The sequence below is a fragment of the Sphingopyxis sp. Root1497 genome (assembly GCF_001427085.1).
Taxonomy (GTDB): Bacteria; Pseudomonadota; Alphaproteobacteria; order Sphingomonadales; family Sphingomonadaceae; genus Sphingopyxis.
On record NZ_LMGF01000005.1, the window covers coordinates 1,445,946 to 1,502,952 of the forward strand.

Consider the following 57,007-nt stretch of genomic DNA (forward strand, 5'->3'; position numbering starts at 1 on the left):
CCCGATGGCGCGCTCGTTCCTCGCCGCGCGCAGCGACCTGCCGCAAGGCGTCAACCGCGCGCTCGCCAGCCTCGGCGCCGCCTCGGTCGCGCTGCCGCAGCCCGACCGGATCGCGGAACCGGAGGCCGCAACAGCCGAGTCCGTATCCGAACCGGCGCCGACGCCGGCGCCCGACACCGAACCGAGCCAGATCAGCGAACTCGTCCGCCGCATCGACAAATATCAGGCGGGCCGTGGCCAGCCGTCCACCGCGTCGCGCGCCGCACCCGTCGCGCGCGAATCCTTCCTCTTCGAAACCGGTTCCGACGGCGTCATTCACTGGGTCGAGGGTGTCCCGCGCGGCGCCGCGATCGGGCTGTCGATCGCCGAGGCGGCGTTCGGCGGCGAACCCGGCACCGACGGCGTCGCGGCGGGGGCGTTCCGCCAGCGCGCCGAAATGATCAACGCGCGCATGATCCTCGAAGGCGCCGAGGCCGACGCCGGCGAATGGCGTTTCTCGGCTTTGCCCTGGTTCGACCACGTCAGCGGCCAGTTCCGCGGCTATCGCGGCAGCGCGCGGCGCCCGCATCGCAACGAAATTCCCTACGGCCTGCCCGCCGAGGACAATGCCGGCGATTCGATCCGCCAGCTGATCCACGAACTGCGCAGCCCGTTAAACGCGATCTCGGGCTTCGCGCAGATCATCTCGGGTCAGATGTTCGGCCCCGTCAGCGGCGCCTATCGCGCCATGGCCGACACGATCGTCGCCGACGCCGCGGCGGTGCAGGCGATCATCGACGATCTTCAGACGGCGACCCAGCCCGCCCCGACGACGGTGGCCCCCGCCAGCGGGCACAGCGACATCGAGGCGATCACCGCGCAGGTCGAACGCGAACTCGCGCCATTGTTCGCCGAACATGGCGTCGGGGTCAGCATCTCGCGCGTCGGCGGGCCGTTCCACGCCGCGGTCGAGGATATCAGCGCGCGGCGGATGATCGGGCGGCTGATCACCGCGCTGGTCGATGTGTTCGAATCGAACGCGACACTCGTCGGGCAATTGGTCACCGATCCGGCGAAAGCAGACGAACTTCAGCTCCGGCTCGTGCGCCCGGTCGCGATCCGTTTCACGCCCGCCCGCGACCTGCTCGATCCCAGCTACAGCCCCGAGGGCGACGCGCCGGGCGCGGCGATTCTCAGCCTCGGCTTTTCGCTGCGGCTCGTCGACAGCCTCGCCCGCGCGGCGGGCGGTCGTCTCGATATCGGGCATAACGCCTTGACCTTGCACCTTCCCTCCGCCACCCCGGCGTCTGCCCTGGATCCGATGGTCCAGCAGCATGAAGACTGATCGGGGCAGGGCACCTCGTGCAGGGGAAGAGCTCGGTGGAACGAGCGGATAATCTGTTGAAGCCACCCGCGGCGTCGGATCTGGTCCGCTTGCGACCGGACGAAAGCCCGCGCTTCTGGGTGACCATCGATACCGAAGAGGATTTCGACTGGTCGGCGCCTTTCGCGCGCACCGGCTACCGGCTCGATTCGGTCCCCGCGCTCACCGATTGTCAGGCCTTTTTCGAAAGCGCCGGGGTCGCGCCCATCTATCTCGTCGACTGGCCGATCGTCGCCGACGACCGCGCCGTCGCGATCCTCGGCGCGGCGCGCGCGGCGGGGCGGTGCGAGGTCGGTGCCCAGCTCCACCCATGGGTCACGCCGCCGCACGACGAAGTGGTCAGCGCCTACAACAGCTACACCGGCAACCTCCCGCCCGACCTGCAACGCGCCAAGATGACCGCGCTGCGCGACGCGATCGCGGCGCGTTTCGGCGCGGCGCCGACGGTGTACCGCGCCGGTCGCTATGGCATCGGCCCGGACAGCGCGGCGATGCTCGCCGACCTCGGCTTCCGCTGCGACACGTCGGTGCGCTCGGGCTTCGATTATCGCCCCGGCCACGGCCCCGATTATCGCGCGATGCCGCTCTATCCCTGGTGGGTCGAGACCGGCGGGCCGCGCCTGCTCGAAATGCCGGTGACGACGCTGTTCGGCGGCCTGCTCGGGCCGGTCGGGCGCTGGCTCTATCACCGGACCTCGTCGAACACCCGCGCCGCGTTGGCGCGGCTCGGCCTTGCCGAACGGATCGCGCTGACGCCCGAGGGCATTCCCGCCGCCAAGGCGTGCGCGGCGATCGACCTCGCGGTCGCGGCGCGGCTGCCGGTGCTCAACTTCTCCTTCCATTCGCCGTCGCTGCAACCGGGCAACACGCCCTATGTCCGCACCGACGCCGACCTTGCGGCCTTCTATCGCTGGTGGGACGTGGTGCTTGGCCATCTTGCAAAACGCGGGGTCGAACCGACCACCGCGGCGGCGATTCTCGATATGGCGCAACGTTAGCTACCAGCGCCCTGATCGCGCTTGCCAAGCCTCGCCGCGCTCCGCTATCGCCACGCCATCCCCTCGGGGGCCTGTAGCTCAATGGTAGAGCCGGCCGCTCATAACGGCTAGGTTGCGGGTTCGAGTCCTGCCGGGCCCACCATTTTCCTTGCAAATTGAAACCTATCCCGCTCCAATGCCCCAAAATACGGGGGAGCGGTGACGGTGAAAAAACGAGTGATCCTGCTGGGCGGACTGGCCATCGTGGCAGTCATCGCCGGAACTGTCGCGGTCCGCACCGCGACCTTCGAGCCGGCGAACATCGCCGATGGCAGCGACGTGCGGCTTGCCGCGGTTCCCGCTTATGATCGGGACGCTGCGGTCGCGCATCTGAGCGCGGCGGCCCAGTTCCTGACCATCTCGCACCAGGACCCGGCCGACAACCAGATCGCCGAATGGGATAAACTCCATGCGTGGCTCGCGGCGACCTATCCCGCGACCCACGGCGCGATGACACGGACGATCCTGCCCAACCGGACGCTCGTCTATCACTGGCCGGGCAGCGACCCCGCGCTCGCGCCGATCATCGTCATGGCGCATCAGGACGTCGTGCCGGTGACCGCGGGGACCGAAAAGGACTGGAAATACCCGCCCTTCGCCGGGACGATCGCCGAGCAGGCGGTGTGGGGCCGGGGCACCGTCGACGACAAGGGCTCGCTGATCGGACTGTTCGAGGCGACCGAGGCGCTGGCGAGGGCGGGCTTCAGGCCGAAACGCGGCATCTATCTCGTTTCGGGCCACGACGAAGAAGCCGGCGGCACCGGCGCGATCGCGGCGGCGGCGAAGCTCAAGGCAGAGAGGGTGAAGGCGATCTTCACCCTCGACGAAGGCAGCCTCATACTCACCGACACCCCGGTCATCGATGGTCCCGCGATCATGATCGGCATCGCCGAAAAAGGCTATGCGACGCTGCGCGTCACCGCCAACGCTCCCGGCGGCCACAGTTCGATGCCGCCCGCCGAAACCGGCGTCGAAACGCTCGCGAAGGCGGTGCTCGGGATTACCGGCGATCCCTTTCCGATCGAACTGCGCGGTCCCGGCGCGGCGATGATCGGGGCACTGGCGGCAAAGAAGGGCGGCACGACCAGGATGGCGGTCGCCAACCCCTGGCTGTTCGCGCCGCTGCTGAAGCGCCAGCTCGGCGCGACGCCCTCGACCGCCGCGGCCTTTCACACCACCATCGCCCCGACGATGCTGGAAGGGAGCCCCAAGGAAAATGTCCTGCCGCAATCAGCCAATGCGCTGATCAACTATCGCATCGCGCCGTGGAACAGCTCGGCCGACGTCATGGCGCGCGCGCGAGCCGCGGTCGGCGATGCCAAGGTCGATCTTGCCTGGGTCAAGCCGCCGCGCGAACCCTCGCGCGTGTCGTCGACCAGTTCGCCGGGCTGGAAATGGATCGCCGCCGCCGCGCGCGCCGACGCACCGCAAGCGGTGCTCACCCCGACGCTCGTCGTCGCCGGCACCGACAGCCGCAGCATGGAAGGGGTGTCGCAGGATGTGTACCGGTTCATGCCGATGCATTTTTCGCTGAAGGAAACGGCGATGATCCACGGCACCAACGAACATATGGCGATCGACAGCTTCCAGCGCATGATCGATTTCTACGCCCGGCTGATCGCGACGTCGGCGGGTTAGGGGCGGACGGGCCGGCCGGGATAGACATCCCGCGCCAGCCTGTTAAAGGCGCGACGGCGTCGGGGAGTGGCGCAGCCCGGTAGCGCGCTTGCTTTGGGAGCAAGATGTCGCAGGTTCGAATCCTGTCTCCCCGACCATTTCCACTTTTGACGTGTTTACCGGCGCTTGGCGTCGGCCCGCCATGGTCCGGAGACGCGGCGGCATGGCTTCGCGCACGACCCGCGCGCGACACAACTTCCCGTAGCGAGCCAACCCACCAGCATATCCGGACGTTCCCTATCCATAAGGCATAGCGCACAAATTCCCCGGTGAAGCGATTCCTGCTGTCCCGTCGCGCTTGCGACTCGGGGCGACTCGGAGGGGCGTCGGTCGAATGACCGGGGTCAAAATCGGCATCGCGGCGCTCGAAAGAACCTGAACTTTGTTGGGTCCGTTTTGGCAAAGCACGGTAACGCGTTGATCCACTGGTTAATGTCCTGAACTGAGACAGAAGCGGCCTTCCAGTATTCACGATAGTCGGACGTTTTTTTCACGATGTCGGGACGACCGCCCCGCAGTTAGTTGACACAAGATTAAGGATTGGTTCTGCGAGGGGGAGCCAGGCGGACACTGTCGCACCGCTTTGGACGACTAATGGGGCATTGATCGCCACGGCGATCGGGGGGCTACCGGCCGAGTAACGGCCACGCAAACTAACCATAGAGCTTTTGTCGGCGGGCTTCGGCCTGTTCGGCGGAGTTGCGGCTGCGTCCTTGCGGGCAAAGCCCAATCTCGGGGCCGTCGGCCCCGCCGCAGGTTCGTGTCCAATCCCGGCGCGAGCAGGTGGATGCGTGGCGAGCGATCGCGGCGCAACAAGGGGCCGGTTTCCATCCTGTGGGGAGGGGGACGGTCTTCCGGGAAAGCTACGCCGGCCCGCCGGGTCGGTTCAACATGTGGAGATGATCATGAAGACCCTTTTTGCTGCTGTTTCGGCCATTGGCCTGCTTGCTTCGACCCCGGCCTTTGCGCAGACGAGCGCGACCGGTGAAGTCCTGCTGAGCGCGACCGTCGACAAGGCGTGCGGCGTTGGCAACCACAAGTCGGGCGCCGCTTCGGACGCGGCTTGGGACCAGGCCGACATCAGCGTCAATCTCGCAAACGCCAACGGCCAGTTCGCGGGTCAGACCTTCACCAACCGCAGCTTCGGCAACGTGTGGTGCAACGGCGCCGCCAACGTGACGCTGTCGGTCGGTGCACTGACCAGCACGTCGTCGAGCGCCGATACCAGCTCGTTCACCAATCGTTTCGACGTCGTCGTCGTCACCGACGCTGGTGTCTATGTCGGTGCGGGCCAGGATGCGACCCTGAGCACGGTTGGCGAAGCTAGCGGCGTCAAGAGCCTGACCGGCGCGACCGGTGGTGCATTCGAAACCGGCCTGCGTGCCTTCGGCGGCGCCGACTCGATCCAGGTCGTTGCCGACCCGTCGAACCGTCGTGCGGTTGCTGGCGACTATAACGGCTACGTCCGTTTCACCGCCACCGCCATCTAATCGGCATTCCCCGCCCGTCTGTTATCGCGCCTCTTGGTGTCGATGACAGGCCGGGCGGGGAACGCTTTCGGATCGCATCCAGCGGACATCGGATTTTATGCGCGGATTGACCATCACCTTGCACCGGGCCTCTGCCCTGCTGCTCCTGCTCGGCGGGATTGGCGGGGCGGCGACCGCTTCGGCGGGCGAACTCGGTGTGGCGGCGTTGGGCACCGGCTATACGTCATCCGATGCGCCGCTGGGTGCGCCGACCGAATTGCGGATCGATCTGCGGGGCGAAGTCAGCGCCCGGTGCCGCATGGCATCGCCGCCGATGCTCGCTGCGGACCGACTGGACTTCAATCGCCAGGGCGATGCCAAGGCGCATTTCGGTCTCGATTGCAACGCGCCGTTTCAACTGCGCGTACGGTCCGGGGAAGGCGGGTTCGTCGCCGAGCATGGTCTCGAAGGCGTAGCCCGGCGCATCCCTTATGAAATTTCGGTCAACGTGGACACCGACTCCGGGGCAAATGCTCTGGGCTGGTGTCGCGCCGACCAATTGTCCGATCAGCAAGGTTCGGGCTGTGTCTTTGGCGGAGGAGAGGGGTGGTCGTCGGGTGACGCCACCGCCATCAACCGGTCGGGCACGATGAGCCTGCGCTGGAACGGTCCCGGTGCGACCGACGACCCGGCCCTTGGCCGGTATCGCGACACCATCATCGTCGAATTGGCGGTGCGGGCATGACCATGAATTTTTCACCGGTCGGTGAGATCATGGCGGCATCGCTAGCCGCCGAACAGCACGTCCGCCTCGCGGATGAGTATAGGAGAAGATCGTGAAAACCACCCTGCTTCGCGCATTGGTGCTGGGCGCCACGGTGTATGCGGTTCCTGCCATGGCGCAGGACAGCGACACCTTTACCGTCAAATCGCAAGTCGCGCCCTTTTGCTCCGAACTGTCGATCAGTTCGACTCCGATCAACCTCGGCAGCTTGACCGGCGCGACGGGGCAGATCGTCAGCGATTTCAGTGGCACCGACGAGCGCGAACTTGCGGCGAGCTTCTATTGCAACGCACCGTCGAAAGTCACGATCACGGCCGACCCGCTGCGGCACGACACCGTGACGTTCGTTTCTGACTCGGCGTCGTTCACCAATCGCGTCGACTACACCGCGACGCTGGTCTGGGACGATGTCACGGGCAACGTCACCAGCACGGCCGCGTCGGGCCAGGAAATCTCCGCACCCGAGGCGAATATTGGTCAGATGAAGCTGACGCTTTCCAATCCGACCGTGGCCAACAATCTTCGTCCCGTCGCGGGCAGCTATAACGGTCAGGTTCGCCTCACCGTTTCGCTCGCCCAGTGATGCTGATCTTGTTTGGGAGTGACGATATGTTCCATCGCCTCAAATTGGTGACCGTCGGGATCGCAGCGCTTGCTGTATCCGGCGTTGCCCATGCGAATGAAGTTTCCGCCGAGATCGAGCTCGGGTCGACCGTGATCGGCGCCTGCAGCCTGGGATCGCCCAACGTCACCGAGATCAACCTCGGCGATCTGTCGGGTCCTGACGGCCTCCTCGCTGCGTCGCTTAAGGTGCCAACGACGGTCGGTACCGCAGTGATCGCCGACGCCTGGTGCAACACCTCGCACCGGCTGACGATCGAGGGGCAGCCGATGACGCTTGAGACCGCGAAGCCTTATGCCCAGCCCGCCTACATGACCCGTCACATCACTTTTGATGCGAAGCTCGTCGGATGGGCAGCACCAGTCGGCTTTCGCCCGCGCAGTGGAAGCGACCAGGCATTCCTGGAATGGCCCGAAGCGCGCGCAGCGCCTGCGGCGGGGCTGCGGCTCGATATCTCGAAACTTGAGACGCTGACCGCAGCGCGGGCCGAACAGCCCAATCTGATGCTCGAAGCCGGCAGCTATCGCGGCCGCGTCACCGTCACTTTGGCGACGAACTGAGATGTCGGCTCGTCCTCACCTTTCCGCATGCCATGGGGGAACCTCCGTCATGAAATCCATTTTGATCCTCGGCGTCGCTGCACTGGCGACGCTTGCAACACCGGCGGCGGCGCAGGACAGCGCTTCGGTCGATGTCATCGGCACCGCCGAAGCCTTCTGCAGCCTGCCCAGCACCTGGCAGTTCGCGTCTTCGACGAACAATGTCAGCGCGTCGCAGTTCAGCGGCAACACCTGGACCATCCCCTCCGCGCTGGTGGCTGACAGCGCCGGCAATGCGGTTCAGTCGACCGCCGAGGTCGCGATCCGCGTCCGCGGTCAGGCGGCGTGCAACACCACGCACACGATCACGGTGACCAGCTCGAACGGCGGACTGGCCCATGATGCCTCGTCGGGCAGCCCGCCCGCTGGCTTCGTGCGGATGCGCCGGATGACCTACAACGCCAATTGGCGCGACCAGAGCTGGGGCGTTCTGAACTTCGTGCCGTCGGCGCCCGGCGATAGCCGGACCTACGATCATGGTTCGCGAGTTCCGCCCGGCGTGCGCGACTTCGACGTCCGCATGGGCTTGCTGCGCGACCCCACCAACGCCCCGATGCTTGCTGGCACCTACACCGATCAGCTGACCATCACCATTTCCGTGGCGGGGTGACGGCATTCAGCCATGTCAGTGGCACGATTGATACCGAAGTGAATTGGGGGGCAGGCGTCGTGGTTTCGACGCCTGCCAAATTTCGTGTTGCCGGCAAGGCGGCACTTTTGGGGGCAAGATGCTTAAGTTGAAGTCGTTGTTCGTTGCCGCCGCGTTTGCGGCCATTCTCGGTTTGTTTTCCGCCGCCGCACAGGCGGCGATGACGGTTCAGCCGGTCATCCTCGACTTGCAGATGTCCGGGCGTCAGATGGGCGGGCAAATCCGCGTGGAAAACACGGGTACCAACCCGCTTCCGGTCGAAATCCGGTTGGTCGAGGCCGACTTGCTGCCCGACACCGTCAAGGCATCCGATCGCCTGACCGACGACCTCGTCGCCTTTCCCGCGCAGGCCATCATCCCCCCCGGCGCGACCCAGTCGTTCCGCATCCAATATGTCGGCGACCCCGAGGTCGATCGCAGTCGCCATTATTATGCGGAGGTTTCGCAATTGCCGGTCGAAGTCCCCGGCGGCCAGTCGACGATCCAGGTGCTTTATAATTTCCAGGCGATGATCAATGTCTCTTCGATCGTCGCGGGGGACCCCAAGCTGACGATCGAAAGCGCGGAAATCGTGCGCCCGGTCGCAGATGCTCCGGCACGGATCGCCTTTACCGTGCATAATACGGGCAAGAATTACGGCTATATCAGCAGCGGGTCGCTCACCCTGATCCAGCGCGATGCCGGCGGCAAAGAGCTTTTCCGCCGGTCGCTCAACAGCAGCGACGTGCAGCAGATGATCGGTTTCGGCCTCGTCGGCCCCGAAACCAGCCGCAAGTTCGTGGCGCCGATCGATCTTGAAAACCCGGAAGGCACTGCGGAAGTGCTGACGTCCGGCCGGTCGCGTTGATTCCATCGTGCGAGGGGGCGTTCGGCGATCTTATCGATGGGGGGCATGCCCCTGGGCTGTTGCCGCGGCACTGGCGTTCACGCTTCCGGTCGACGCGGCGGAGGTGCGGGACGCTTCGCGCGCGCCGCTGAATCCGGATCCGCGCTCGGCCCCGATTGTTCCTTGGGACCATGGCAAGGCCATTTTTCCGCCGGCGACACGATCGTGCGAGCCGCTGTCGCTGAGGACCTGTGTCCCGCGGATGCCTGTCGTGCGCGCGGGCGAGGAGGCGTCGTTGCCGCCGCCACCCGCGACCCAGGGCGTATCATTGCCCTTCGGCTCGGTCTCGGCCGCCGCGATGCAGGCGACCGACGAAGTCCGCCTGAACAGCACCGGGCGGACCATGACGATCGTCGTTCCGGTCAAGGACGGCCCCAATTATGTCGGTGACATCGAAGTCCAGATCACCTCCGATGACACGATCCTGATTTCGGTCGACCGGCTTGTCGAATTGCTTGCCCCGCGGCTCGACACGGCCCGGCTCAGCGAATTGCGGGCAACGCCGTCGGACCAGGGCTTTGCGCCGCTTTCGCTGTTCGAGCAACGCGGCGTCCCGCTCCTGTTCGACAAACGAACCCTCGAACTGACGCTCAGCATCGCGACCGCCGACCGGGCGTTGCGCACGATCGGCCTCAGCGACCTCGATCCCGCCAAGATCGGCGAGTTTGCGACGCCGGAGAAATTCTCCGCCTATGTCAATATTCGCGGATCGCTGGATTATGTCCACAAGGGCGGCCAGACCGGTCTCGGCGATCCCTTCCTGTTGTTCGACAGCGCCACGCGCATCGGCAAGTTCGTCGTCGAGTCCGAAGGCGAATATAACGGCCAGCGAAGCAGTTTCCGCCGGACCGGATCGCGGGTCGTCTACGACGATTCCGACCGTCTTGCGCGGTGGACCGCGGGCGACCTGCTTTCGGAAAGCCGGGGCTTTCAGGGCGCCGTCGACATCGCCGGTATCGGCATCGCGCGCAGCTATGCCTTGCTCGACCCGCAACGCAACGTCGCGCCGCGCGGCGGCCGTACCTTTTCGCTCGAACGCGATGCGACGGTCGAGGCGATCGTCAACGGCCGCACGGTGCGGACGCTCCGCTTGCAGCCGGGCACCTATAATGTCAGCGACTTCCCCTTCGCGCAGGGTGGCAACGACGTCGAACTGGTGATCGTCGACGACACCGGGCGCCGCGACGTGATCGCCTTCACGACTTTCATCGAACGCAGCCAGCTCGCGCTGGGATTGTCCGAATATAATCTCAACATCGGCGTGCTCACCGCCCGGACCGACGGACTCGATTACAGCAACGATCTCGCGGTCTCCGGCTTCTACCGCCGCGGTCTCAGCGACAATCTGACCCTCGGCGGCAATTTCCAATATGCCAATAAGGCGTATCTCGTCGGCGGCGAAGCGGTGCTGGGCACCGACTGGGGCACGATCGGCGGCGACGTCGCCTACAGCTATATTCCGTCGACCGGCGCGGGATGGGCGGCCAATTTCTCGATCGAGCGCGTGACCCAGGCCGCCAACGGCGGCTCCTCGCTCATTGCCACCTTTGAAACGCGCAGTCGGCGGTTCGGCGCCGTGGGACAATTGACCGCCGACAACCCCTACAGCTTCAACGCCACGGTCAGCTTCAACCGTTCGCTCGGCCGCGCGTCGTTCCTGGGGGCGCAGGCCCGCTATTCCAAAGGGCGCGGCGCCTTTGCCGACGAACGCTCCATTCGCCTGAGCGCGGGGCACCGGATCGACCTGTCGACCAACGTTGTCATCGATGGCGAATGGAGCCGCGGCGCGCGCGGCGACGACAAGAGCGTCCGGGTTTCGCTGGTCCGGCGTTTCGGCGCCCGCACCTCGGCGCGCGCCGAATATGACAGCCGCGACGACCGCGTCCGGCTGGGGATGCAGAGTTCCGGCGGCTATGGCGTCGGGGCGTGGAGCGGCGTCGCCAACGTCGACGTCGCGTCCGACACCTACAGCGTCAACGCGAGCGGCAACTATGTCGCGAACCGCGCCGATGTCGGCCTCGCCCACACCGCGGCCTATTCGCAGCAGAGCAACAGCATCGTCGATCAGCGCACGTCGCTGCGCGTCGCGTCGTCGATTGCGTTCGCCGGCGGATCCTTCGCGGTCGGGCGTCCGATCAGCGACAGCTTCGCCATCATGCGCCCGTATAAGGGCGGCAAGGGCCTGTCGATCGAGGTCGAGCCGTCGCAGGGCAGCTATCAGGCGCGCTCGGGGACGTTCGGCCCCGCGCTCTATGGGCAGGTCGGTTCCTATTCGCCGCGCACGCTGACCTATGATGTCCCCAATGCGACGGCCGGCCTCGACCTCGGGACCGGATCGATCCGCATGTATGCGCCCTACAGGTCGGGATATGTCGTCGCCGTGGGATCGGATTACAATGTGATGGCGATCGGCCGTCTGACCCTCGGCGGCGAACCGCTGGCGCTCAAGGTCGGACAGGCGATCGAAATCGGCGGAGAGCAGCGCCGGGTCGAACTGTTCACCAACCGGCAGGGCCGGTTTGGAATCAGCGGGCTGCGGCCCGGTCGCTGGCGGATCGAAATGAACGATAGCCCGCCGATCATATATGAACTGGATATACCGGAAACCGATTCCGGCATCGTGCGCATCGGCGATGTCAATCCAGCGGATGAAAGGTGAACGGCGTGAAAAACTTCGCGATGGCCCTTGCGGTCGCTCTTCCTCTGGCCGCATTCGGCACCACCGCCGCCGCGCAATGCGTGACGGTCGATCCGGTGATCATACCCGACGTCCGCGTCGATCCGCTCGACGCGACGGGCGCGGCGCAGGTCATGCAGCCGGTCACGATGATGTTTCGCCGGGTCGGGGTCGGCAACGCGCCGATCACTGTGACGTACCAGATCGTCGACGAGGATTCGTCGGTCCGGTCGCGCGTCGGCGTGACGGGCGGGCCGCAGCTGGAATGGCGGAGCGACGATTCGGGCCGCAATATCGGAGCGACCCGCAACGAAGCCTATGCGCTGTTGCGGTCGGGATCGGTCACGCTCGGCGCCGACGACAACAGCCAGCAAGCGACGCTGCGGCTGTTCCTGACCAACCTGCGCGAAGATCTGCCGGCGGGTGTCTATCGCGAGCAGTACACGATCCGCTATTGGTGTGCCGACCGCGATAGCTCGATACCCGAGGAAATCCCTGGCATCGTGACCGTCACGGTCCAGGTACCCAATGTATTGAGCGCGAATGTCGCGGGCGCATCGACCCAGGGCGAAATCGATTTTCTCGATTTTTCGACGCTGACGCGGTCGCTGTCGGTCTCGGTCCGCAGCACCGGACGCTTTGCCGTCACCGCGCGCAGCGTCAACGGCAGCGTGATGCTGCGCGAAGGCGCCGCCGGCACCGACAAGGCCGACCGGATTCCCTATGTGGTTCGTTTTGGCGGTCGCGCGCTGGCGCTCGATACCGGCGCGGGCTTCACCAATCCGCGCGCCGGGCTCGCCGGCCAGCAGATTCCGCTCGAGGTCGTCGTCGACGATGTGTCGTCGAAACGCGCCGGAGCCTATAGTGATACGCTGATCCTGACGCTCGCCCCGGTGACCTGATGAGGGTCACCCGCTCAACGCGTCAATATTTGACTTCCATCCGCAGGCCGAGGCGGTTGATCGTTGCCGGATCATCGCCGAGGTCGAGCGCCAGCTGGCGGAAATGAAAGCCCGCATGGTCGGAATCGGACAGTACCGTTTCACCGGTCGCCGAAAGCGGGATCCGATCGGAATCGCTGATGACCGCCGCCTCGGGCATGTCGACCGGATGCTGGAGGATGACGCGATAGCCGCGCGGCGAGTTGCACAGTTCCTGCGACATGCCCAGGTTGACGACGCCATCGTTCGACGGACCGCCCAGCGTCGGCAGCAACTCGACGTTGCAATACACCGGAACATGCGCGCGCAGATAAATAGTCTTGCTGACGCTCCCCACAGTCGGGGTCGACGAAAGCGCGACGACGGCAAGCATCGTGGCCCCGGCAATTCGATTCTTTCGCAACATTGGCGTTCTCAACTCCTGTTCGACACCGGGGGTCTAATGCGAAATAGTTAAGAAGGGATTGGAAGCAGGCCGATCAGGCCGGGGCGACAGGGTGTTGCGCGACGGCGGATGGCCTTCGGGTCGGCAGAGATCGTCGGGACCGCCGCGATTTTGCGTCGTTGGGGCCATCGCCGACGGAATCCGCTGCCGGCGGTGGGGCAGGGCGTGACGTGGCGAATTCGCGCGGCACCACCCCAAATTAATTTAGGGTCATTCGAAAATAAAACTTACGTTTTGCAAAAACATACAAAGATAATATAGAATTAATCATGGGGCTTGGGTGTGGTGGGAAGTAAATTTTTCCGGTTGGACCTGATCGGATCGTTTCGATTGGCGCGACCAGATGGGTCGCGCGTGCCGATTGCCGCGAAACGATCGCGCATCCTGCTCGCGATGCTGGCGACGTCCCGTTCGGGCGAGCGCTCGCGCCGCTGGTTGCAGGAGCGCATCTGGGGCAGCCGCGAGCGCGCCAACTCGCAAGCCAGCCTTCGCCGCGAACTGTCGAACCTGCGATCGCTGGTCAATTCCGGCGGTCATCCCTTGTTGATCATCGGTTACGAAACCGTCGCGCTCGATCTGACGCAGATCCTCGTCGACGTCCGCGACCCCGCCCGGGTCGCTGAATCGCGCGACGAATTTCTCGAAGGGATCGACATCGCCTGGGAAGAAGGATTCGAGGACTGGCTCCGCGAAGAACGACAGGCCATCGACTCGGCGCGCGAAGCCGCCGGCGACCTCTTTGTCGGCGATCGGCCCTCGGCGCTATCCGATGACGATGGTCAGCAGGCCGATGGGCGTCCCGCGATCAGCATCCTGGTCCATGATCATGACCTCCCCGAAGGCCAGGCCGCGGTCGTCGAGGAGTTGGTCGGACATCTGGCCGAGAGCATCGCGGGCCTGCGCTGGTTGCCCCTTGTCGGAGCGCCGGCGGCGAACCAGCGCCTGTCCGGGCGGGGCAGCCTGGTTCGCGCGCGCAAGACGCAGGGGGTGGTGTATCTTTTGAGCTGCCAACCCGTGCCGGGCGAGGCGATTTTGATCTCCTTGTGCGAGGCGGCTTCGGGCCGCGTGATCTGGTCGAGCCGTCACGATCTCAACCAGAACGGGCCGGGCGGCGACATCAAGCGCGTCGCGATCGATGCCATCGCCGCGGTTTCGTCGCGCATCGAGGCCGATCAGGCGGAACGGTTGCAGGATCGCCCGATCGAGGATCTCAATCCCGATGAACTTTTGTGGCGCGCCCGCTGGCACAAGCGCCGCCTCACGCGTGCCGATGCGGAACTGACCGCCGACCTGCTGGACCTCGCGGCGACGGCGCGACCGGGAACGGTGGACCTCATAATCGAGCAGGCCGAAGCGGAGGCCTCTCGTATCTGGGCGACCGCATCGGTGCCGGGATCGTTCGACGATCTCCGCGCTCGGGTCGCGCTCGCGCGCGACATCGATCCCTATGACGCGCGGGCGTGGCTGCTGCTGGGGGTCATCGACATGTGGCAGGGCCAGCATGACAGTGCCGCGGCCCTGATGCACGAGGCGATTGCGCTGAACCCCAGCTTTTCGCCTGCTTACGCCCAGTTGGGAACATGTTATATATTATCGGGCGAGCCCGACGACGGGATCCGCACGATCCATACGGCCTTGCGCCTGACCCCCCAGGACAACAAGAATTTTCATCGCTTCGGGCAACTGGCGCTCGCCAATATCATGCTCGAAAACTACGACGAGGCGGTCAACAGCGCGAACTCCGCACTGGCCCGGCGTCCGGGATATTCGTTCGGCCATGTTTATGGGGCCGCGGCGCTTTGGATGAACGGCGATCATGAAGAGGCCGAGCGTGCCGCGGCGAAGCTGTTGAGCAGCAGGCCGGACTATGACCTCGAATTGTTGAAGGCTATTCCGTTCAAGGACCGGATCTGGAACGACAGACTTTACGGCGCGATGTCGCAGTTGTTCGATCGATGCCGTTCGCCGGAACGCGCGACGGGGAACTGACGTCCCGGCCTGACGACGGTCTGTTCGGGCTTGGAGACCCGCTACAGGAGAATGCTGTCGGCCCACGGGGACAAGCGCCGCGATTGACTCCGTCACCAAATTCGGCATCCTCTTGTCGTCCGGGCGCGCATTGTCGCGCCGAGTCCAACAAACATTCCGGGTCGCCCCTAGAGGTTGAAGATGGGACGGCAGGCAATGGCCTGTCTGGACGCCGGTCGGCCATGCCAGACGCTGTTGCCTCGAGAATGGGGATTCAGCAGCATGAGCATTTCGCAGGATATGGCCTGGTTCAAGGGCAATTTCGGTACGCGCGTTCTGGAGGCGGTCCGCGGCACGCCCTTCACGCTCGATCTGATCGCGGCGATCGCCTATCAGGAAACGGGCAAGGAAATCTGGGGTCCGCTGTCGCGGCGTGGCCTGCCGGTCGAGCAGATATTGAAACTCTGCACCGGCGACACGCTCGATTTCCCCAAGCGCGAAAGCGCCTGGCCGAAAAATCGCGCCGAACTGGAGGCGCATCCCAAGGGCGCGCAGATGTTCGCGATCGCCAGATCCGCGCTGGCCGCGATGGCGGCCAAAATCTCTGCGTACCAGCCGGTTCTCACCAACCAGAATAAATTCTGCCATGGTTACGGTATCTTCCAGTACGACATTCAATTTTTCCGCAACGTCGATCCCGACTATTTCCTCAACCGCGATTATGAGGTGTTCGAAAAGTCGCTCGGCAAATGCCTCTCCGAATTGAAGGCGAAAAAGACGAAGATCGGACTCGACGGTCGGCCGGTGCTGACCGACGCCGAGCTATGTGCGGTCGCGATCGCCTATAACACCGGCGGCTATAATTCGACGAAAGGGCTGAAGCAGGGGCACTCGGTGACGCTCGCCGACGGCAGCAAGAAATATTACGGCCAGTTCATCGCCGAATATATCAAGGCGGCGCGTGCGGTCGTCTTTTCGCCGCCGGTCATCACGCCGCCGACGCCGGTGCCGCCGCCGTCCCCCGTCACCGCGACGGGCAAGACCTACCGCGTCGAAACCTTGTCCGACCCGCTGGCGCTGCGTCGGACCGCCGCGAAGCCGGGCGCCGGGCAGCCCGACAATCGTTTCGCCGCTCTGCCGCGTCATTCGCTGGTCCGCGCGATCAGCGACGTGCCGGTGAACGGCTTCCTCGAAGTCGAGGCGAGCATCCAGGGCGCATTGAAGCGTGGTTTCGCCTCGGCGTCGTTGTTGAAGGCCGTCGTGACTCCCGTGGTCGCGCCGCCGCCGCCTGCGACACCGCCCGTCGCGGCGCCGGTGGCGCTTCCCTCGCGTCCGGCGACCGCATCGGGTTCGGTGCTTCCCGAGGTTCACCTCAAGCGGAAGGTGGGGGCGGTCACGAAACGCACCGACCCGCCCAATCAGGGCGGCGCCTATCCGCTAAGCGAGGCGAACATGCCGACGCGGGGCACCGGGTCGACGGCGGCGCGCTGCGCCAATATCGCCGCGATCATCGCCTATCTCGACAGCGAGAATCCGGCGCATCTGCGCTACAAGCCGGCCGGGCCGACCTATTGCAACCTTTATGCCCATGATTTCTGCACCCTCGCCGGCGCCTATTTGCCGCGGGTGTGGTGGACGTCGAAGGCGATCGAACGGCTGCGCACCGGCGAAAAGGTCGAGCCCGCCTATCTCGCGACGGTCGACGAGATGCGCGCCAACGCGCTCTACCGCTGGCTCACCGACTATGGCTCCGACTATGGCTGGCGCCAGACGGGCACCCTCACCAAGCTGCAGGATGTCGCCAATGCGGGCGGGCTCGGTATCATCTGCGGCCGCAACACGGTCGAGGGCAAGTCGGGGCATATCGTGATGGTCGTGCCAGAAACCGCCACGCAAAAGGCAAAGCGCAACGCCGCCGGCGAGGTTACCTCGCCGCTGCAGAGTCAGGCGGGACGCGTCAACTTCCGCTACGGGACGTCGCGCCCCGACTGGTGGCTCGGCGCCGATTTCGCGGCGAGCGGCTTTTGGGTGCACGATTAGCGCGCGGCGTCTCGCGCATCCTTCGCGCCCAACGAAAAAAGGCGGCCTTCCCTAAGGAAGACCGCCTCTTTCGGTTCAGTCATGCCCCGAGGGGCTGTGACTTACTTCTTGGCTTCTTCAGCCGGAGCAGCAGCCTTGGCGTCCGCAGCCGGGGCAGCGGCGGCGTCAGCAGCCGGAGCAGCGGCAGCGTCAGCAGCCGGAGCAGCGGCAGCAGCTTCGGCGCCAGCAGCAGCAGCGTCGGCACCGGCAGCAGCGGCGTCGGCACCAGCTTCAGCGGTCGCGTCTGCGGCCGGAGCTTCGGTGGTGGCGGGCTCTTCAGCAGCCTTTTCACCGCAAGCGGCGAGGGCGAACATGCTGGCAGCAACGGCGATAGCAGCAAACTTCTTCATGATGTGTGGCTCCCTAAAATGCCTTTACGCGGTGGGGAAATTCCCGTCACGCGAGCCGCGGGATTTAGCCGTTCCGTACCAATCGTCAACAAAAATAATTGAGTTGAAACGGGCGCGGCGGAAATCCTACTTTTTTAGTTGAGTATTATGGCAGTTCGGCGTCGCTGCTGCCCGCGAGAATCGCCAGAGTCGTCGTCCACGCCACGACATTCTGCCGCAGTTGCGCCGGGTCGATCTTGTCGAGCGTGTCGTCGGGGGTGTGGTGCAGGTCGAAATATCGGGTGCCGTCCTGCTGCAGGTCGATCGTCGGCACGCCCGCCTTGACCAGTGCACCGATATCGGCGCCGCCACCCGCCGGATCCTTGCCGCGCACGATGCCCAAACCCGCCAGCTCGGCGGCGATCCGGTCCTCGACTCCCTTGGCGCTGGCCGGCAGCTTGAAATCGACGCGCCAGACACGGTCGGCGCCGAAATCGGATTCGAGCGCGACGGCGTGTTTCTCGGTGCCGTGCTTGTCGAAATAGGCCTTGCCGCCGAACACCCCGACCTCCTCGGCGCCCGCCCACAATATGCGGATCGTGCGGCGCGGCTGGCCTGAACTCATCACATGCTTCGCGGCGGCGGTGATGATGCCACAGCCCGCCGCATCGTCGATCGCCCCGGTGCCGAGGTCCCAGCTGTCGAGATGGCAGGCGATGATGACGGGCGAGGCGGCGGGGTCGCTGCCCGGAACCTCGGCGATGACATTGCCCGAATGCTGCTGCCCCACCTGTTTCGGGGTCAGCAGCAGTTTCATCCGCACCGCCTCGGGCGTGTAGCCCATCTCATTCTCATTGGTGCGCATCGCTTGCGCGCGCTTCCACTGGCGCACCAACTGGTCGGCGTCGGGGTTCGACAGCGCCCCGGCGGGGATCGGCGTCACACCGGCCTCGAAATTGGTACCGCCGGTGTGCGGGGTGCGGTGATTGTCGGTGCCGATCGAACGGATGACCACCGCGATTGCGCCCTTCTTCGACGCGGCATTGGCGCCGATGAAGCGGCCGCGGCCGTATTGGCCGTAACCGCTGCCATCCTGCGCGCGCTCCATCTGATGGTCGATGAAGACGATCTTGCCCCGCACCTGCGTGTCGGGCGCGGCTGCGAGGGCGTCGTAGCTCGGGAAATAGGCGATATCGCCCTCGATCCCCTTCGGCCCCGTGGAGGCGCTGTTGCCGAGTGCGGTGATCGCCAGCTTCTGCGGTTGGAACGGTCCGATCAGCGACGCCTCCTCGTCGCCGCGCACCCAGGTCGGCATCAGAAACTGTTCCTCACGGACATTTGCAAAGCCCATCGCCTGCAACCGCGCGACCGCCCAGCGCCGCGCCGCCGATTCGGCCTCGGTGCCCGCCAGCCGCGGCCCGATCTCCGTCGTCAGGTCCTCGGTGATCGACCAGGCAAGGTCGTCGCCGCGCTCGGCGAGTTGCGCCGCAGTGGGGGGCGGGGGTGGCGGGATGGCGGCGGCACCCCCGGCGACGAGCGCGGCGGACGCAAGGGCGAGGATGCGAAGGCTGTTTGTCATGGCGTCGTCCTAGCTCTGCGCCGCCATCGGCGGCAAGCGTCGATTGCCAAGCGGGCGCCCATTCGCTAACCGGCGCGCAACATCTCTCCCGGCCGCCCGCGCGGCCGCGCCACATACCGGAGCATATCCCATGGCCGCTCAATATAGTTTCGTGATGAAGGGTCTGAACAAGACCTATCCCGGCGCGCAAAAGCCGACGCTCAAGGACCTGAGCCTGCAATTCTATCCCGACGCCAAGATCGGCATCGTCGGCCCGAACGGCACCGGCAAGTCGACGCTGATGAAGATCATGGCCGGGATCGACACCGAATTCACCGGCGAAGCCTGGGCCGGCGACGGCATCACCGTCGGCTATCTGGCGCAGGAGCCGCAGCTCGACCCGACCAAGACGGTCAAGGAAAATGTCATGGACGGCGTCCGCGGCGTCGCCGACATGATGGACCGCTTCAACGAGATCAGCACGCTGCTCGGTGACCCGCCCGCCGACGCCGATTTCGACGCGTTGATGGAGGAAATGGGGACGCTGCAGGAAAAGATCGACGCGGTCGACGGCTGGACGCTCGACAACCAGCTCGAAATCGCGATGGAAGCGCTCCGCTGCCCGCCGGGCGACGCAAGCGTCGAAAACCTCTCGGGCGGTGAAAAGCGCCGCATCGCGCTCACCCGCCTGCTGCTCGAAAAGCCGTCGATCCTCCTGCTCGACGAACCGACCAACCATCTCGACGCCGAAAGCGTCGCCTGGCTCGAAAAGCATCTCGTCGATTATCCCGGCAACGTCATCCTCGTCACCCACGATCGCTACTTCCTCGACAATGTCGTCAACTGGATCCTCGAACTCGATCGTGGCCGCTATTTCGTCTACGAGGGCAACTACTCCACCTACCTCGAAAAGAAGGGCAAGCGCCTCGAGCAGGAAGCACGCGAGGATCAGGGCCGCCAGAAGGCGATCAAGGACGAGCTCGAGTGGATCCGCCAGTCGCCCAAAGCCCGCCAGGCCAAATCGAAGGCGCGTATCAAAAGCTTCGACCAGCTGGTCGAAGCGCAGGAAAAGCGCATTCCTGGCAAGGCGCAGATCGTCATCCAGGTGCCGCAGCGCCTCGGCGGCAAGGTGATCGAGGTCGAGAATATCTCGAAGGCCTATGGCGACAAATTGCTCTTCGAAGACCTGTCCTTCTCGCTGCCGCCCGGCGGCATCGTCGGGGTGATCGGCCCCAACGGCGCGGGCAAGTCGACGCTGTTCAAGCTGATCACCGGGCAGGAAACCCCCGACAATGGCAAGGTGACGATCGGCGACACCGTCCATCTCGGCTTCGTCGACCAGAGCCGCGACGACCTGAAACCCGACAACAATGTCTGGCAGGAAATCTCGGGCGGCGCCGAAATGATGAACATCGGCAAGCACGAGATGCAGACGCGGGCTTATGTCGGCGCCTTCAACTTCAAGGGCGTCGACCAGCAGAAAAAGGTCGGCCAGCTCTCGGGCGGCGAACGCAACCGCGTCCATATGGCCAAGATGCTGAAACAGGGCGGCAACGTGTTGCTGCTCGACGAACCGACCAACGATCTCGACACCGAAACCCTTGCCGCGCTCGAAGAGGCGCTCGAGAATTTCGCCGGCTGCGCGGTAGTCATCAGCCACGACCGCTTCTTCCTCGATCGCCTCGCGACCCATATCCTCGCGTTCGAGGGCGACAGCCATGTCGAATGGTTCGAAGGCAATTTCGAATCCTATGAAGAAGACAAGATCCGCCGCCTCGGCGACGATGCGACGCGTCCGCACGCGACGTCGTACAAGAAGCTGACGCGCTGACCGGTATGAGCGGGGAGGGGGAGCAGCCTATTTCATCGAGCGCGATCCGCTTGGACGCCGACGCGCTCAACGCCTTCATGGCACAGGCCTTCCCGCATTCGGCGCCGGGATCGCGCGGCCATGTGGTGTCCGCCGCGCCCGGCCATATCCAGGCGCGGATGGACCCGAATGACAAGGCGCTGCGCCCCGGCGGGCTGATCTCGGGCCCGACCCAGATGGGGTTCGCCGACATGGCCGCCTATGCGCTCGTCCTCGCGCATATCGGCCCGGTCGCGATGGCGGTGACGAGCGGGCTCAACTACCAGTTCCTGCGCCCGTGCCGCCCGGGCCCGCTGTTCGCCGACGCGTATATGCTGCGGCTGGGCAAGCGGCTCGCGGTGATGGACGTGCGGATCTGGACCGACGATGCCGACAAGCCCGTCGGACAGGCGAATGTGACCTACGCGATTCCCTAAATATCGTCATTGCGAGCGAAGCGAAGCAATCCAGAGCGGCTTTGCATCACCCTGGATTGCCGCGTCGCTTCGCTCCTCGCAATGACGAGCGTGTGTTTCAATATTCCAGCGCCGGATACCAGTCGGTCCCACGCCCGTGCGGGGTCAAATCCAGCACATTCCACAGCGACGCGATATCGGGCGCGTCGCGTGGGTCCTGCCCCGGATCGGCCATCTCGCGGGTCATCTCGCTCTTCCAGAACAGCCGCACGCCCGCGCCATTCTTCTTATAGACCACCAGCGCCGGGTTTTCCGTCCCGTCCTTGTTCAGCAAATGATAGTCGCGCGCATAGTCGTCGCCGACGGTCTGGACGAAGTCGAGCGCCTGCCAGCCGCGTTCCTGTGCGAACGCCTGCTGCCGCTCGACCGGGCTGCCTCCCACGATCTTCAGCGCGACGCGCTGCTTGATGTCGGCCGCGTTGCCGTTCACCGACCCCAGCCAGTTGGTGCACATCGGGCAGGGGCGTTCGCGGTCGGGACCGTACATCCAGAAATAGGTCACCAGCGTGTCATGATCGCCGAACAGCTCGGCGAGCCCGAGGTCGGCGCCATTGGCGTCCTTGAATCGGTAATCCGGCCCGATCAGCGGCCCGGGCGGCAGCGCGCGCCGTTGTTCGGCGACGCGCGTTATCTTGCGGCGAAGGTCGATTTCCTCGGCCAGCAGCGATTTGCGGGCCTTTGCATAATCATCGTCCTCGCCGGGAAAGGGGCGGCGCCGCGACGCGAGCGCCGGTGCGGCCAATAAATGTTGGCGAAGGGCCATAGTGTCTCCCTGTTTGCGACTGTCATCGCTCTGCCAGTCGGCCGGGAAAGCGCAAAATCGGCTGCCCGCAGATGCGGGTCGCCTCGACCGGGAAGCGCCCGATATCGACGACGAGTTGCCGCGCGATCGGAAATTATGCTGGCTGCACTTCCCACAGGATCAGCTTGGTCGCGTTCACATTCTCACGCGCCTGCGTCGCGTCGAGCCGGGTCAGCTTCACGCCGCCCTTCAGCGCCCCCATTTCGATCATCGCGTCGATCACGACCACGCCGCCCGCGCCGACATCGACTTCTATCTCGGCGGGCCGCGCCAGCTTCGCCTTGGCGGTCGCGACGTGGATCACATATTGGCCCGGTTCGACATCGGCCATCAGCATCTGGCCCGACTTGATCTGCCCCTGCGCGGCCCCCATCGTCACATTCATCCCCTGCAGCGCGGCGACGAAGCCGCGGCGGGTGACATAGATGCGCGCCTTGCCGTCGGGCGCGCGCATCTGCCGGGCGTCGGCAAGCGCCGCCGGATCGGCCTTAGCGCCGCTCTTGTTGCTCGACAGCGCCCAGATGCAGAAGACCACCACCCCGATCAGGAACAGCGGAGCGAGGATGAGCATCGTGCCTTCGCCGACCAGGCTGCCGATCGACGGCCCCATCAGCGCTCCGAAAATGGCTGCCACGAAAATGATCGTCAGCCACATCGTATTCTTGCTCATGTCCGTCTCCCCTGTCAGGCGGGTGCAAAATCTCCCGTCGCGTCGTCCATCACGTGCAGCACCCCGTCGCTGATCGCGAAAAAGGCGCCGCGCAGTTTCAGGCTTCCGCGCTTTTCCTTCTCCTCGATACAGGGAAAAGTGCGCAGATTGGCTATGCTCACGCGCACAGCCGCCATTTCCATCGCGCGGCCCGCCTCGCGATTGTCGAAATCGGGATAGTCGGCGCGCACTTCGGCGCTCGCATCGTCGAGCATCGCGATCCAGTCGGCGATGAAGCCGCCGCGCCCCGGCTCGGCGCCGTCCATCGTCCGGTGCAGCGATGCATGGCAGCCACCGCACAGGCCGTGGCCCATCACGACGATTTCCTCGACCTTCAGGAACTGCACCGCGAATTCGAGCGCGGCGGAGACGCCGTGACGCCCGGGCGTCGTCTCGAACGGCGGCACCAGCGCCGCGACGTTGCGCACGACAAAGATTTCGCCCGGATTGGTGTCGAAAATCTGCGACGGTTCGGATCGGCTGTCGGAGCAAGCGATGATCATCACCTTGGGCGATTGGCCCTCGGCCAGTTGTTCCCAGCGTTCGCGCTGTTCCTGCCAGCCGCCGTTACGGAAACGCCGGTAGCCATCGATCATATCTGCAAAGCGAGTCATGCGCGCGCCTTAGCACAACAAGTGAGGTTGAGAAGAGCGGCGCGCGCGACTATGTGGGCGGCATGACCGCTCCCGTGCCCCAGCCCGCCCCGCAGCGCCAACGCAAGCCCGACTGGATTCGCGTCAAGGCGCCGACCAGCCCCGGCTATGCCGAAACGCGCAAGCTGATGCGCGAACTGAACCTGCACACCGTGTGCGAGGAAGCGGCGTGTCCGAACATCGGCGAATGCTGGACCAAGAAGCATGCGACGGTGATGATCCTCGGCGACACCTGCACCCGCGCCTGCGCCTTTTGCAACGTCAAGACCGGCATGCCGCGCGCGGTCGACCCGTTCGAGCCCGAACATACTGCGATCGCCGCGGCGAAGATGGGGCTCAGCCACATCGTCATCACCTCTGTCGACCGCGACGATCTGCCCGACGGCGGCGCGAGCCAGTTCGTCAAGGTGATACAGGCGCTGCGCCGCGAAACCCCGACGACGACGATCGAAATCCTGACCCCCGATTTCCGCAACAAGCCCGAAAGCGCGATCGCGGCGATCGTCGATGCGCGCCCCGACGTCTATAACCACAATCTGGAAACCGTCCCGCGCCTCTATCCGACGATCCGCCCGGGCGCGCGCTATTACGCCTCGCTGCGGCTGCTCGAAAGCGTCAAGCGCCGCGATCCGTCGATCTTCACCAAGTCGGGGATCATGATGGGGCTCGGCGAGGAGCGGATGGAGGTCCATCAGGTGATGGACGACATGCGCAGCGCCGACATCGATTTCATGACGATGGGCCAGTATCTCCAGCCGACGCCGAAGCATGCCAAGGTGATCGACTTTGTGACCCCGCAGGCGTTCGATGCCTATGCGCAGATCGCCCGCGCCAAGGGCTTCCTGCAGGTCGCGGCATCGCCGCTGACCCGCTCGTCCTACCACGCCGGCGACGATTTCGAGGTCATGCGCGCGGCGCGCGAGGCCAAGCTCGCCCGCGCCGCGGCGGACTGATCACCGACTTGCCAAGGCATCAGGAAAGCCGCGTCCTGTCGTACAGCGACGAACAGATGTTCGCGCTGGTGTCGGATATCGAACATTATCCCGACTTCCTGCCGTGGGTCGTCGCGCTGCGCATCCGCAGCGACAGCGAGCAGGAGGCGGTCGCCGACATGATTGTCGGCTTCAAGGGTCTGCGCGAAAGCTTCTCGTGCCGCGTCCACAAGGAGCGTCCGACCAAGGTCTCGGTCAGCTATATCGACGGCCCGATGCGCCACCTCACCAACGAATGGCATTTCACCGCGCTCGAAGAGGGCGGCTGCCGCGTCGACTTCATGGTCGACTTCGCCTTCCGCAACCGCATGTTCGAGGCGCTGGCCGGCCAGATGTTCGACAAGGCGCTCCGCAAGATGATCGCGGCGTTCGAAACGCGGGCAGGGGCGTTGTACGGGGTGGTAGCATGAGGGTGCCTAGGCGCGTTTCGGGAGCTATGGGGCTATTGGCCGGCGCTCTCGTCGTTGTCCTGGTTTTCGACGCAACCTTGAAAAATGTCGCGCCCTTTCTCGCGGCGGCGTCGCTCCTGATTGGCTATTCATTGATTGAGCTGTTGGTCGAGCGCAGCAAACGCAAGCGGAACAGCTAAGCCGTTCCTGAAAGCTTATGTGCTCAACCTGCCGGTAGCGCAATATCCTCCGAAGGCCGCAGCGCGTCCCGTTCGGGCAACAGCAGGTCGAGCGCGAACAAGGTCGCGGCATGCCGGATTCCCGCGCGGTCGCCGCCTTCGAACTGCACCCGCTGGGTGAAATAATCGTCGGGGTCCTGCCCGCGCAGCCCGCGCGCGAAGACGACCTGGCCCACCGGCTTCTTTTCCGACCCGCCGCCGGGACCCGCGATCCCGGTGATCGCGACCGCGACGTCGGCATCGCTGTTCGCCAGCGCGCCCGCCACCATCGCCCAGGCGGTCGCCAGCGACACCTCGCCGAACGTCTCCAATATCTCGCTGCTCACGTCGAGCTGCGCCTGTTTCGCCGCGCCCGAATAAGTGATGAAGCCCGCCGAAAACACGTCGGAGCTGCCCGCGATGTCGGTCAACGCCGCGCACACCATGCCGCCGGTGCAGCTCTCGGCGACCGCGACCCTGCGCCCGGCGGCGCGGTTGTTGGTCAGCACGCGCGTCGCCAGTTCGCCGCGTGCGGCCTCGCGACTGCTGGGGACGGCCGATGTATCAGTCATGGGAAAACCTTTGTGACGCCCGGCTTGCCAGGCGGTTCGGGGCGATATTCGCCTAATTGGCGTTGTACAGGGCGCGCGGACAGCTTGCCACGCCTTTGCCACCGCGCGACACGGCTGCAAACGTCGCTGCGACGAACGCCACCATCTGGTCGGCACTCAGCGGCGCCAGCGTTTCGCTGATGTCGTTGACGTCGGCGCATTCGCCCGGCTTGAGTTCGATGCCGAGCGTTTCAACGAAGCCGGTGTCGATCGTTGCCCGCAATTCATCGTCGGACATGTCGAGCATCGCGGCGCCATCCTGCGGATTCTTGCCGCTTCCGATCTTGATGAAGCCCGCCCGGGCCAGCGGCCAGACCGCATCGGCCTCACCCCGCAATTCGGTGGCGCGGGTACCCAATCCGGTCAGCAGATAGCTGTCCGCGGGAAGGTGCGGGCGGCATGTCTCGACGACGCCGTCGATCACCTGCGGCAGGAAATAGGCGACAAGGCCGCTCATTTCGGCCTGGGTGAGGCAGGGTTTCGTCGCCGCCTGCGCCGATGGTCCCGCCAACGCCGCCGCGCCGGCTGCAACGCTCAAAACAATCCGCTTCATGAATCCCCCATCGTCTTTCGCTTTTTCCGACCTTAGGCCCGGTCGTCGGGAAGCGACAGTGTCGCGACGGCCTGCGCGGCGATCCCTTCGCGGCGACCGGTAAAGCCCAGCCGCTCGGTCGTTGTCGCCTTCACGCTGACCCGCAGCGGCGAAACCGCAAGGATGTCGGCGATACGCTCGCGGATCGCCTGGCGGTGCGGCCCGATCTTCGGCGCCTCGGCGATGATCGTCAGGTCGACATGCGCGATCCGCCCGCCACGCGCCGCGACGCGGCTCGCTGCAAAGGCCAGGAAGCGGTGCGACGCGGCACCGCGCCATTGCGGGTCGCTCGGCGGGAAATGGTCGCCGATATCGCCATCGCCGAGCGCGCCGAGGATCGCATCGGTCAGCGCATGAAGCGCGACATCGGCATCACTATGGCCTTCAAGTCCATGACTATGCGTGATTTCTATGCCGCCGATCCACAAAGGCTTGTCGGCCACCAGCCGGTGAACATCATAGCCCATGCCGACCGCGTGTTGCATCATCGTTCCAATCCCCAGCAGCCCCGACAGGATCGCCATATCGTCCGCATATGTCAGTTTGTGGAGCCGCGCATCGCCCGCGACCGCCGCCACCGGCACCCCGATCCGCCGCACCAGCTGCGCATCGTCGGTCGCCGCGGCGCCGTCGGCCGCGGCATGCGCGCGGCGTAATGTCCCGAGCCGGAACGCCTGCGGCGTCTGCACCCGCGCCAGCGCGCCGCGATCGACGACATCGCCCGCAACCCCGTCGGCCTGCGCGACCAGCGTATCGGGCACCGGCAGGGTCGGGATCGCCGCTTCGGCGCCGTCGGCAAGCGCGGCGAGCAGCCGATCGATCACCGCGGCGTTGACGCCGGGCCGCGCCGCGTCATGCACCAGCACTACCGCGTCGTCGGGAAAGCCCGCCAGCGCCGCCAGCGCATTCGCCGCCGATTGTTGTCGCTCGTCGCCCGGAGCCGCGGAAATCCAGCCTTCGGACAGCATTCCGACCGCCGCCATGACGTCATCATTCGCTACCAGCACACCGCCCGACAGCCCGCCATGCGCGGCAAAGGCGTCGAGGCTCCAGCGCAGCACCGGCTTGCCGCCGAGCAGCGCGAGTTGCTTGGGCTGGTCATAGCCTGCGCGCGCACCAATCCCGCCCGCCAGCAGCACGGCGACGACGGCAGGGGCGGGGGAAGGGGCGGACTCGCTCATCACCGAGCCGGTTAGCGCAGCCGTCGCTTGCGGGAAAGCCGCTTAACGTGTAGGGGCGCTGCTCAATTTTTAGGCAAATTCGAAGGCTTCCCCCATGGCGGCGCTGCGCCCCATCCAGATCGGCCCCATCACCATCGCGGATCCCGTGATCCTCGCGCCGATGACGGGCGTCTCCGACCTGCCGTTCCGCAAGCTCGTCCGCTATTATGGCTCGGGGCTCAACGTCACCGAAATGATCGCCAGCCAGGCGGCGATCCGCGAGACGCGCCAGTCGGTCCAGAAAGCCGCCTGGGACCCGATCGAGGAGCCGGTGTCGATGCAACTCGTCGGCTGCACCCCCTATGAAATGGGCGAGGCGGCGAAGCTCAACGAGGATCGCGGCGCCGCGATCATCGACATCAACATGGGCTGCCCGGTGCGCAAGGTGACCAACGGCGATGCCGGCTCGGCGCTGATGCGCGACCTCAAGCTCGCCGCCGCGCTGATCGACGCCTGCGTCAAGGCGGTGTCGGTGCCGGTGACGGTCAAGATGCGCATGGGCTGGTGCCACGACAGCCTCAACGCCCCCGAACTCGCCCATATCGCCGAGGACATCGGCGCCAAGCTGGTCACCGTCCACGGCCGCACCCGCAACCAGATGTACCGCGGCGAGGCCGACTGGGGCTTCGTCCGCTCGGTCAAGGATGCCGTCTCGATCCCGGTCATCGTCAATGGCGACATCTGCTCCGCCGACGACGCGCGCACCGCGCTCGCGCAGAGCGGCGCCGATGGCGTCATGATCGGCCGCGGCGCCTATGGCCGCCCCTGGCTGCTCGGGCAGGTGATGGCGGCGCTGCGCGGCGAGGCCGAGCGCCCCGACCCCGGCCTCGACGAGCAATATGACGTCATTACATCGCATTACCGCGCGATGATCGACCATTATGGCGAAATGACCGGGGTCAATATGGCGCGCAAGCACCTTGGCTGGTACGTCAAGGGGCTCCATGGTTCGGCCGAGTTCCGCAACAAGGTCAACCAGATCCCCGACAGCAAGGGCGTGCTCGACGCACTCGAAGGCTTTTACGGACCGCATCTGACCAGGGCGGCTGCGTGAGCGCGCTCACGTCGAGCATCCCGACGTTCGACCATGACGAGCTGATCCAGTCGCATCCCGTCGCCACCCTGCTGATCGACCGCAACGGCGTCATCCTGTTCGTCAACGCCGCCGCCGAGCAGCTCTGCAACACCGGCCGCGCCGCGATGGTCGGCCATGTCGTCTATGACGTCATCGGCATGGACCGCAATTATCGCCAGCGGATGAGCGACCCCGCTTATTCGGCGCTCTTCGCCCATGGTGCCGAGATCAGCGTCGGCGGGCGCAAGGCAGTCGCGGTCGACATGCAGATGGTGCCTTATGGGAACGCCGGGCACCGCATCCTCGCGCTCGTCGCGTCGCAGCGCGACGCCGAACTGATGGGCGGCGCGATCGGCCGCTCGGGCCGCGCCGCCGGCGCCGCCGCCTCGATGCTCGCGCACGAGATCAAGAACCCGCTCGCCGGCATCCGCGGCGCGGCGCAATTGCTCGCGCGCGGCGCCGACGCGGGCAAGGCGCGCTTCACCTCGCTGATCGTCGCCGAGGTCGATCGCATCGCGACGCTGATCGACCAGATGGAGCATTTTTCGCGCGGCCAGCCGATCGCCTGCGAGCCGCTCAACCTCTACCAGCCGATCCACCAGGCGATGGAGGCGGTGCGCGCGCGCCAGCTCCCCGGCATCCGCTTCGCCGAGGATTTCGACCCCTCGCTGCCGCTGGTCCTCGGCAACCATGACGCCATGGTGCAGATATTGCTCAACCTGCTCACCAACGCCTGCGAAGTGCTGGGCGCGCGCGACGACGGCACGGTGCGCATCGCGACGGCGTACCGCCACGGCCTCTCGATCGACAATGGCGACGGCCGCGGCCGCATTCCGCTGCCGATCGAGGTCGCGGTCAGCGACAACGGCCCCGGCGTCCCCGCCGAAATCCGCGGCGACCTGTTCGATCCCTTCGTCACCACCAAGCGCGAGGGCCGCGGTCTCGGCCTCGCGCTCGTGGCAAAGCTCGCGCGCGACATGGGCGGCACCGTCCAGCATATGCGCGACGGCGAATGGACCCGCTTCCGCGTCCACCTCCCCGCAGCGCAAAAGGGCCAGACGGCATGAACGGCAAGACGATCCTGCTCGTCGAGGACGATCCGACGATCGCGCTGATCATCCGCGAAACCCTCGCCGAGGAATGCGGCGTCTTCGCCGCGGTCACCACCGTCGCCGAACGCAACGCCTGGCTCGCGGCGAACAGTCCCGACCTCGTCATCACCGATGTCGTGCTGCCCGACGGCGACGGCATCGACTCGCTGCCCGGCGCCGGGCTCGACGCGCAAGTGCCCGTGATCATCCTGTCGGCGCAGAACACCCTCGATACGGCGGTGCGCGCGACCGGCATCGGCAGCTACGACTATCTACCCAAGCCCTTCGATCTCGAGGATTTGACGACCAGCGTTCGCGCCGCGCTGGCGCGCCGTCGCTCCGAACCCGCCGCCGCCGTCGAGGCCGGTCCCGCCGACAGCCACGGCCTCGTCGGCCGCGCTCCGGCGATGCAGGCGGTCTACCGCACCATCGCACGCCTCGCCTCGAACGACCTCGCCGTCCTGATCCTCGGTGAATCGGGCACGGGGAAAGAGGTTGTCGCGCGCGCCGTCCACGCCACCGGCCTGCGCCGCGCCGGGCCGTTCGTTGCGATCAACATGGCGGCGATCCCGCGCGAACTGATCGAGGCCGAACTGTTCGGCCACGAAAAGGGCGCCTTCACCGGCGCGCACAGCCGCAACGCGGGACGCTTCGAACAGGCAGCGGGCGGCACGCTCTTCCTCGACGAAATCGGCGACATGCCGATCGAGGCGCAGACGCGGCTGCTCCGCGTCCTTCAAAGCAACGAATATTCGACCGTCGGCGGCAGTCAGGCCTTGCGTGCCGACGTCCGCGTCGTCGCCGCGACCCACCGCGATATGCGCACCCTCGTCGCCGACGGCCGCTTTCGCGAGGATCTTTTCTACCGGCTCAACGTCATCCCGGTGACTCTGCCGCCCTTGCGCGACCGGCGCAGCGACATCGCCGCGCTGATCCGCCACTTCGTCGAGGCCGGCCGCGCGTCGGGCCTTCCCGACCGCCAGTTCGCGCCCGCCGCGATGCAATTGCTCGAACGCTATGACTGGCCGGGTAACGTCCGCGAACTCGGCAACGTCGTCCAGCGCCTCGCGGTGCTGTCGCGCGACACCATCGTTTCCGTCCGCGACGTCGAGGCGGTGCTCCACGAAAGCGGGGAGGGCCATCCGATCCTCGCCCCCGCAGACGCGATCGGCCGCGCCGTCGACGACTGGGCGCGCGAGGAACTCGCCGCCGCCGACCAGGACGGCACGATCCACGAACGACTTCAGGCGATCGTCGAGGCCGCGCTGCTGCGCCGCGTACTGCGCGACGTGCGCGGCAACCAGCTCGAGGCGGCCCGCCGCCTCGGCATCAACCGCAACACCCTGCGCAAGCGGTTGGGGCAGCTCGACATCGACCCGACGCGGGTGTGAAGCAGTGCCGGTGCCGGCCTTGCTTGGGTCACTGATCAAAAGCGGTCTCGCAAGACAAGGACTATGACGATGACCGAAGCGCTGGACGAGGGACCGTTCTTTCACGGCACAATCGCGGATTTGCGCGTCGGTGATGTCCTTACCGCAGGATACCGGTCGAACTATCGCCCGGAGGTGGTGATGAACCACATCTACTTCACGGCCATTGTGGACGGAGCCGGGCTTGCCGCTGAAATCGCGGCGGACCTCGCCGAAGGCGCTGCCGTCCCCCGCGTTTATGCCGTAGAGCCGACCGGGACATTCGAGAACGACCCGAACGTGACCGACAAGAAATTTCCCGGCAATCCCACCCGGTCGTATCGCAGCAGCGCACCGCTCAAGGTCATCGGTGAAATCACAGAATGGACCAGATTGACGCCCGAAGCCTTGCAGCTGTGGAGAGAACGGCTGACCGCACTGCGCTCCGACGAACGAGGCGAAATCATCAATTGACGCGCGGCGATACGCATCTTGCGTACCGTTCGGTCGGATCGCGGCAAGCGATAGGACGCGGGCGACCGATTGCGGACAGGCCAGGCTTTGGTAGTATGACCTGGTTCAGAATATTTGGGAGATAGCGATGCCCGGACCAATCAAAGGCTCATGCCTTTGCGGCAAAATAGGCTTCGTCGTCGACGGCAAATTCGGACCGGCCGGGCAATGTCACTGTTCGAAATGCCGCAAGGTGTCGGGAACCGATGGCAATGCCGTTTTCTATGCCGCGAAAGCCAGCTTCCGCTGGGTGAAAGGCGCGGACAATATCGCGACCTACCATGTCCCCGGTGAGCAGGGGTGGCAATCCAGCTTCTGCAAGACGTGCGGAAGTCCGACCCCTCACACCGATCGGGAAGGAAAGATATATTTCGTCCCGGCGGGCTTGCTCGACGATGACCCGGGATTTCGTGGGTATGCCGCCCATATATTCGTGGGTTCGAAGGCGCCTTGGGTGTGCATAACCGACGGGGCGCCGCAGTTCGCGGCAGGATTCACCTCGGACAAGGCCGATAGCTGACCGCGCGGAGAAGCCAGCCCGTCGCCGACCCTCCGCGGGCGCCGGGATGGCCTCTCACGACCGGTTGCGGAAATGAATCCTCCCTGCGGCGCAGCCGTGGGGAGGGGGACCGCCGCGTAGCGGTGGTGGAGGGGCCGCGGCGTTGCGCCAGCCTTTGACGGCGTNCCTCCCCATCGCTGCGCGACAGGGAGGAGTGGCAACGTCCGTTCCCCACCTCATTCCGGTCACCCGGTTCGAACCCAACCAAAATGGCCGCCAACGACCGAAGCCAGCCATCAGACGTTGTTTTCGAACCAGCGAGAGCTGCCGTTGACATGCCGCAAGTTGATCGCTTCTTTCAAACGATGTTTGATTGCTCAGATATTGCCTTCGTCGCACCTTGGCGTCCGCTCCAACATGAAGTGGAACGCGAAGGTCTTCCGCGCCAGTTGGCAATAGAGCTGTCGCCAGGTCACCCGCTCTGGGGCCGGAGTTGCGAAGTCATCGGTCGTGCCGACACGAACGACGACATACTGGTTGTGTGTGCTGATGGACGCTTTGCGAATGTCCATCTGACTTGGGGACAAGGCCCCGGCAATGCCCAGTACCCGCACACCGTGTTCTATGACACCACGCAAGAATTGAATGATGCGCTTTGGCGAGACGCTGTGTGGCAAGGCTTCATCGAGGGATTCGACCCGAAGGATCCAAGGCTCTGGGCTCACCAAGATTAGGTCGGCTTTAGTCGATCACCGTCCGAAACCTGCCAGTCCGCTTCCCACACCAAAGCGGTCATCGACATCCGAATCCGATCGCCCCCGATCCGCTCCGCCCGACACGACCCGCATTTCCCGGTTCCAGCGTCGAGCATCCGGCAAAACAACGCCCAACCGACACGATTTATACGCCAAACCGTGGTCCCCGCGCACATTGTGTGTTTTCTATGCAACAGGTTTGTCGTAACGAGGCAACAATGGCGAACGGCGTTACGGTGACGGGCGAGGCAGAACCCGAAGGGCAGGGGCCCCGTTCGCGCATCTGGACCTTTGCCGCGCCGGAATATTACACGCTTGCCCTTATCCTCAGCGTCGGCATTGCGACCTATGTCTTCGTCACCGGCGACGCGCAGAGCGAGCGGCTGCTGACGCCGGGATTGGTTGCGGCGATCATGGTCGCCAACCTCGTTCCCGCGATGGCGCTGATCGTGCTCATCGGCAGCCGCGTGGCGCGCGCGCGCGCGATGCGCTCGATGGCGGGCGGCAATGGCCGCCTCCATGTTCGCCTCGTCGCGCTCTTCTCGCTGATCGCCGCGGCACCGACGATGCTCGTCGTGATCTTCGCCTCGCTGCTCTTCCAGTTCGGGGTCGATTTCTGGTTTTCCGACCGCTCACGCGGGATGTTCGAAAATGCGGCGGGTCTCGCCGAGGGCTATTATCAGGAAAACCAGCGCGAGGTCGTCGCGAACACGATGAAGATGGCGGGCGATCTCGGCGATATCCTGGCCCGGTTTCCGATCGATGGGCCTGATTTTGCCGATTATTACCTGCAACAGGTCGTCGTCCGGAACCTCAATGAATCGGCGATCATCGAGATCGGTCCCGATGGCGTCGCGCGCACGGCGGCGATGATCGATCCCGACAATCGCGATGCCGAAGCGCGTATTTCGCCGTCGATCGTCGCGCGCCTCGACAATGGCGAGGACGTCATCGTCAGCCGCCAGGCCGACCGGATCGAAGCGGTCACAAAATTGCCGCGGCGATCGCGCGCTTATCTCTATGCGTCGCGCGATGCCAACGTCCTGGGCTTTCAGCAGTCGCAGCGCGCGAGCACTGTGCTCGCCGACTATAACGCGCTGTTCAAGCGCTCGCAGCAGCTCCAGCTCCAGTTCAACGGCGCGCTATATCTCGGCGCGCTGCTTCTGCTCGCGCTCGCCGTGATCGCCGCGATCGTCGTCGCCGACCGCATCGTCCGTCCGCTCGGTACCCTCGTCGGGGCGACGCGAACCGCCGCCGGCGGCGACCTGTCGGTGCGAGTCATCCCGTCGGCGAACAACGACGAAATCTCGGTCCTCGCCCATGCCTTCAACCGCATGACCGAACAAATTCAGGGTCAGACCGGCGCGCTGCTCAGCGCCAACGAGCAGATCGAGGCGCGCCGAAGCTTCATCGAAGCGGTGCTCAGCGGCGTTTCCTCGGCGGTCGTGTCGGTCGACGCCGGCCATCACATCCTGCTCGCCAACGCCGCCGCCGAGCGGTTGATCGGAACCCCCGCCGACCAACTCACCGGACGCCCGCTCGAGCAGGTCGCGCCCGAACTCGCACGCTTGATCACCGGCGACGAGCGCGAGGCGGTGGTCCAGCTCGCGCGCCGCGAGGGCGAGCCCGCGACGCTTGCCGCCAAGGCGGTCGCGCAGGGCGACGGCTTCGTGCTCAGCTTCGAGGATATCACCCAGCAATTGCTCGACCAGCGCCGCGCCGCCTGGTCCGACGTCGCGCGCCGCATCGCGCACGAGATCAAGAACCCGCTCACCCCGATCCAGCTCGCCGCCGAACGCCTCCAGCGCCGTTTCGGCGACAAGGTCGAGGGCGACCAGGCGACCTTCCGCAAGCTCACCGACACCGTGATCCGCCAGGTTCACGACATGCGACGCATGGTCGACGAATTCTCCAGCTTCGCGCGCATGCCCAAGCCGACTTTCGGGGTCGAGGATATCCGCGACATATTGAAACAGGCGGTGTTCCTGTTCGAGGTCGCCAAGCCCGACATCGCTTTCAGCGTGTCGGTCCCGAACGATATCGAGCCATTGGTGTGCGACCGCCGCTTGCTGTCGCAGGCACTGACGAATATCGTCAAGAATGCAGTCGAAGCCATTGAAGAAAATGTAAAAAATCCCGAATCTTCACCGATCGGCCACATTCGTGCGATCCTCGATATGGGCAATGATCGTGAAGTTGTGATCCGCATCGCCGACGACGGCATCGGCCTCCCCGAAGCCCGCGACACGATCGCCGAACCCTATATGACGACGCGCCAGGGCGGCACCGGACTCGGCCTCGCGATCGTCAAGAAAATCGTCGAGCAGCATTATGGCGAACTCGACTTTGCCGACAATCCGGCAGGAAAGGGGACATGCGTGACGCTCACGCTTCATCCCGACCGCCTCCGCCCGCTCGCCGGGCGCGGCGCCGACACGACAACAGGGCAGGCCGAATCGGTCCCGGGCCGTTCCCGGAACCGGCAGGATAGAGAAGATCATGGCGCTTGATATTTTGATCGTCGACGACGAGCGCGACATCTGCGACCTCGTCGCCGGCGTCATGGAAGACGAAGGCTATGAGGCGCGCACCGCGTCTGACAGCGACGCGGCGCTCGAGGCGATCCGCCAACGGCGCCCGTCGCTCGCGCTGATCGACGTGTGGTTGCAGGGTTCGCGGCTCGACGGACTCGGGCTAGTCGAGGCGATCAAGGCGTTTGACCCGACGCTGCCGATCATCGTCATTTCGGGCCATGGCGGGCTCGACACCGCCGTCGCCGCGATCCGCCGCGGCGCCTTCGACTTCATCGAAAAGCCGTTCGAGGCCGAACGCCTGCTTCACCTTGTCGCGCGCGCGACCGAAAACGAGCGGCTGAAGTTCGAATATGAGCGGCTGCGCGAACGGGCCGGTCCCGCCGACGAACTCACCGGCACGAGCGCCGCGATCAACAATGTCCGTGCGACGCTGAAACGCGTCGCCGGCACCGGCAGCCGCGTGCTGATCACCGGCGCGGCGGGCGTTGGCAAGGAGGTCGCGGCGCGCGTCCTCCACGGCTGGAGCGGCCGACATACCGCACCTTTTCGCGTCATTTCGTCGGCGCGCATGGATCCCGAAACGGTCGAGGCCGAGCTGTTCGGGTCCGAAAGCGACGACGGCGCGATCCGCGTCGGCCTGCTCGAACAGGCGCATGGCGGTACCGTCTTCCTCGACGAGGTCGCCGACATGCCGTTGACCACGCAGGGCAAGATATTGCGCGTGCTGACCGACCAGAGCTTCACCCGCGTTGGCGGGCGGACGATGATCCGCGTCGATGTCCGGATCATTTCGGGATCGGCGCGCGACCTGATGACCGAAATCGCCGAGGGGCGTTTCCGCGAGGATCTCTATTACCGGCTCAACGTCGTGCCGGTGCACATCCCGTCATTGCGCGAGCGGCGCGATGACATCGCAGCGCTGTGCGAGCATTTTGTCGGTCGCTACGCTGCCGATCGCCGTGCGCCGCCAGCGGAAATCAGCGCCGAAGCGATGGCGGCGCTCCAGGCGCACGACTGGCCCGGCAACGTTCGCGAACTTCGCAACGTCATTGAGCGCGTGATGATCCTCGCGCCGAGCGACCGGCTCGGGCGGATCGACGCCGACATGTTGCCTGCCGAACTGGTGCGCGGCGGCACCGACATATTGCCTAACGCCGAATCGATCACCGCAATCCCGCTCAAGGAAGCGCGAGAGAATTTCGAGCGCGAATATCTGCGGATCCAGATCAATCGTTTCTCGGGCAATATTTCGCGCACCGCGACCTTCATCGGCATGGAACGGTCGGCATTGCACCGGAAGCTGAAGCTTTTGGGTTTGACCGACAATTCGGACGGCGAAGCCTGAAAGCCATCGGCTTTGCGCTAGACCTGCGCGACGCTTTGCCGCATATTGGGCACGCCGCGACGAAAGCGGCGGTCCAGTCAGGGCCATCAAGCGGTTTTACCCGCCAAGAACAGGAGGCCAATGTGTCCGATAAAAACCAGAATCTCCAGGATCTCTTCCTCAACGCTCTCCGCCGCAGCAAGACACCGGTGACGATGTTCCTCGTCAAGGGTGTCAAATTGCAGGGCATCATCACCTGGTTCGACAATTTTTCGTTGCTTCTGCGCCGCGATGGCCAGTCGCAGCTCGTCTACAAGCATGCGATTTCGACCGTCATGCCCTCGCATGACTTCGACCTGTCGCTGCTCGGCGACAATCTGCGTGACGCTCCCGCTAGCAAGGGCAAGGCATTGCAGGATGTGTTCCTGAACGCGGTACGCAAATCCGACGAATCGGTGACGATGTTCCTCGTCAACGGCGTGATGCTGCAGGGCGATATCGTCGCGTTCGATCTGTTCTGCATGCTGCTCGAACGTGAGCGGCAGGTGCAGCTGGTCTACAAGCATGCGATTTCGACCGTGCAGCCCAATGGGCCGATCAATCTGACCGACAGCGAGCCCGAAGGCGACGCCTGATCGATCCGATGTCCGACAATGACGACGAGGTAACGCGCGGCGCCACGGCGGTGCTGATCGTACCCGAATGGCATAGCCAGCGCCTGTCGCGCGACCTCGACGCGCGGGCCGAGGAGGCGAAGGGGCTGGCGCTCGCGATCGGGCTGGAGGTCGTGGCGGTGTTTCCGCTTCGGCTGCGGCAGACGCGGGCGGCGACGTTGATCGGGGTGGGGCAGATCGATGCGATCAAGGCGGAAGTTGGCGAAGGTGCCGCGCAGCTTGTGATTGTCGATGCGGCGCTTACCGCGATCCAGCAGCGCAACCTGGAGACCGCTTTCGGGACCAAAGTCATTGATCGAACGGGATTAATCCTCGAGATTTTCGGCGAGCGCGCGGCGACGGCCGAGGGGCGGCTGCAGGTCGAACTGGCGCATCTTGACTATCAGGCGGGGCGGTTGGTGCGCAGTTGGACCCACCTCGAGCGCCAGCGCGGCGGATTCGGCTTCCTCGGCGGTCCGGGCGAAACGCAGATCGAGGCCGACCGGCGGATGATCCGCAACCGCATGGCGCGTATCCGCCGCAGCCTGGAGGATGCCAAGCGGACGCGGCAGTTGCAGCGCGCCAAGCGCCAACGCGCGCCCTGGCCGGTGGTCGCGCTCGTCGGCTATACCAACGCCGGAAAATCGACCTTTTTCAATCGCTTGACGGGAAGTGACGTCATGGCGGAAGATATGCTGTTCGCGACGCTGGACCCGACGATGCGCGAGATCCGGCTGCCCGGCATCGACAAGGCGATCTTGTCCGACACCGTCGGTTTCGTGTCCGACCTGCCGACCGAATTGGTCGCGGCGTTTCGCGCGACGCTGGAGGAAGTGACCACAGCCGACCTGATCGTCCATGTCCGCGACATCGCGCATCCCGACAGCGAGGCGCAATATGCCGATGTTGTCGCCATCCTCAATTCGCTGGGCGTCAACGGCCCGCAGGACGGTGGGGAAGGGGGCGCCGATGCGCCCGCGGTCATTCCGCAGATCGAGATATGGAACAAGATCGACACCGCCGATTCCGATGAGCGCGCGGCGATCGAAGAGATGGCGGCGCGGCGGAGTGACGTCGCGGTCATATCGGCGGTCAGCGGCGAGGGCGTCGAAGCGGCCCGGACGCTCATGGCGTCGCAATTGACCGCGCTGCACAGGATCGAACGCATTTTCCTCGGCTACGATCATGGCGAAGCGGCGGCGTGGCTCCACGCGCGCGGCGAAGTGCTGGGCGACGAGCCGCAGGAAAACGGGCATGTGCTGACGGTGCGGCTCGATCCCGCCGACAAGGCGCGGTTCGAACGGCTGTGGCCGGCTAGGACCGCTCCGACGCCTTGACCGCCTGCCAATGCGCTTCCTGCGCGTCGAGCGACAGGCCGGCCAGCGTTCCACCCGCGCGGTCTTCCATGGCGGCAAAGCGTCTTGCGAATTTCATGTTGGCGTCACGCAGGGCACTCTCGGCATCGACCCCGAGTTTGCCGGCATAGTTGACGACCGCGAAGAGCAGGTCGCCGACCTCTTCATGGCGTTCCTGTTCGTTGGTCGCCGCGGCCACTTCGGCGAGTTCCTCGGCGATCTTGTCGCGCGGGCCGTCGACGTCGGGCCAGTCGAACCCGACGCGCGCGGCGCGCGATTGCAGCTTTTCGGCGCGGAGCAGCGCCGGCAGCGACAGCGCAACGCCGTCGAGCGCGCCCTTGGGACCGTCGGCGGCGCGTTCGTTCGCCTTGATCTGCTCCCATTGCAGCCGCACGTCGGACGTCGTGACGTCACCGAAGATATGCGGATGGCGGCGCTCCATTTTGTCGGAGATCGCGGTCGCGACATCGTCGAAGGTGAACAGGCCATCGTCGGCCGCGATCTGGCTGTGAAAGACGACCTGGAGCAGCAGGTCGCCAAGCTCGTCACAGATCGCCACAGGATCGCCGCCGGCGATCGCGTCGGCGACCTCATAGGCTTCCTCGATCGTATAGGGCGCGATGGTCGAGAAGTCCTGCGCCAGATCCCATTCGCAGCCGCCGTCGGGGTCGCGCAAGCGGGCCATGACGCCAAGCAGGCGGGCGATGGGGGATGTGGGGGATTCGGTCGTGCCTTGAGACATCAGTTTATCCGATAATATATATTATGTTAAATTGGTCGAGAGAAGCGAAGGGAGCACGATCGGTTTCTTTCACCGAGCGCCCGGATCCAGTCCCGCTGTTCGTCGGTATCCGGAACCTTTACCCCGCGCGCCGTCGCGATGGCGTCCAGCGCATCGTCGGCCGACTGCCCGGCACCGATCATGATTGCTGCCGCCAGAACCGACGAGCGGCCGATGCCGGCCCGGCAATGGATTGCGACTGGCTTGCCGCGTGCCGCCATGTCGTTCGCGAAACGCCCGAATGCGGCCGCATCATCAGGCAATCCGCGATCCGGGATCGGCCACGACAGAAACTCGATGCCATTGTGGTTGCACAGCGCAGGTTCCCGCGCGAGATCCAGATCGTCGATCTCTTCGCGTTCAAGCAGACTGACGACGATCCCGACGCCTGAACGGGCCCAATGTGCGATCTCATCCTCGAGCCATTCGCCGGATCGAGGCCGCGCCATGATAGCGATGCGCATGTCGCCGGGGTTTTCGATCCAGTAGATCGTGGAAAGCATCAGCGCATTGCTTCCTTCGCCGGAGTCACGTCACGACCTGCCATGTCCGGATCACGAGGAAAATCAGGCCGAAGATCGCGATCCAGGCCAGTGCCATCTTGATCCAGTCCTTCATCGGCAATTGGCGCGCGACGAGTGCGCTGACCACTAGCGCCAGCGAACCGATGCCCCAGATCAGATTGACGCCCATGTCGTTCACAGCTGCACCTCCAGCCCGTCATAGCCCGGCTCGACGCCGGGCGGCAGTTCGCCGGCAAGGTCGTCGTAATCCATCGTATTGTCCATATGGGTGATGATCGCGCGCGGATTCCCAACCTTTTCCAGCGCCGCGAGCGACATCGCCAGATGCGGATGCGTCGGGTGCGGATAACGGCGCAGCGCGTCGATCACGAACAGATCGACACCCTGGAAAAAATCGACCATCTCGTCAGTAAATTTCGAAAAATCAGTCGCATAGCCGATCTTGTGGACACCATCGCTGAAGATGAGCCCGCTGGCCTTGATCGGGCCGTGCGGCATTTCGATCGCCGACACTTCGAGGGGGCCGATCGATTGATGGTCGAGCAGGTCGATCGGATCGACCAACGCCGGATAGCCGGCGTTCCCCGCAAAGGCGTAGGTAAAGCGCCATTTGAGCGTGTCGAGCACATGGTTGCGGGCGTAAGCCGGCACCTGCGAGCCGCGCAAATGCATGATCTGGCGCAGGTCGTCGAGGCCGTGGCAGTGGTCGGCGTGCTCGTGAGTCCAGATGACGCCGTCGATCGCCCCCACCTCGGCATCGAGCAGTTGCAGCCGCATGTCGGGGCTGGTGTCGACGAGCAGGCGGAAACCGCCCAAGGAGATCAGGATCGACGAGCGACTGCGCAGGTTGCGCGGATTGTCGGGATCGCACTGCCCCCAGTCGTTGCCGATCCGCGGCACCCCCGACGAGGTGCCGCAACCCAGGATGCGAACTTTCATAGCGCGGCCTTCATGCCAGACGTGACGTCATGGCGCCGCCTTGTTGAACAAATGGTAGAAATTGGCGCTTGTCGCGGCGCCCAGGACCGCCCTGTCCTCGCCGCGCAGATCGGCGAGATAGGCGAGGGTGTCGGCGACGAAAGCCGGTTCGCCGGTCTTGCCGCGGTGCGGGACGGGGGCAAGGAAGGGGGAATCGGTTTCGATCAGCAGCCGGTCCTGTGGCAGCCACCGCGCGGTCGCCTGAAGATCGGCGGCGTTCTTGAAGGTCACGATGCCCGAGATCGAGATATAGAGGCCGAGCGCCAGGGCCTGCCTTGCAAAATCGTCGCTGGCGGTGAAGCAGTGGATCACGCCGGGGAATGTCGCCCTGCCCATCTCCTCCCCCAGCAGCGCGAGCGTGTCTTCCTCGGCATCGCGGGTGTGGACGATGATCGGCAGGCCGGTCGCCTGCGACGCGTGGATGTGGCGGCGGAAACTGTCTTGCTGCCGCTGCCGGTCGCTCTTGTCGTAATAATAGTCGAGCCCGGTTTCGCCGATGCCGATGACGCGCGGGTGCGCCGCGCGCTCGACGAGCTTCGCGGTGTCGACGTCGGGATGGTGGTCGGCGTCGTGCGGATGGATGCCGACGCTGGCCCAGACGTCCTCATTCGCCTCGGCGGCGGCGAGCACATCGTCCCATTCGCTTTCGCGCGTCGCGATGTTGAGCATCGCGGTGACCCCACGGTCGCGCGCACGCGCCAGCACCTCGCCCTGCTGTTCGGCAAGCCCCTTATAGTTGAGGTGGCAGTGCGAATCGACGAGCATCAGGCCTCCCCTTCCCCCCCATTCTCGTCGGCACCCTCGGGCAGTTCGAGGCGGGGGAAGATCGGGACGGGCTGGCCGACGGTGAAGCCGGTCGCAACCAGCTTCGCAAGCCATTCGGCGTCATCGAGCGCGGCGAAGTCGCGCGCATCGGCGGCGATGCCCATTTGGTCGAGCAGGGCGTCGGCGGCGGTCGGCACGACCGGACGGATCGCGATGGCGAGCGCGCGCACGGCGCGGAACAGCGTCATCAACACCGCGCGCATCCGTTCGGGATCGGTCTTGCGCAGCGCCCAGGGCGCCTGGGTGTCGACATATTGGTTGCAGGCGAACACGGCGCGCAGCCAATCCTCGATGCCGACCGAAAAAGCGAGCTGGTCGAATTCCGCCGGCAGGCGCTCGGTCGCCATCGCGTGAAGGTCGGCGAGCAGGTCGTTATCGTCCGGCGCCGCCGTGTAATCGGCCGACAGTTCGCCGCCCAAATTCTTGAAAATCATCGATAAGCTGCGCTGAGCCAGATTGCCGAAGCTGTTCGCGAGATCGGCGTTGGCGGCGCGCACGATCGCCTCGGCCGAATAGGTGCCGTCCTGCCCGAAGCTGACTTCGCGGAGCAGATAATAGCGCAGCGGATCGACCCCGAAGGTGTCGGCGAGGGTCATCGGGTCGACGACATTGCCAAGCGATTTCGACATCTTTTCGCCGCGGTTGAGCAGGAAGCCGTGCCCGAACACCTGCTTGGGCAAAGGCAGATCGGCGCTCATCAGGAAGGCCGGCCAGTAAACCGTATGAAAACGAACGATATCCTTGCCGATCATATGGATGTCGGCGGGCCAGTATTTGCCCCATTCGCCGTCGGTATCGGGATAGCCGAGCGCCGACATATAAGTGGTCAGCGCATCGACCCAGACATACATGACATGGCCGGGCGATCCCGGCACCGGCACCCCCCAGTCGAAGCTGGTGCGCGACACGCTGAGATCCTTGAGCCCGCCCTCGACGAAGCGCAGCACTTCGTTGCGGCGGCTTTCGGGGCGGATGAAATCGGGATTCGCCGCATAGAGCGCGAGCAACTTGTCCTGATAGGCTGAGAGGCGGAAGAACCAGCTTTCCTCGACGGTCCATTCGACCGCGGTCCCCTGCGGCGAGAGTTTGGCTTCCCCTTCCCCCGCGATCAATTCGCTTTCGTCGTAATAGGCCTCGTCGCGGACCGAATACCAGCCCTCGTAGCGGTCGAGATAGAGATCGCCATTGGCCTCCATCGCACGCCACAAGGCCTGCGATGCGGCGTGATGCGCGGGGTCGGACGTGCGCATGAAATGGTCGAAACTGATATTCAGTTTGGCATACATCTCACGAAAATATCCCGACATTTCATCGGCGAGTTCGATCGTCGGGCGACCCTGGTCGCGCGCCGTCTGAAACATTTTGAGGCCATGTTCGTCGGTGCCGGTGGTCAGCCGCACGTCGCGGCCGCGGGCGCGCTGGAACCGCGCCATCACGTCGGTGGCGATCGCTTCATAGGCGTGGCCGATATGCGGGCGGCCATTGGGGTAGCTGATCGCGGTGGTGATGTAGAAAGGGGTGTTGGTTTCGGACATGGCCGCGCCTTAGCGGGTGCGGGCCGGAAGGGGAAGTGGCCCCTTCCGCCGGGTCAGCGAGCCGGCACGCCGCGCGGCGCCAGTTCGGCGAGGCAATTGCCGATCTCGAACCCGACCATCGCGCCGTCATACGACCCGCGGATCGCATCGCGAACGGTGCGTTGCACCCTGTCCCATTGCGCGAGCACCGGCGCGATCTCGGCAACCGGGCGCTCGCGTGCGATGCGGGCGAGCAGGCCGGGGACGATGTCAATGACGAGTTCGAGTTTGGCGCGATTGGCCGTGCCGCCGACCTCGCGCGCGAGCGCTTCGCGCAAGCGATTGCCGGGGTCGCCCGAGGTGGCGATGGCGAGCAGCTTCTTTTCCATCGCGCCGACGTCGCTGTCGATCAGCGCGAGCGCCTTGCCGGGGACGCCGCCCGACGCGGCGACGGTGGCGCGAAGCTCGACCATATCGGCCATGGGGCGCAGTGCGTGCAGCCACGCCGTCATGACGTCATGGTCAACCGGTTGAAAACGCACCGTTCTGCACCGCGACCGGATCGTCGGGAGCAGGCGCCCCGGCGAGTGGCTGATCAGGATGAAGACGGTCTGCGCCGGCGGTTCCTCGAGCGTCTTGAGCAGCGCGTTGGACGCGGCAGGCTCCAGATCGTCGATCGCGTCGACGATGATGACACGCCAGTCGCCGAGCGACAGCGAGAAGTGAAGGCGGGCCTTTAGCTCGCGCACCTGGTCGATCGTGATGTTGCGCGCGAGGTCCTTGCCCTTGTCCTTCACCTGTCGGTTGAGGTGGAGAATCTCGGGATGGTTGCCCGCGGCGACGAGGCGGTCGGCGGCGGTATCGCCGGCGTCGTCGAGGCGGATAGCGGCGCTCGCCCCGCCCTCGTCATGGGTGACGAGGAAGCGTGCGGCGCGAGCGGCGAAGGCGGCCTTGCCCATGCCCTGCGGCCCGGCGAGGAGCCAGGCGTGATGGAGCCGCCCGGCGGCCCAGGATTCGAGGAACGCGTTTTCCGCCTCTTGATGCCCGATCAGAGCCATGGTTCGAGCTCGGCGAGGATGGCTGACGTCACGGCGTCGGCGGCGCCCTCGGCGGCGACAACGCGCCAGCGGTCGGGTTCGGCAGCGGCGATCGCGGCGAAGCGCGCGGTGAGGCGCGCCTGATAGTCGGCCGACTTGCTGCCCATACGGTCGGCGCCGGCGGCGTCACGGACCGAGAGACGCCTCGCGGCCTCGTCGGTGTCGACGGTGAGCAGGAAGCTGCGGTCGGGAAGCAAGCCTTCGGAGCCGATGCGATGGAGGGTGAGGATGTCGGCATCGGTCAGCCCCCCGCCGGCACCCTGATAGGCGCGCGACGAGTCGACGAAGCGGTCGCAGAGGATCCACGCGCCGCGTGCCAGCGCGGGGCGGATGGTGCGCGCGACATGGTCGGCGCGCGCGGCGGCGAAGAGCAAGGCCTCGCTGCGCGCGTCCCAGCGGTCGTCGCTGCCGGTCATCAGCAGGGTACGGATCGCCTCGGCGCCGGGGCTGCCGCCGGGTTCCCGGGTGGTCACGACATCGACCCCGCGCTTCGTGAGCGCGGCGGCGAGGGCGCGGATCTGGGTCGACTTGCCGACCCCCTCGCCGCCCTCGAGCGTGATGAAGCGGCCGCTCACAGTCCGGTGAGCCGGTAGAAGCCGGTGCGCGCGCGGTCGAGCCAGCCGCCCTCCCCCACATCAGTCGCGGCGAGTAGCGGCGTGATTTGCGGCGGCAGGCCGTCGGGGGTAACGATAAGGTCGGCGACACGGGTGCCGCGCGCGATCGGCGCGGCGAGCGGGCTCTGGCTGCGCACGGTCGCGCGATAGCCGCCCCGATAGCCCGCGGGCACGGTCATGCGGACCGGGATGACGGCTTCGGCGGCGAGCATGGGCTTTGCCCCCTGCCCGACATCGATCTGGCCGACCTTGGCACCGGCAGGGACGATCTCACGCCCTTCCCAGGCATCGAAGCCCCAGGCCATCAGCCGCTCGGCCTCGTCGCGGCGGGCCTTTTCGCTGCTCATCCCCGCGACGACCATGATCAGGCGGCGCCCGTCGCGCTTAGCCGAGCCGAGGAAACAATAGCCGGCATCGGCGGTGTGGCCGGTCTTGAGCCCGTCGGCCCCCGCGAACCGTCCGAGGATCGGGTTGCGGTTCGGCTGGACGATCGGCTTGCCGTCGGGCGATTTGCCGTGTCGGAGGCTGGAAATTGAGAAATAGCGCGCATATCCCGCAGGATGGTCGCGGATCAGCCGGTCGGCGAGCGTGATCAGGTCGGCCGCCGACACCTTGGTGACGCCGCCGTCGGGCCAGCCGCTGGGGGTGCCGAAGAGGCTCGACTTCATATCAATCTTTTTCGCTACCTCGTTCATTCTCTTGACGAAAGCATCCTCGCTGCCGTCGATGCCGACCGCGAGCGCGGTCGCGGCGTCGTTGCCCGAGACGGTGATCAGCCCCTTGAGCAGTTCGTCGACGCTCACCTTTTCGCGGGCGCGGAGGAACATCGTCGAGCCGCCGCGGCGGGCGTTCCATTGTTTCCAGGTCGCGTCGTCGACGGTGAAGACCGTGTCGCGCGACAGCTTGCCCGCCTTGATCAGGTCGAGCACGACATAGGCGGTCATCACCTTGGCCATCGAGGCGGGGGCGAAGCGTTTGTCGGCGCCGCGCGAAAACAGGATCGCGCCCGAATCGAGATCCTTGAGCATCACGATCGGCGCCTGGGTGACATAGAGCGGACGGCTGACCGCTGCCGGCGCCTTTTGGGCGGGCGCCTTCTTCGCGGGCGGATTGGCGGCGGGCGCGGCGGCAGGGACAAGCAGCAGCGCGAACGCCGCCAAGGCCGCGCCCCCTGCCCTTGTTTTGCTGTGCCGGTATCCCGTCATCGGGCGTCAGCGGTCGCGCTGGACCTGCGCGTCGCGGAACCCCTTGGCCTTGGCCTTGCCGGCGGCGGCGAGCGCCTCGGCCTCGCTGGCGAAGGGCCCCATGCGCACGCGCCAGAGGTTGCCCATCTTGGTCACCGTGCCGCCGACCGATTTCGCGGCGGCATTGGCACGGCTCTGGCTGCTGAAGGCGGCGACCTGCACCGCATAGCTGCCGCTGTCGGCGGGTGCGGGCTTGGCAGCGGGCGGCGGGGTTGCCGGTTTCGCGGCGGTGGGCCTGGTTATCGCGGGCTTGGTCGCGGCCTTGGCGCCCGGACCTTCGACGATGAAACGGTCGCCGCCCGGCGCGGGGGCCGAGGGGGTGGGTTTGCTCGCGGTCGCCGCGACTACACCGGCAGGCGCCGGCCTGTCCTTGAGCTTGTTGCGGAGCAGGACCAGCAAGGTGTCGGGGGTCGCAAGCCGTTCGCCGACGGCGCCGCCGCTGCGCAGTTGCGCCCGTTCGGCCATCGGCGGATTGGTGCGGCGGACGCGCACGGCCGCGACGCCGCCGGTGAGGCCGAGCTGCTGCGCGGCGCCGCGCGACAGGTCGATCAACCGGTCGTTGGCCATCGGCCCGCGGTCGTTGACGCGCACGACGATGGTGCGTCCGGTATCGAGCGCGGTCACCTCGACATAGCTCGGCAGCGGCAGCGTCTTGTGCGCCGCGCTGATGCCGTCGGGGTTGAAGGACTCGCCGATCGCGGTCGGCGACCCCGCGAGTTCCTCGCCATACCAGCTCGCATAGCCGACATCGTCGTAATCGGCGATGTCGGACGGAGTGTAGGTGGTGCCGGCCACCGTGAAGGGCGCGCCGAGCTTGGGCGGGCCGTCGACCAGCGCGCTGCCGCCGGGCGCAGGCGCCGGCCCGGCCACGGGGCCGCCATCGCGCTTGCCATCGACACTTCCGCAACCCGCCAGCAGCAATGTCGCCGCCAGTATGACCCCCCTATTACCGATCGATTTCATCCGCCAGCAACCCCACAGACAGTGCGTAAAAATTGGAACAATTGTAATCGAGTATCGCACGATAATTGCCGGTCAGCAAATAAGCGGTGCGTCCCGGCCCGTCGGGTTCGAGCAAGGTCGCCTGGACGCGACCGTCGGGCCAATTGCCGCCCGCCAGCTGGAAGCCATCGGCGCGCCATTCGGCGACGGAGCGCCAGCGGCTGTGGCGCGCGAAAACGCGCGGGCAGCGGGTGGGTTCGAGCTTGCTGGCGACGCGCGTCCGGTTGAACCCGGCGGGAACGCTGACCGCGACGCCCCAGGGCTGCCCGGCGCGCCAGCCGGCACGACGCAGATAGGCGCCGATCGATTCGATCGCATCGGCCTCGCTCGACCAGATATTCGCCTTGCCATCGCCGTCGCCGTCCTCGGCAACCTGCAGATAGACCGAGGGCAGGAATTGCGGATAGCCGAAGGCGCCGGCCCAGCTGCCCTTGAGCACCTGTCGCGGCACGCCCTGTTCGACCATCTGCAATGTCGCGAGGAATTCGGGTTCGAACAGGCTGCGGCGGCGCCCTTCATAGGCGAGGGTCGCCAGCGCCTCGGGCAGGTCGAAATTGCCGGTGACCTGGCCGTAAGCGGTTTCATGGCCGTAGATCGCGATCATGATGCTGGTCGGCACCCCGGTGCGCTGCTCGATGCGCGACAGCAAGGGCAGCAGCCGATCGTGGACGCGGCGCCCGCCGCCGATGCGCGCGGCATCGACATGCTTGAGTTTATAGGGGGCGAAGGCAGGGATCGGGGTGTCGTTGGTCGGCGGCGCGCCGAGATTGTCGCGGTCGAGCGCAATGACGCGCGGATTGTAGCGCAGCCCGATGGTCACCCGGTCGAAGGTCGCACGCGACACGCCGCGCGCCTGCGCCTTGGGCCATAGCGACTGGATATAGGTGTCGAAGCCGGGATCGCCGCTTTGGGCATGGAGCGGCGCCGAGGCGGTGAACATCCACGCCGATACGAACGCCGCGAACAGCGAGAAAAAGCGTGTGATTCCGAAACTTGCAGTGCGCATCATGTCCCACCCCATAAGCAAGGTCTGACACAGATGCACGCTGAATGACCAGCCTGCGACCCGATGAAGCGAGTCATAAGCGCGGCGGACGGAGAACCGCCAGTCCGCCGCGCCGCCGGACAAGGTTTCGCTTGCCGCAAGCCGCGCGCGCGCTATGGCGCGGGCGGAGGACAGGTGGCCGAGTGGTTTAAGGCAGCGGTCTTGAAAACCGCCGTGGGTGCAAGCTCACCGTGGGTTCGAATCCCACCCTGTCCGCCAAAAGCCGAGGGCAATCAGAAATTCCAGGCCAGCGTTCCCAGCCAGCTGTGCGAACCGAAGTTGCCCTTGAAGGTCTGGCCGCCCTGGATGCTGGTATATTGGAAGCCTTCGCCGTGGATGAGGCGATATTTGACGCCAAGGTCGAGGTTCTTCGACAACGGGATATAGGCGCCGACGATGGCCTGCCCGACCAGCCGGGTCGATGATGCGTCGATGAACGGATCGAGCAGCAGGCGGCTGCGGAAACGGCTGGCTTTCACATTCTGAAACCCGACGCCAAGGCCGCCGTAGAGGCCGATTTTCCCGTTTCCGCCTGCTTCGACGATGATGTTGGCCATCAGCGCCTTGCGGTGCGTATAGCCTTTGACATCGGGATAGAGCGCCGGCTGCGCGACTTCGGGACCGGTGAGCAACGTTGGTACGTTGACGATATAGTCGTGAATCCGGCTGCGCTGGGCGATGAACTCACCCTCCGCGCGGATCGTGCCGAAGTCGTAACCGACCGAAAGCGCCGTATCGAACTGGCCGGTGTGATAATCGACGCGGTTGGCCTGCTTGATGCCATCGACGCGAAATTCGGTGTCGAGCGGGTCGGTGAGCCCGAGTGCATATTGGACATAGGCTTCGCCGTCGCGCGCCTGGACGGCGGTGGGCGCCAACAAGGTGGATGCCAGTATCGCCCCGGCCAGCACGGCGGAACAGCTGTTGCTCGAAATCATGGCCTACCCCACCCGATTGCCGATCGACGATATGGCCGGATTTCCGATGGAACAATCGAAAGCAGCCCTGTCGCTTGTGTGATAGGGCCATATTTACAACTCTTTATCCACCGATAAATGCGGCGGCTCCCGCCTTGTCTCGACCGTCAGATGGGCGATTTCCGATATGCTCGCCAGCCGCCGGCGGATCGCATCGCAACTGCCCCCTTCGACCGAGACGATCGCGGCATGAGCCGCCGGGCCGACGCGCCAGACGTGGAGGTCGGCGAGACGGATGTCGCCCTCGGCTTCGAGGGTTCGGCGGATCTTCGCCTCGAGCGCGGGTTCGCTGCTGTCGAGCAGCACCGACGCGGTGTCGCGGATCAACGACCAGGCCCAGATGGCGATGACGACGGCGCCGACGATCCCGATGACGGGGTCGAGCCAGATCCAGCCGAGGTACCGCCCCCCGAGCAACGCCGCGATCGCCATCACCGAGGTCAGCGCATCGGCGAGGACATGGAGATAGGCCGAGCGCATATTGTTGTCGCTGTGCCGCGCAGGCTTGGCATGGTCGTTGTGGTGATGATCGTGATCGTGACCATGGTGATCATGGTCGTCGTGTGCATGATTGTGGTTCGCATGGCCGTGACTGTGTCCCGGCCCATGGCTGTGACCGCCGCCGAGCAGCACCGCGCAGACGATGTTCACTATCAGGCCAATAGTGGCGACGATGGTGGCGTCGAGGAAGTCGACCGGACGCGGATCAAGCAGGCGCTGCGCCGATTCAAAGGCGATACCGAGCGCGACGATGCCGAGGATCAGTGCCGAGGCGAAGCCGGCGAGGTCGCCGACCTTGCCGGTGCCGAAGCTGTAGCGCGGATTGCGGGCATGTTTGCGCGCATAAGCATATGCGATGGCGGCAATCCCGAGCGCGCCGGCGTGGGTCGCCATATGAAAGCCGTCGGCGAGCAGCGCCATCGAGTTGTAGGCGATCCCCGCGACGATTTCGGCGACCATCATCACCGCGGTGATCGCGACCACCCAAAGGGTGCGGCGGCCGTTTTCGTCGTGGCCGGGGCCGAGGAAGACATGGTCGTGGGTGAGGTCGTCGACCTGGCTATCGAAAGACATTGTGCCGCCCCTATTTGCCGTAGCGCCGGATGACCGTCAGCAGCTCGTCCGCCGCTTCGCTGCGCTCCGCGTCGGTGAGTCCCGGACGCGCGAGATGTTCGCGGACATGGTCCTCGACCAGTTCGTCGGCGAGCCCGAGGACCGCCCCGCGAACTCCCGCCACATGGTGCAGCACCGCCGAACAACTGGCGTCGTCGATGATCGCCTTTTCGATCGCGGCGACTTGTCCGGCGATCCGGCGGACGCGAGCAAGGAGTTGATCCTTGTTGGGTTTCAGATGCGACATGGGATAGCCCCCTACCCTATATTGCCTGTCATGAACAGCCGCACATGCATCAATGCGCGCTGACCTTCGAGAAGAGGTTCATCACCGCGACGCCGCTGATGATCAACCCCATACCGACGATCGCCGGGGCATCGAGCTTCTGGCCCTGAAACGCCCAGGCGACCGCGGCGATCAGCACGATGCCCGCCCCCGACCAGATCGCATAGGCGATGCCGGTCGGGATGGTGCGCAGGGTGAGCGAGAGGAAATAGAAGGCGATGGCATAGCCGACGACGGTGACGACCGACGGCAGCAATTTGGTGAAGCCCGCCGACCATTTGAGGCACGAGGTCGCGATGACCTCCGCCACGATCGCCAGCGCCAGATAGAAATAGTTCATCGCCTTCTCCTTCCCTGCGGCGTCAGCCGAACAGGCCGGCCGCCTGTATCAGCACCCAGATGCCGATGACGAGGAAAAGTACGGCGGCGACCTTGCGCACCGTGTCGAGATTGACGCGCTTGAGCAGTTCGTGGCCGAGGAAGATCGCCGGGACATTGGCGATCATCATGCCGAGGGTGGTGCCGGTCGTGACGAGCAGCACGCTGTGATATTGGGCGCCGAGCGCGATCGTCGCGACCTGCGTCTTGTCGCCCATTTCGACGAGGAAGAAGGCGACGAGCGTGGTCAGAAAGGCGCCGAAGCGCGGCTTGGGGGCTTCATCGTCGTCGAGCTTGTCGGGGACGAGGGTCCATGCCGCCATCGCGATGAAGCTGAGGCCGATCGCGTAGCGGAAGATCGGGCTGTCGAGGAAGCTGGCCGCGGACGCGCCGAGCAGCGCGGCGAGCGCGTGGTTGGCAAGGGTGGCGAAGAGAATGCCGAAGATGATCGGCACCGGCTTGTTGAAGCGCGTCGCGAGCAGGATCGCGAGCAATTGCGTCTTGTCGCCGATTTCGGCGAGCGCGACGACGGCGGTCGAGGTGAAGAGGGCTTCCATGGATAGACTCCGGGGCCGGGCGGCGTTGCGATTCCAACGGACATCGATACCCGCCGCCCGGCCCGGACGTGGGGTCGATGCCATTGGTCTCGCCCAAACGCTTTCGCGTTTCCACCGCACCACGGCCTCTCGACCGAGTATGTTGACGCGATGGCCCGTCCCGAACGGACGGCTGGCTACTCCCCAGATGACGGGGCGGGGTTAGACGGGGACGCTTCGGGAGGCAAGGCTTTTGGTTCCGCCTCCCCCGCATCCTTCGCCGCCTTGTCCGCCGCCGCGATGTCGGCGTCCATTGCCTTGGCGCGCGCGTCGATTTCCTTTGCCGCCTTGTCGAAGCGATCCTCGAACTTCGGCTCCTCCTTGCAGGCGGCGAGGAGCAAGGGCAGCAGGAGGAGCGCGGCGCGCATCAATAATCCTTGCGGTAGCGGACGCTGAAATTGGTCTGGCCCGAACCGCCGGCCTGGCTGAGGATCGACAGCGCAGGGGTCAGGCTGATTTCGAGCTGGGTCGCGGTGTAGCCGCGGCCGTCGGTGATCACCTCGATATAGATATCGTTCGTGATGTGCTGGCCCGCCGCGAGCGCGGTGCCGCGCCCCTGTGTATCGTCGGGGCTGAGGACGCGGAGGCGGTCGATGCCGGTCGCCGATTGCAGCGCGCCGAGGGGGCTGAGGCCACCGCTGCCGCGCAGGCTGTTGAGCGAGGCGGCAAGCTGGACCGCCTGCAGCGGCGACAGCGCGGTGATCGAATCGCCGAACAGGATGCGCGACACGATCTCGTCCTGCGGCAGGCCGGGGACGCTGGAGAAGGCGATCTGCGGGTTCTGGGCGCGGCCCGACACGTTGACCGTGACGGTGACGTCGTCGAACGTGTCGCTCGCGATCAGGCGGATCGACGGATCATAGGCATCGCCGGTCGGGAAGGTCACCCTGCCCTCTTCGAGGTCGAACGAGCGGCCCGCGAAACCGAGCGTCCCGCGCACCAGCTCGATCTCGCCGGTGACGCGCGGCGCTTCCGTCGTGCCCTTCAGCGTGACGTCGGCCATCCATTCGGATTCGAGCCCCATGCCGCTGACATAGATTTCGTCGCCGGCACGCAGGCGGACGTCGAGACGGATCAGGTCGAACAGGCTGCCGCCCACGGCGGCCATGCCGTCGCCGCTGATCCGCTGGCGCCCGGCGGGCGGCTTGCGGCGAACGCCGGTCAGCACCGGCACGCTCGCGGCGCCCTGGCGGACGATCTTGTAGCGCGTTTCGGGAAGGCGGAGGTCGCCCGAGAGCAGCGCGGTCTGTCCCGCGACCTTTTCGAGCGTGAGGTTGCCGGTGGCGCGCGCTGCCAGATTGTCGCTGCGCGCGAGGCGGGCGTTGTCGAGCACGGCGTCGATCTTCATCGGATAGCCGCTCGCCGCCGCAAGGCTGACATAGCCCGACGCCTTGACGGTGCCGTCGCCGGCGGTCGCGGTCATCTGTTCGATTTCGAGGCGGTCGCCCGAGAAGCGGCCGTTGACGACCATGTTGGTCAGCCGCGTGCCATAGGTCAGATTCTCATAGGTCAGCGCATTGCCGCGCACGACCCCGTTCAGGCAGGGAGCCATCAGGCGGCAGCTGAAATCGGCGGCGACCCCGATCGGCCCGGCGATGCGCTGATCGCCCGATCCGACGAAGGAGAAGAGCGTGTCGGCGGGGCCATTGTAGCGGATGCCGCCGCTGAGCGGCGCCGCCTGCAGCCGCGTCATCCACGTGCCGGCGCCGGGGGGCAGCGGGCGGAGCGAGGCCTGGAGGCGTCCGATGACGCTGCCGCGCTTGCGCATCACCGCGCTCGCCTCGCCGCCGTCGGCGAGCAGCTTGCCGGCGAAATTGACGTCGACGGGCTGGCTGACCGTCGCGGCGGTGGTGCGGGTGAAGCCGGCGATCGTCAGCCGCGCATCGGCGCGCGGGAAGCTGTCGGCGCTGGCCTGTTCGAAATCGAGGCTGCCCGTCGCGCGGCCGCCGAGGCCGAGGTCGGGATAGACCGCGTTGAGCATCGCGAGATTGACGCGGTCGAGCCGGCTCTGGACCATGATGCCGTCGCCGAACCGCCCCGCGAGCCGCGCGCTGCTTCCGCGCCCGAAATCGATGTTGGTCGGCAGCAGTTCGTAACCGTCGGCGCCGGGGATGATCCGCGCCGGGCTGGTGGTGCGGAAATTGATGCCGGTCGCGCGGCCCTGAACCGAGGCGCGCCACAGCTGCGGCTGGAGATCGGCATTGGCGGCGACGCGGAAGGGCACGCCGCTCGTCCCCTCGACCAGCGCCTGCGCCTTGCCGGTGCCGTTCTGATAGTCGATCTTGACGCGGCCGACGGCGATGTCGAATTCGCGAATGCGCGTCTGGGCGATCTGGATGTCGGCGATGACGCGCGGCTGGTCGTAGAGGATGACATCGGCATCGACGATCGCCGAGCCGATCGCGAGCTGCGCCGGACCGGGCAGCACGACATTGTTGGCGCGCACGTTGATCGCCGCCGCCTGATATTGGCCTGCTGCGCTCAGCCGGACGAGGCCGCCCAGCCCCTGCCCCGAGGCGTCGAGCTGGCCGACGAAGGGGCCGGCGACGCTCTGCACGAGTTGCCCCTTGAAACCGATGCCCGACAGGTCGCCGCGCTCGATATCGATCGTCAGCGGCCCCTTGGCGGTGAGCAGCACGACGTCGGCGGCGAGCGGGCCATAGTCGGTGTCGCCGGTCGCGGCGAGGCGGTAGCCGCCGGTTGCGCCGGTGATCCGCGCGACAAGGTTCTGGAGTCCGATGCCGAGGCCCGGGCGATCGGCGGTGAGCGTCGCGCGCGGATCGGTGATCGTGCCCGCGAGTTGCAGGCCGAGCGGGCCATATTCGGTCGAGGACGCGCGGGCGGTCAGGTTGATCTGGCCATTGGGGTTGTAGGTCCCCTGTCCGCTGACAACCCGCATCAGCGGCGCGCTCATGCGCAGGTTGGCGAAGCGGATGATCCCGTCGGTGCCATAGCGCACGTCGCTCGACGCCGTCGCATTGCCGCCCAGCACGTTGCGGACGCCCGAGTTGAACAGCTGGGTCGAGCGCGCGCGGACGCGGCCGACGATCTCGAACCCGCCGTTGGCCGCGGTCTTGAGGTCGGCGTCGGTGTCGATGTCGAAGATGCCGACGCTTTCGATGCGATAATCGTCGATGCGCCCATCGATCGCGCCGGTGTAGAAACCGCGATTGAGGTCGGCGATCAGGATCGCCTTGGCGTCGATGCGGCTCGACCGCAGGCGCATATTGTCGCTGAGCAGGCGGCCGTCCTTATACGCGAGGTCGCCGTTGAGGCTCACCTGCACCAACGTGCCGCCGGCGACGGTGTCGAGGCCGCGGATGCGGCTGGCGCGGCCCGCGACGGGGATGAAGATCTGGTCGGGATCGACGCGCGCCTTGCCAGACAGGGTCAGCGCCTCGATGACGATGTCGTTGACCGCGAGGCTGGTCGCGTTCGCCTGATATTCGACCGCCGGCAGGCGGAATTCACCGTCGAGCCGGGCTTGCGCGCGCAGCCCGCTGCCGCGCACATAAGGGGCGATAGCGCCGGGCTTGAGCAGCACGAAGGCGACCTGCAACCCGTCATAACGGCTGGTGCCGAGGTCGATACCGCCGCTGAGTCCGACCCGCGCGGCGTCGGACGAAATGCGGCCGTCGAGACCGACCTTGCGCTCGGCCAGCCGGGCCGTGAGGTCGATCGCGGTTTCGGTGCCGAGCATGTCGGCGACGGGGCCGGCGGCGAGCAGGCGCGACGGCCGGGCCGTGCCCTTGACCGCGAACACCCCGTCGCGCGCGGCAAGGCCGAGGCGCGCGAGCGGCTGGCTGCCGAGGTTGCCGGTCAGCGTGCCGTTCCAGACCTTCCAGTCGCCCTTGCCCGAGAGTTTCGCGGTCAGCGGCTCCTTGAATCCACCCATCGCAGCGAGCACACCGCCCTGCGGCGCGTTGATGTTCATATCGATCGACAGCCGGTTCGTTTCGGGAACCGCATCGAGGATCAGCGCGAGCTTGTCGCCCTTCGCCTTGCCCCCGACCGTTTCGGCGTTGGCGGTGACCTGTGCGCGGCGGTCGGCGATCGCGACCTTGCCGGTGATGCGCGCTTCCCGCCGTTCGCCCGCGACGGCGGGTTCGAAGATGAAGCGGTCGACCTGCAGTTTCGCGACATCGATATCGAGGTCGGGCAGCAAGGGTTCGCCGGTATCGGGAACCGGCTTGAACGCGGGTATCCGTGCCAGCGTCATCGTCCGCGCGGTCGCCGAGCGGATGTCGACATGGTTCGACAGGTAAGCGAAGGGCCGCCAGTCGACCTTGACCTCCGGCGAGCGCAGGAAGACGCCTTTGGTATCGGACAAGGTGAGTTCACGGATCGACATCGCGCCATAGAGCGAGCCGTCGAGCCGGCCGATGCCGATCTTCATCCCGTTCTCGAATTCATATTTTTCGATCTGGGTGACGACGAAACGCCGCCCGGCATCGCTGTTGAGTCCGATGAGGAAGAGCCCGATCAGCGCGATCAGGCCGACGATCGTGATGCCGACGCCGCGCGCGATGCGGCGCGGCCAGGACGGTTTTGCCCGCGGCGGCGGCGGGCTGTCATCGAAGGCGGCGTCGTCGGCCATCAGAAAGCCTGACCGATCGAGACATAGACGCTGACCCGGCCTTCACCCGGCTGGCGATCGATCGGGGTCGCGATGTCGAGGCGCATCGGACCGAAATTGGTGTAGAACCGCCCGCCGATGCCGACACCGTAGCGCAGGTTCGAAAAATCCGGGGTCGAGCCGCGATAGACCTGCCCCGCGTCGACGAAGCCCACGATGCCATAGTTGCCAAAGCGATAGCGGGCCTCGACCGCCGCCTCGTTGACGCTGCGGCCCCCGATCGGGTCGTTGTTCGGGTCTTTGGGCCCCAGTTCCTGATAACCGAAGCCGCGCACCGAACCGCCGCCGCCGGCATAGAAGCGCCGCGACGGCGCCAGATTCTCGCGCGAGGCGCCGAGGATCGAGCCCACTCGCACGCGCCCCGCGAGCACGACGCTGTCGGTCACCGGATAGTAGCCGCTCGCATCGATCCGGACGCGGGCATAGGGCGAGAAGCTGCCGCTGAGCGAGCCTTCGGGCTGGATCAGCGTGGTGACGCGGAACCCCTTGCTCGGATTAAGCAGATTATCGCTGCGGTCGATCCCAACCTGGCCGGACAAGCCCGCGATATAATAGAGGCTGCGGTCGCGCGTCCCGAGGAGGAAGCTGTAGTCGT

55 protein-coding genes, 3 tRNA genes and 1 riboswitch (2 of these 59 only partly in view) are annotated in these 57,007 nt (G+C 65.7%); of the genes, 30 read left to right on the forward strand and 28 right to left on the reverse strand.

Annotated elements, in window-relative coordinates:
* From ASD67_RS21335 to ASD67_RS21395, 13 genes are all read left to right on the forward strand, one after another.
* A protein-coding gene (locus ASD67_RS21335) for a histidine kinase dimerization/phospho-acceptor domain-containing protein (protein ID WP_235535778.1) crosses the window boundary here: on the forward strand, positions 1–1,324 show its 3' portion. The gene continues 338 nt to the left of window position 1, outside the view; the window shows 1,324 of its 1,662 coding nt (coding positions 339–1,662); its start codon lies off the left edge, out of view; its stop codon occupies positions 1,322–1,324.
* A 119-nt stretch (positions 1,325–1,443) separates the two neighbouring features.
* Entirely contained in the window at positions 1,444–2,361 is a 918-nt protein-coding gene (locus ASD67_RS21340) for a polysaccharide deacetylase family protein (RefSeq protein ID WP_235535779.1), read from the forward strand.
* Between the two features lie 67 nt (positions 2,362–2,428).
* Positions 2,429–2,503 (forward strand) — tRNA-Ile (locus tag ASD67_RS21345).
* A gap of 62 nt (positions 2,504–2,565) precedes the next feature.
* Entirely contained in the window at positions 2,566–4,038 is a 1,473-nt protein-coding gene (locus ASD67_RS21350; protein WP_056352296.1) for a M20 family peptidase, read from the forward strand.
* 60 nt (positions 4,039–4,098) lie between these two features.
* Positions 4,099–4,175 (forward strand) — tRNA-Pro (locus ASD67_RS21355).
* An 807-nt stretch (positions 4,176–4,982) separates the two neighbouring features.
* The gene (locus tag ASD67_RS21360) at positions 4,983–5,567 is read left to right on the forward strand and encodes a hypothetical protein (RefSeq protein WP_156377817.1); all 585 of its coding nucleotides are present in this window, start codon (positions 4,983–4,985) and stop codon (positions 5,565–5,567) included.
* 97 nt (positions 5,568–5,664) lie between these two features.
* The gene (locus tag ASD67_RS21365) at positions 5,665–6,291 is read left to right on the forward strand and encodes a hypothetical protein (protein ID WP_056351347.1); all 627 of its coding nucleotides are present in this window, start codon (positions 5,665–5,667) and stop codon (positions 6,289–6,291) included.
* Between the two features lie 91 nt (positions 6,292–6,382).
* The gene (locus ASD67_RS21370; protein ID WP_156377818.1) at positions 6,383–6,913 is read left to right on the forward strand and encodes a hypothetical protein; all 531 of its coding nucleotides are present in this window, start codon (positions 6,383–6,385) and stop codon (positions 6,911–6,913) included.
* A gap of 26 nt (positions 6,914–6,939) precedes the next feature.
* Positions 6,940–7,512, forward strand: coding sequence for a hypothetical protein (locus ASD67_RS21375; RefSeq protein WP_156377819.1), 573 nt, complete (start codon positions 6,940–6,942; stop codon positions 7,510–7,512).
* Between the two features lie 49 nt (positions 7,513–7,561).
* Positions 7,562–8,161, forward strand: a complete 600-nt coding sequence (locus tag ASD67_RS21380) for a hypothetical protein (protein ID WP_056351356.1) — start codon at positions 7,562–7,564, stop codon at positions 8,159–8,161.
* 118 nt (positions 8,162–8,279) lie between these two features.
* Positions 8,280–9,047, forward strand: coding sequence for a fimbrial biogenesis chaperone (locus ASD67_RS21385; protein WP_156377820.1), 768 nt, complete (start codon positions 8,280–8,282; stop codon positions 9,045–9,047).
* Positions 9,048–9,288: 241 nt separating this feature from the next.
* Positions 9,289–11,745: a fimbrial biogenesis outer membrane usher protein gene (locus tag ASD67_RS21390; RefSeq protein ID WP_056351362.1), complete on the forward strand. Its 2,457-nt coding sequence runs from the start codon at positions 9,289–9,291 to the stop codon at positions 11,743–11,745.
* A 5-nt stretch (positions 11,746–11,750) separates the two neighbouring features.
* Complete coding sequence (locus ASD67_RS21395) at positions 11,751–12,665, forward strand: hypothetical protein (protein WP_156377821.1); 915 nt, start codon at positions 11,751–11,753, stop codon at positions 12,663–12,665.
* Positions 12,666–12,687: 22 nt separating this feature from the next.
* On the opposite strand, the gene ASD67_RS21400 is transcribed toward ASD67_RS21395, so the two are convergent.
* Positions 12,688–13,077 (reverse strand): hypothetical protein, encoded by a 390-nt coding sequence (locus ASD67_RS21400; RefSeq protein ID WP_056351366.1) that lies wholly within the window; start codon positions 13,075–13,077, stop codon positions 12,688–12,690.
* Between the two features lie 426 nt (positions 13,078–13,503).
* On the opposite strand from ASD67_RS21400, the gene ASD67_RS21405 reads away from it, so the two are divergent.
* Both ASD67_RS21405 and ASD67_RS21410 read left to right on the forward strand, forming a co-directional pair.
* On the forward strand, positions 13,504–15,138 hold the full coding sequence (locus ASD67_RS21405) for a tetratricopeptide repeat protein (protein WP_056351369.1): 1,635 nt from the start codon (positions 13,504–13,506) through the stop codon (positions 15,136–15,138).
* 261 nt (positions 15,139–15,399) lie between these two features.
* The gene (locus ASD67_RS21410) at positions 15,400–17,157 is read left to right on the forward strand and encodes a hypothetical protein (protein WP_082545230.1); all 1,758 of its coding nucleotides are present in this window, start codon (positions 15,400–15,402) and stop codon (positions 17,155–17,157) included.
* 79 nt (positions 17,158–17,236) lie between these two features.
* On the opposite strand, the gene ASD67_RS21415 is transcribed toward ASD67_RS21410, so the two are convergent.
* Both ASD67_RS21415 and ASD67_RS21420 read right to left on the reverse strand, forming a co-directional pair.
* On the reverse strand, positions 17,237–17,488 hold the full coding sequence (locus ASD67_RS21415; RefSeq protein WP_156377822.1) for a hypothetical protein: 252 nt from the start codon (positions 17,486–17,488) through the stop codon (positions 17,237–17,239).
* Between the two features lie 203 nt (positions 17,489–17,691).
* Positions 17,692–19,104 (reverse strand): M28 family peptidase, encoded by a 1,413-nt coding sequence (locus ASD67_RS21420; RefSeq protein WP_082545232.1) that lies wholly within the window; start codon positions 19,102–19,104, stop codon positions 17,692–17,694.
* Positions 19,105–19,234: 130 nt separating this feature from the next.
* On the opposite strand from ASD67_RS21420, the gene ettA reads away from it, so the two are divergent.
* Both ettA and ASD67_RS21430 read left to right on the forward strand, forming a co-directional pair.
* Complete coding sequence (gene ettA / locus ASD67_RS21425) at positions 19,235–20,914, forward strand: energy-dependent translational throttle protein EttA (RefSeq protein ID WP_056351379.1); 1,680 nt, start codon at positions 19,235–19,237, stop codon at positions 20,912–20,914.
* A gap of 50 nt (positions 20,915–20,964) precedes the next feature.
* Positions 20,965–21,369, forward strand: a complete 405-nt coding sequence (locus tag ASD67_RS21430; protein ID WP_235535780.1) for a PaaI family thioesterase — start codon at positions 20,965–20,967, stop codon at positions 21,367–21,369.
* A 97-nt stretch (positions 21,370–21,466) separates the two neighbouring features.
* Here the strand turns inward: ASD67_RS21430 and ASD67_RS21435 are convergent, their stop codons facing one another.
* The 3 genes from ASD67_RS21435 to ASD67_RS21445 form a co-directional block, all read right to left on the reverse strand.
* A complete protein-coding gene (locus ASD67_RS21435) occupies positions 21,467–22,171 on the reverse strand; it encodes a DUF899 family protein (protein ID WP_056351384.1) in 705 nt (234 codons plus the stop codon).
* Positions 22,172–22,304: 133 nt separating this feature from the next.
* Complete coding sequence (locus tag ASD67_RS21440; RefSeq protein WP_056351387.1) at positions 22,305–22,880, reverse strand: hypothetical protein; 576 nt, start codon at positions 22,878–22,880, stop codon at positions 22,305–22,307.
* A 14-nt stretch (positions 22,881–22,894) separates the two neighbouring features.
* Entirely contained in the window at positions 22,895–23,533 is a 639-nt protein-coding gene (locus ASD67_RS21445; protein WP_056351390.1) for a carbonic anhydrase, read from the reverse strand.
* Between the two features lie 62 nt (positions 23,534–23,595).
* Between ASD67_RS21445 and lipA the strand changes: the two genes are divergently transcribed.
* Both lipA and ASD67_RS21455 read left to right on the forward strand, forming a co-directional pair.
* Positions 23,596–24,525, forward strand: coding sequence for a lipoyl synthase (gene lipA / locus ASD67_RS21450; protein ID WP_056351393.1), 930 nt, complete (start codon positions 23,596–23,598; stop codon positions 24,523–24,525).
* Between the two features lie 8 nt (positions 24,526–24,533).
* Positions 24,534–24,974, forward strand: a complete 441-nt coding sequence (locus ASD67_RS21455; protein ID WP_082545234.1) for a type II toxin-antitoxin system RatA family toxin — start codon at positions 24,534–24,536, stop codon at positions 24,972–24,974.
* Positions 24,975–25,176: 202 nt separating this feature from the next.
* Here the strand turns inward: ASD67_RS21455 and ASD67_RS21460 are convergent, their stop codons facing one another.
* From ASD67_RS21460 to ASD67_RS21470, 3 genes are read right to left on the reverse strand one after another with little or no spacing between them, the layout of a single operon-like run.
* Positions 25,177–25,743 (reverse strand): CinA family protein, encoded by a 567-nt coding sequence (locus ASD67_RS21460; protein ID WP_056351398.1) that lies wholly within the window; start codon positions 25,741–25,743, stop codon positions 25,177–25,179.
* Between the two features lie 52 nt (positions 25,744–25,795).
* The gene (locus ASD67_RS21465) at positions 25,796–26,335 is read right to left on the reverse strand and encodes a hypothetical protein (protein WP_056351401.1); all 540 of its coding nucleotides are present in this window, start codon (positions 26,333–26,335) and stop codon (positions 25,796–25,798) included.
* 32 nt (positions 26,336–26,367) lie between these two features.
* Complete coding sequence (locus ASD67_RS21470) at positions 26,368–27,555, reverse strand: bifunctional 2-C-methyl-D-erythritol 4-phosphate cytidylyltransferase/2-C-methyl-D-erythritol 2,4-cyclodiphosphate synthase (protein ID WP_056351405.1); 1,188 nt, start codon at positions 27,553–27,555, stop codon at positions 26,368–26,370.
* A 94-nt stretch (positions 27,556–27,649) separates the two neighbouring features.
* Between ASD67_RS21470 and dusB the strand changes: the two genes are divergently transcribed.
* From dusB to hflX, 9 genes are all read left to right on the forward strand, one after another.
* Complete coding sequence (dusB, locus tag ASD67_RS21475) at positions 27,650–28,648, forward strand: tRNA dihydrouridine synthase DusB (RefSeq protein ID WP_056351408.1); 999 nt, start codon at positions 27,650–27,652, stop codon at positions 28,646–28,648.
* Positions 28,645–29,736: a two-component system sensor histidine kinase NtrB gene (locus tag ASD67_RS21480; protein WP_056351411.1), complete on the forward strand. Its 1,092-nt coding sequence runs from the start codon at positions 28,645–28,647 to the stop codon at positions 29,734–29,736. Before dusB ends, ASD67_RS21480 begins: the two co-directional genes overlap by 4 nt.
* Entirely contained in the window at positions 29,733–31,151 is a 1,419-nt protein-coding gene (locus tag ASD67_RS21485) for a sigma 54-interacting transcriptional regulator (RefSeq protein WP_056351414.1), read from the forward strand. Before ASD67_RS21480 ends, ASD67_RS21485 begins: the two co-directional genes overlap by 4 nt.
* 69 nt (positions 31,152–31,220) lie before the next feature.
* Positions 31,221–31,643, forward strand: coding sequence for an NAD(+)--rifampin ADP-ribosyltransferase (gene arr, locus ASD67_RS21490; RefSeq protein WP_056352301.1), 423 nt, complete (start codon positions 31,221–31,223; stop codon positions 31,641–31,643).
* A gap of 127 nt (positions 31,644–31,770) precedes the next feature.
* The gene (locus tag ASD67_RS24055; RefSeq protein WP_056351418.1) at positions 31,771–32,202 is read left to right on the forward strand and encodes a GFA family protein; all 432 of its coding nucleotides are present in this window, start codon (positions 31,771–31,773) and stop codon (positions 32,200–32,202) included.
* Between the two features lie 952 nt (positions 32,203–33,154).
* Positions 33,155–35,446: a sensor histidine kinase gene (locus ASD67_RS21505; RefSeq protein ID WP_235535782.1), complete on the forward strand. Its 2,292-nt coding sequence runs from the start codon at positions 33,155–33,157 to the stop codon at positions 35,444–35,446.
* Complete coding sequence (gene ntrX / locus ASD67_RS21510; RefSeq protein ID WP_056351426.1) at positions 35,436–36,815, forward strand: nitrogen assimilation response regulator NtrX; 1,380 nt, start codon at positions 35,436–35,438, stop codon at positions 36,813–36,815. The genes ASD67_RS21505 and ntrX overlap by 11 nt, the downstream gene beginning before the upstream one ends.
* A gap of 122 nt (positions 36,816–36,937) precedes the next feature.
* Positions 36,938–37,429: an RNA chaperone Hfq gene (hfq, locus tag ASD67_RS21515; RefSeq protein WP_056351428.1), complete on the forward strand. Its 492-nt coding sequence runs from the start codon at positions 36,938–36,940 to the stop codon at positions 37,427–37,429.
* Between the two features lie 8 nt (positions 37,430–37,437).
* Positions 37,438–38,784 (forward strand): GTPase HflX, encoded by a 1,347-nt coding sequence (hflX, locus tag ASD67_RS21520; protein ID WP_056351431.1) that lies wholly within the window; start codon positions 37,438–37,440, stop codon positions 38,782–38,784.
* On the opposite strand, the gene mazG is transcribed toward hflX, so the two are convergent.
* The 11 genes from mazG to ASD67_RS21570 form a co-directional block, all read right to left on the reverse strand.
* Positions 38,762–39,487 carry a nucleoside triphosphate pyrophosphohydrolase gene (gene mazG / locus ASD67_RS21525; RefSeq protein ID WP_235535783.1) on the reverse strand — a complete coding sequence of 242 codons (726 nt, stop codon included), beginning with the start codon at positions 39,485–39,487 and terminating at the stop codon, positions 38,762–38,764. The two genes, hflX and mazG, sit on opposite strands and share 23 nt — an antisense overlap.
* 83 nt (positions 39,488–39,570) lie before the next feature.
* The gene (locus ASD67_RS21530) at positions 39,571–40,086 is read right to left on the reverse strand and encodes a protein-tyrosine phosphatase family protein (RefSeq protein WP_056351438.1); all 516 of its coding nucleotides are present in this window, start codon (positions 40,084–40,086) and stop codon (positions 39,571–39,573) included.
* A gap of 25 nt (positions 40,087–40,111) precedes the next feature.
* On the reverse strand, positions 40,112–40,285 hold the full coding sequence (locus ASD67_RS23290; RefSeq protein ID WP_156377824.1) for a hypothetical protein: 174 nt from the start codon (positions 40,283–40,285) through the stop codon (positions 40,112–40,114).
* On the reverse strand, positions 40,282–41,046 hold the full coding sequence (locus tag ASD67_RS21535) for an MBL fold metallo-hydrolase (RefSeq protein WP_056351445.1): 765 nt from the start codon (positions 41,044–41,046) through the stop codon (positions 40,282–40,284). The genes ASD67_RS23290 and ASD67_RS21535 overlap by 4 nt, the downstream gene beginning before the upstream one ends.
* 27 nt (positions 41,047–41,073) lie before the next feature.
* A complete protein-coding gene (locus ASD67_RS21540) occupies positions 41,074–41,850 on the reverse strand; it encodes a TatD family hydrolase (RefSeq protein ID WP_056351449.1) in 777 nt (258 codons plus the stop codon).
* On the reverse strand, positions 41,850–43,445 hold the full coding sequence (gene metG, locus ASD67_RS21545; protein ID WP_056351452.1) for a methionine--tRNA ligase: 1,596 nt from the start codon (positions 43,443–43,445) through the stop codon (positions 41,850–41,852). The genes ASD67_RS21540 and metG overlap by 1 nt, the downstream gene beginning before the upstream one ends.
* Positions 43,446–43,498: 53 nt before the next feature.
* Positions 43,499–44,482 carry a DNA polymerase III subunit delta' gene (locus tag ASD67_RS21550; RefSeq protein ID WP_082545236.1) on the reverse strand — a complete coding sequence of 328 codons (984 nt, stop codon included), beginning with the start codon at positions 44,480–44,482 and terminating at the stop codon, positions 43,499–43,501.
* A complete protein-coding gene (gene tmk / locus ASD67_RS21555; protein WP_056351455.1) occupies positions 44,473–45,096 on the reverse strand; it encodes a dTMP kinase in 624 nt (207 codons plus the stop codon). Before tmk ends, ASD67_RS21550 begins: the two co-directional genes overlap by 10 nt.
* Positions 45,093–46,295 (reverse strand): D-alanyl-D-alanine carboxypeptidase family protein, encoded by a 1,203-nt coding sequence (locus tag ASD67_RS21560; protein ID WP_056351464.1) that lies wholly within the window; start codon positions 46,293–46,295, stop codon positions 45,093–45,095. The genes tmk and ASD67_RS21560 overlap by 4 nt, the downstream gene beginning before the upstream one ends.
* A gap of 51 nt (positions 46,296–46,346) precedes the next feature.
* Positions 46,347–47,342 (reverse strand): septal ring lytic transglycosylase RlpA family protein, encoded by a 996-nt coding sequence (locus ASD67_RS21565; RefSeq protein ID WP_082545238.1) that lies wholly within the window; start codon positions 47,340–47,342, stop codon positions 46,347–46,349.
* Positions 47,326–48,321 carry a lytic murein transglycosylase gene (locus tag ASD67_RS21570; protein WP_056352309.1) on the reverse strand — a complete coding sequence of 332 codons (996 nt, stop codon included), beginning with the start codon at positions 48,319–48,321 and terminating at the stop codon, positions 47,326–47,328. The genes ASD67_RS21565 and ASD67_RS21570 overlap by 17 nt, the downstream gene beginning before the upstream one ends.
* Before the next feature lie 234 nt (positions 48,322–48,555).
* On the opposite strand from ASD67_RS21570, the gene ASD67_RS21575 reads away from it, so the two are divergent.
* A tRNA-Ser gene (locus tag ASD67_RS21575) sits at positions 48,556–48,645 on the forward strand.
* Positions 48,646–48,659: 14 nt separating this feature from the next.
* Here the strand turns inward: ASD67_RS21575 and ASD67_RS21580 are convergent.
* Positions 48,660–49,304 carry an outer membrane protein gene (locus ASD67_RS21580; RefSeq protein WP_056351470.1) on the reverse strand — a complete coding sequence of 215 codons (645 nt, stop codon included), beginning with the start codon at positions 49,302–49,304 and terminating at the stop codon, positions 48,660–48,662.
* On the opposite strand from ASD67_RS21580, the gene ASD67_RS23390 reads away from it, so the two are divergent.
* Positions 49,294–49,446, forward strand: coding sequence for a hypothetical protein (locus ASD67_RS23390; protein WP_162248627.1), 153 nt, complete (start codon positions 49,294–49,296; stop codon positions 49,444–49,446). The genes ASD67_RS21580 and ASD67_RS23390 overlap by 11 nt on opposite strands.
* 11 nt (positions 49,447–49,457) lie before the next feature.
* Here the strand turns inward: ASD67_RS23390 and dmeF are convergent, their stop codons facing one another.
* The 7 genes from dmeF to ASD67_RS21615 all read right to left on the reverse strand — a co-directional run.
* Positions 49,458–50,477: a CDF family Co(II)/Ni(II) efflux transporter DmeF gene (gene dmeF, locus ASD67_RS21585; RefSeq protein ID WP_056351473.1), complete on the reverse strand. Its 1,020-nt coding sequence runs from the start codon at positions 50,475–50,477 to the stop codon at positions 49,458–49,460.
* 10 nt (positions 50,478–50,487) lie between these two features.
* The gene (locus ASD67_RS21590; protein WP_056351476.1) at positions 50,488–50,763 is read right to left on the reverse strand and encodes a metal/formaldehyde-sensitive transcriptional repressor; all 276 of its coding nucleotides are present in this window, start codon (positions 50,761–50,763) and stop codon (positions 50,488–50,490) included.
* 49 nt (positions 50,764–50,812) lie between these two features.
* Positions 50,813–51,142: an SMR family transporter gene (locus tag ASD67_RS21595; protein WP_056351479.1), complete on the reverse strand. Its 330-nt coding sequence runs from the start codon at positions 51,140–51,142 to the stop codon at positions 50,813–50,815.
* A 22-nt stretch (positions 51,143–51,164) separates the two neighbouring features.
* Entirely contained in the window at positions 51,165–51,737 is a 573-nt protein-coding gene (locus ASD67_RS21600; protein ID WP_056351482.1) for a TMEM165/GDT1 family protein, read from the reverse strand.
* A 21-nt stretch (positions 51,738–51,758) separates the two neighbouring features.
* A riboswitch (yybP-ykoY riboswitch) is annotated at positions 51,759–51,935 on the reverse strand.
* Positions 51,914–52,144, reverse strand: a complete 231-nt coding sequence (locus ASD67_RS21605; protein WP_056351484.1) for a hypothetical protein — start codon at positions 52,142–52,144, stop codon at positions 51,914–51,916. Its footprint overlaps the riboswitch before it by 22 nt.
* Entirely contained in the window at positions 52,144–56,373 is a 4,230-nt protein-coding gene (locus ASD67_RS21610) for a translocation/assembly module TamB domain-containing protein (RefSeq protein WP_056351501.1), read from the reverse strand. Before ASD67_RS21610 ends, ASD67_RS21605 begins: the two co-directional genes overlap by 1 nt.
* On the reverse strand, positions 56,373–57,007 hold the 3' portion of the coding sequence (locus ASD67_RS21615) for a BamA/TamA family outer membrane protein (RefSeq protein WP_082545239.1). 1,741 nt of this gene lie beyond the right edge of the window; 635 of the gene's 2,376 nt are visible here — the last part of the coding sequence; its start codon lies off the right edge, out of view; it ends in the stop codon at positions 56,373–56,375. The genes ASD67_RS21610 and ASD67_RS21615 overlap by 1 nt, the downstream gene beginning before the upstream one ends.

Excerpts from the sequence above, each read along its gene's own strand:
- ASD67_RS21360 (WP_156377817.1), top strand. The coding sequence starts at position 4,983 with ATGAAGACCCTTTTTGCTGCTGTTTCGGCCATTGGCCTGCTTGCTTCG.
- ASD67_RS21365 (WP_056351347.1), top strand. The coding sequence starts at position 5,665 with ATGCGCGGATTGACCATCACCTTGCACCGGGCCTCTGCCCTGCTGCTC.
- ASD67_RS21375 (WP_156377819.1), top strand. The coding sequence starts at position 6,940 with ATGTTCCATCGCCTCAAATTGGTGACCGTCGGGATCGCAGCGCTTGCT.
- ASD67_RS21380 (WP_056351356.1), top strand. The coding sequence starts at position 7,562 with ATGAAATCCATTTTGATCCTCGGCGTCGCTGCACTGGCGACGCTTGCA.
- ASD67_RS21385 (WP_156377820.1), top strand. The coding sequence starts at position 8,280 with ATGCTTAAGTTGAAGTCGTTGTTCGTTGCCGCCGCGTTTGCGGCCATT.
- ASD67_RS21390 (WP_056351362.1), top strand. The coding sequence starts at position 9,289 with ATGCCTGTCGTGCGCGCGGGCGAGGAGGCGTCGTTGCCGCCGCCACCC.
- ASD67_RS21400 (WP_056351366.1), bottom strand. The coding sequence starts at position 13,077 with ATGCTTGCCGTCGTCGCGCTTTCGTCGACCCCGACTGTGGGGAGCGTC.
- ASD67_RS21410 (WP_082545230.1), top strand. The coding sequence starts at position 15,400 with ATGAGCATTTCGCAGGATATGGCCTGGTTCAAGGGCAATTTCGGTACG.
- ASD67_RS21420 (WP_082545232.1), bottom strand. The coding sequence starts at position 19,104 with ATGACAAACAGCCTTCGCATCCTCGCCCTTGCGTCCGCCGCGCTCGTC.
- ettA (WP_056351379.1), top strand. The coding sequence starts at position 19,235 with ATGGCCGCTCAATATAGTTTCGTGATGAAGGGTCTGAACAAGACCTAT.
- ASD67_RS21435 (WP_056351384.1), bottom strand. The coding sequence starts at position 22,171 with ATGGCCCTTCGCCAACATTTATTGGCCGCACCGGCGCTCGCGTCGCGG.
- ASD67_RS21440 (WP_056351387.1), bottom strand. The coding sequence starts at position 22,880 with ATGAGCAAGAATACGATGTGGCTGACGATCATTTTCGTGGCAGCCATT.
- ASD67_RS21445 (WP_056351390.1), bottom strand. The coding sequence starts at position 23,533 with ATGACTCGCTTTGCAGATATGATCGATGGCTACCGGCGTTTCCGTAAC.
- lipA (WP_056351393.1), top strand. The coding sequence starts at position 23,596 with ATGACCGCTCCCGTGCCCCAGCCCGCCCCGCAGCGCCAACGCAAGCCC.
- ASD67_RS21460 (WP_056351398.1), bottom strand. The coding sequence starts at position 25,743 with ATGACTGATACATCGGCCGTCCCCAGCAGTCGCGAGGCCGCACGCGGC.
- ASD67_RS21465 (WP_056351401.1), bottom strand. The coding sequence starts at position 26,335 with ATGAAGCGGATTGTTTTGAGCGTTGCAGCCGGCGCGGCGGCGTTGGCG.
- ASD67_RS21470 (WP_056351405.1), bottom strand. The coding sequence starts at position 27,555 with ATGAGCGAGTCCGCCCCTTCCCCCGCCCCTGCCGTCGTCGCCGTGCTG.
- dusB (WP_056351408.1), top strand. The coding sequence starts at position 27,650 with ATGGCGGCGCTGCGCCCCATCCAGATCGGCCCCATCACCATCGCGGAT.
- ASD67_RS21485 (WP_056351414.1), top strand. The coding sequence starts at position 29,733 with ATGAACGGCAAGACGATCCTGCTCGTCGAGGACGATCCGACGATCGCG.
- arr (WP_056352301.1), top strand. The coding sequence starts at position 31,221 with ATGACCGAAGCGCTGGACGAGGGACCGTTCTTTCACGGCACAATCGCG.
- ASD67_RS24055 (WP_056351418.1), top strand. The coding sequence starts at position 31,771 with ATGCCCGGACCAATCAAAGGCTCATGCCTTTGCGGCAAAATAGGCTTC.
- ASD67_RS21505 (WP_235535782.1), top strand. The coding sequence starts at position 33,155 with ATGGCGAACGGCGTTACGGTGACGGGCGAGGCAGAACCCGAAGGGCAG.
- ntrX (WP_056351426.1), top strand. The coding sequence starts at position 35,436 with ATGGCGCTTGATATTTTGATCGTCGACGACGAGCGCGACATCTGCGAC.
- hflX (WP_056351431.1), top strand. The coding sequence starts at position 37,438 with ATGTCCGACAATGACGACGAGGTAACGCGCGGCGCCACGGCGGTGCTG.
- mazG (WP_235535783.1), bottom strand. The coding sequence starts at position 39,487 with ATGGCCCGCTTGCGCGACCCCGACGGCGGCTGCGAATGGGATCTGGCG.
- ASD67_RS21530 (WP_056351438.1), bottom strand. The coding sequence starts at position 40,086 with ATGCTTTCCACGATCTACTGGATCGAAAACCCCGGCGACATGCGCATC.
- ASD67_RS21535 (WP_056351445.1), bottom strand. The coding sequence starts at position 41,046 with ATGAAAGTTCGCATCCTGGGTTGCGGCACCTCGTCGGGGGTGCCGCGG.
- ASD67_RS21540 (WP_056351449.1), bottom strand. The coding sequence starts at position 41,850 with ATGCTCGTCGATTCGCACTGCCACCTCAACTATAAGGGGCTTGCCGAA.
- metG (WP_056351452.1), bottom strand. The coding sequence starts at position 43,445 with ATGTCCGAAACCAACACCCCTTTCTACATCACCACCGCGATCAGCTAC.
- ASD67_RS21550 (WP_082545236.1), bottom strand. The coding sequence starts at position 44,482 with ATGGCTCTGATCGGGCATCAAGAGGCGGAAAACGCGTTCCTCGAATCC.
- ASD67_RS21565 (WP_082545238.1), bottom strand. The coding sequence starts at position 47,342 with ATGAAATCGATCGGTAATAGGGGGGTCATACTGGCGGCGACATTGCTG.
- ASD67_RS21570 (WP_056352309.1), bottom strand. The coding sequence starts at position 48,321 with ATGTTCACCGCCTCGGCGCCGCTCCATGCCCAAAGCGGCGATCCCGGC.
- dmeF (WP_056351473.1), bottom strand. The coding sequence starts at position 50,477 with ATGTCTTTCGATAGCCAGGTCGACGACCTCACCCACGACCATGTCTTC.
- ASD67_RS21590 (WP_056351476.1), bottom strand. The coding sequence starts at position 50,763 with ATGTCGCATCTGAAACCCAACAAGGATCAACTCCTTGCTCGCGTCCGC.
- ASD67_RS21595 (WP_056351479.1), bottom strand. The coding sequence starts at position 51,142 with ATGAACTATTTCTATCTGGCGCTGGCGATCGTGGCGGAGGTCATCGCG.
- ASD67_RS21600 (WP_056351482.1), bottom strand. The coding sequence starts at position 51,737 with ATGGAAGCCCTCTTCACCTCGACCGCCGTCGTCGCGCTCGCCGAAATC.
- ASD67_RS21605 (WP_056351484.1), bottom strand. The coding sequence starts at position 52,144 with ATGCGCGCCGCGCTCCTCCTGCTGCCCTTGCTCCTCGCCGCCTGCAAG.
- ASD67_RS21610 (WP_056351501.1), bottom strand. The coding sequence starts at position 56,373 with ATGGCCGACGACGCCGCCTTCGATGACAGCCCGCCGCCGCCGCGGGCA.